General features: G+C 71.0%; 34 protein-coding genes, 1 rRNA gene and 1 pseudogene (1 of these 36 running past the window's edge). 24 read left to right on the top strand and 12 right to left on the bottom strand.

Going from position 1 to position 44,600, the window contains the following annotated elements; translation table 11 throughout:
• A 5S ribosomal RNA gene (gene rrf / locus PKF00_RS45275) occupies positions 1 to 72 on the top strand; the annotation flags it as partial.
• Between the two features lie 409 nt (positions 73 to 481).
• Here the strand turns inward: rrf and PKF00_RS38735 are convergent.
• The 3 genes from PKF00_RS38735 to PKF00_RS38725 form a co-directional block, all read right to left on the bottom strand.
• Positions 482 to 1,948 (bottom strand): phosphodiester glycosidase family protein, encoded by a 1,467-nt coding sequence (locus PKF00_RS38735; RefSeq protein ID WP_271222728.1) that lies wholly within the window; start codon positions 1,946 to 1,948, stop codon positions 482 to 484.
• Between the two features lie 431 nt (positions 1,949 to 2,379).
• On the bottom strand, positions 2,380 to 2,775 hold the full coding sequence (locus PKF00_RS38730; protein ID WP_271222727.1) for a cupin domain-containing protein: 396 nt from the start codon (positions 2,773 to 2,775) through the stop codon (positions 2,380 to 2,382).
• Between the two features lie 9 nt (positions 2,776 to 2,784).
• Entirely contained in the window at positions 2,785 to 4,410 is a 1,626-nt protein-coding gene (locus PKF00_RS38725; protein WP_271222726.1) for a PucR family transcriptional regulator, read from the bottom strand.
• A 193-nt stretch (positions 4,411 to 4,603) separates the two neighbouring features.
• Here PKF00_RS38725 and PKF00_RS38720 point away from each other — a divergent pair, with 193 nt between their 5' ends.
• The gene (locus PKF00_RS38720) at positions 4,604 to 9,112 is read left to right on the top strand and encodes a HAMP domain-containing protein (protein ID WP_271222725.1); all 4,509 of its coding nucleotides are present in this window, start codon (positions 4,604 to 4,606) and stop codon (positions 9,110 to 9,112) included.
• Positions 9,113 to 9,316: 204 nt separating this feature from the next.
• Entirely contained in the window at positions 9,317 to 10,234 is a 918-nt protein-coding gene (locus tag PKF00_RS38715; RefSeq protein WP_271222724.1) for an EamA family transporter, read from the top strand.
• On the opposite strand, the gene PKF00_RS38710 is transcribed toward PKF00_RS38715, so the two are convergent.
• Positions 10,170 to 10,883 (bottom strand): TetR/AcrR family transcriptional regulator, encoded by a 714-nt coding sequence (locus PKF00_RS38710; protein WP_271222723.1) that lies wholly within the window; start codon positions 10,881 to 10,883, stop codon positions 10,170 to 10,172. The genes PKF00_RS38715 and PKF00_RS38710 overlap by 65 nt on opposite strands.
• A 380-nt stretch (positions 10,884 to 11,263) precedes the next feature.
• Between PKF00_RS38710 and PKF00_RS38705 the strand changes: the two genes are divergently transcribed.
• The 4 genes from PKF00_RS38705 to PKF00_RS38690 all read left to right on the top strand — a co-directional run bounded on the left by PKF00_RS38705 (position 11,264) and on the right by PKF00_RS38690 (position 17,025).
• The gene (locus PKF00_RS38705) at positions 11,264 to 12,565 is read left to right on the top strand and encodes an aspartate aminotransferase family protein (RefSeq protein ID WP_271222722.1); all 1,302 of its coding nucleotides are present in this window, start codon (positions 11,264 to 11,266) and stop codon (positions 12,563 to 12,565) included.
• A complete protein-coding gene (locus tag PKF00_RS38700) occupies positions 12,562 to 14,067 on the top strand; it encodes a CoA-acylating methylmalonate-semialdehyde dehydrogenase (protein WP_271222721.1) in 1,506 nt (501 codons plus the stop codon). Before PKF00_RS38705 ends, PKF00_RS38700 begins: the two co-directional genes overlap by 4 nt.
• Before the next feature lie 226 nt (positions 14,068 to 14,293).
• On the top strand, positions 14,294 to 15,553 hold the full coding sequence (locus PKF00_RS38695; RefSeq protein WP_271222720.1) for an extracellular solute-binding protein: 1,260 nt from the start codon (positions 14,294 to 14,296) through the stop codon (positions 15,551 to 15,553).
• Positions 15,554 to 15,798: 245 nt separating this feature from the next.
• Complete coding sequence (locus PKF00_RS38690; protein ID WP_271222719.1) at positions 15,799 to 17,025, top strand: saccharopine dehydrogenase family protein; 1,227 nt, start codon at positions 15,799 to 15,801, stop codon at positions 17,023 to 17,025.
• 182 nt (positions 17,026 to 17,207) lie between these two features.
• Here the strand turns inward: PKF00_RS38690 and PKF00_RS38685 are convergent, their stop codons facing one another.
• The gene (locus PKF00_RS38685; RefSeq protein WP_271222718.1) at positions 17,208 to 17,453 is read right to left on the bottom strand and encodes a hypothetical protein; all 246 of its coding nucleotides are present in this window, start codon (positions 17,451 to 17,453) and stop codon (positions 17,208 to 17,210) included.
• A 179-nt stretch (positions 17,454 to 17,632) separates the two neighbouring features.
• Positions 17,633 to 18,985, bottom strand: coding sequence for a 4-aminobutyrate--2-oxoglutarate transaminase (gabT, locus tag PKF00_RS38680; protein ID WP_271222717.1), 1,353 nt, complete (start codon positions 18,983 to 18,985; stop codon positions 17,633 to 17,635).
• 97 nt (positions 18,986 to 19,082) lie between these two features.
• Here gabT and PKF00_RS38675 point away from each other — a divergent pair, with 97 nt between their 5' ends.
• Positions 19,083 to 20,540 (top strand): PucR family transcriptional regulator, encoded by a 1,458-nt coding sequence (locus tag PKF00_RS38675; protein ID WP_271222716.1) that lies wholly within the window; start codon positions 19,083 to 19,085, stop codon positions 20,538 to 20,540.
• Between the two features lie 65 nt (positions 20,541 to 20,605).
• Here the strand turns inward: PKF00_RS38675 and PKF00_RS38670 are convergent, their stop codons facing one another.
• Positions 20,606 to 21,232, bottom strand: coding sequence for a TetR/AcrR family transcriptional regulator (locus PKF00_RS38670; protein ID WP_271222715.1), 627 nt, complete (start codon positions 21,230 to 21,232; stop codon positions 20,606 to 20,608).
• A 217-nt stretch (positions 21,233 to 21,449) separates the two neighbouring features.
• Between PKF00_RS38670 and PKF00_RS38665 the strand changes: the two genes are divergently transcribed.
• On the top strand, positions 21,450 to 22,877 hold the full coding sequence (locus tag PKF00_RS38665) for an aldehyde dehydrogenase family protein (RefSeq protein ID WP_271222714.1): 1,428 nt from the start codon (positions 21,450 to 21,452) through the stop codon (positions 22,875 to 22,877).
• Between the two features lie 124 nt (positions 22,878 to 23,001).
• Here the strand turns inward: PKF00_RS38665 and PKF00_RS38660 are convergent, their stop codons facing one another.
• Positions 23,002 to 24,183, bottom strand: a complete 1,182-nt coding sequence (locus tag PKF00_RS38660) for a trypsin-like serine peptidase (RefSeq protein ID WP_271222713.1) — start codon at positions 24,181 to 24,183, stop codon at positions 23,002 to 23,004.
• Positions 24,184 to 24,236: 53 nt separating this feature from the next.
• Complete coding sequence (locus PKF00_RS38655; protein ID WP_271222712.1) at positions 24,237 to 25,355, bottom strand: trypsin-like serine peptidase; 1,119 nt, start codon at positions 25,353 to 25,355, stop codon at positions 24,237 to 24,239.
• A 184-nt stretch (positions 25,356 to 25,539) separates the two neighbouring features.
• Here PKF00_RS38655 and dxr point away from each other — a divergent pair, with 184 nt between their 5' ends.
• From dxr to PKF00_RS38640, 3 genes are all read left to right on the top strand, one after another.
• Positions 25,540 to 26,724: a 1-deoxy-D-xylulose-5-phosphate reductoisomerase gene (dxr, locus tag PKF00_RS38650; protein WP_271222711.1), complete on the top strand. Its 1,185-nt coding sequence runs from the start codon at positions 25,540 to 25,542 to the stop codon at positions 26,722 to 26,724.
• 34 nt (positions 26,725 to 26,758) lie between these two features.
• On the top strand, positions 26,759 to 27,928 hold the full coding sequence (ispG, locus tag PKF00_RS38645) for a flavodoxin-dependent (E)-4-hydroxy-3-methylbut-2-enyl-diphosphate synthase (protein WP_271222710.1): 1,170 nt from the start codon (positions 26,759 to 26,761) through the stop codon (positions 27,926 to 27,928).
• A 107-nt stretch (positions 27,929 to 28,035) separates the two neighbouring features.
• Positions 28,036 to 28,533, top strand: coding sequence for a GNAT family N-acetyltransferase (locus PKF00_RS38640; protein WP_271222709.1), 498 nt, complete (start codon positions 28,036 to 28,038; stop codon positions 28,531 to 28,533).
• Between the two features lie 101 nt (positions 28,534 to 28,634).
• Here PKF00_RS38640 and PKF00_RS38635 read toward each other — a convergent pair whose 3' ends face one another.
• The gene (locus tag PKF00_RS38635; protein WP_271222708.1) at positions 28,635 to 29,033 is read right to left on the bottom strand and encodes a RidA family protein; all 399 of its coding nucleotides are present in this window, start codon (positions 29,031 to 29,033) and stop codon (positions 28,635 to 28,637) included.
• Positions 29,034 to 29,228: 195 nt separating this feature from the next.
• Between PKF00_RS38635 and PKF00_RS38630 the strand changes: the two genes are divergently transcribed.
• The 12 genes and pseudogenes from PKF00_RS38630 (at position 29,229) to PKF00_RS38575 (ending at position 43,792) form a co-directional block, all read left to right on the top strand.
• Positions 29,229 to 29,522, top strand: a complete 294-nt coding sequence (locus PKF00_RS38630) for a hypothetical protein (RefSeq protein WP_271222707.1) — start codon at positions 29,229 to 29,231, stop codon at positions 29,520 to 29,522.
• 558 nt (positions 29,523 to 30,080) lie between these two features.
• A complete protein-coding gene (locus PKF00_RS38625; protein WP_271222706.1) occupies positions 30,081 to 30,194 on the top strand; it encodes a keywimysin-related RiPP in 114 nt (37 codons plus the stop codon).
• Positions 30,195 to 30,368: 174 nt separating this feature from the next.
• On the top strand, positions 30,369 to 32,222 hold the full coding sequence (locus PKF00_RS38620; protein ID WP_271222705.1) for an asparagine synthase-related protein: 1,854 nt from the start codon (positions 30,369 to 30,371) through the stop codon (positions 32,220 to 32,222).
• A gap of 24 nt (positions 32,223 to 32,246) precedes the next feature.
• Complete coding sequence (locus PKF00_RS38615) at positions 32,247 to 32,675, top strand: lasso peptide biosynthesis B2 protein (RefSeq protein WP_271222704.1); 429 nt, start codon at positions 32,247 to 32,249, stop codon at positions 32,673 to 32,675.
• A complete protein-coding gene (locus PKF00_RS38610; protein WP_271222703.1) occupies positions 32,665 to 33,984 on the top strand; it encodes a cytochrome P450 in 1,320 nt (439 codons plus the stop codon). The genes PKF00_RS38615 and PKF00_RS38610 overlap by 11 nt, the downstream gene beginning before the upstream one ends.
• Positions 33,963 to 34,892 carry a YVTN family beta-propeller repeat protein gene (locus tag PKF00_RS38605; RefSeq protein WP_271222702.1) on the top strand — a complete coding sequence of 310 codons (930 nt, stop codon included), beginning with the start codon at positions 33,963 to 33,965 and terminating at the stop codon, positions 34,890 to 34,892. The genes PKF00_RS38610 and PKF00_RS38605 overlap by 22 nt, the downstream gene beginning before the upstream one ends.
• A gap of 200 nt (positions 34,893 to 35,092) precedes the next feature.
• Positions 35,093 to 35,362 carry a lasso peptide biosynthesis PqqD family chaperone gene (locus PKF00_RS38600; RefSeq protein WP_271222701.1) on the top strand — a complete coding sequence of 90 codons (270 nt, stop codon included), beginning with the start codon at positions 35,093 to 35,095 and terminating at the stop codon, positions 35,360 to 35,362.
• Between the two features lie 78 nt (positions 35,363 to 35,440).
• The gene (locus PKF00_RS38595) at positions 35,441 to 39,157 is read left to right on the top strand and encodes an ABC transporter ATP-binding protein (RefSeq protein ID WP_271222700.1); all 3,717 of its coding nucleotides are present in this window, start codon (positions 35,441 to 35,443) and stop codon (positions 39,155 to 39,157) included.
• 153 nt (positions 39,158 to 39,310) lie between these two features.
• Positions 39,311 to 40,789 (top strand): annotated as a pseudogene (locus PKF00_RS38590) (nSTAND1 domain-containing NTPase); the annotation flags it as partial.
• A 75-nt stretch (positions 40,790 to 40,864) separates the two neighbouring features.
• Entirely contained in the window at positions 40,865 to 41,200 is a 336-nt protein-coding gene (locus PKF00_RS38585) for a hypothetical protein (RefSeq protein WP_271222698.1), read from the top strand.
• Between the two features lie 100 nt (positions 41,201 to 41,300).
• Complete coding sequence (locus tag PKF00_RS38580; protein ID WP_271222697.1) at positions 41,301 to 42,893, top strand: alpha/beta hydrolase; 1,593 nt, start codon at positions 41,301 to 41,303, stop codon at positions 42,891 to 42,893.
• A gap of 56 nt (positions 42,894 to 42,949) precedes the next feature.
• The gene (locus PKF00_RS38575; protein WP_271222730.1) at positions 42,950 to 43,792 is read left to right on the top strand and encodes a GNAT family N-acetyltransferase; all 843 of its coding nucleotides are present in this window, start codon (positions 42,950 to 42,952) and stop codon (positions 43,790 to 43,792) included.
• 88 nt (positions 43,793 to 43,880) lie between these two features.
• Here PKF00_RS38575 and PKF00_RS38570 read toward each other — a convergent pair whose 3' ends face one another.
• On the bottom strand, positions 43,881 to 44,258 hold the full coding sequence (locus PKF00_RS38570) for a DUF3037 domain-containing protein (protein ID WP_271222696.1): 378 nt from the start codon (positions 44,256 to 44,258) through the stop codon (positions 43,881 to 43,883).
• Positions 44,255 to 44,600, bottom strand: partial view of a HipA family kinase gene (locus PKF00_RS38565; protein WP_271222695.1) — the final stretch only. Its footprint extends 464 nt past the window's final position; 346 of the gene's 810 nt are visible here — the last part of the coding sequence; the start codon falls outside the window, past its right edge; it ends in the stop codon at positions 44,255 to 44,257. The genes PKF00_RS38570 and PKF00_RS38565 overlap by 4 nt, the downstream gene beginning before the upstream one ends.

The raw sequence follows: 44,600 nt of genomic DNA, 5'->3' as shown, positions 1-44,600 counted from the left end.
CCGGAAGTTAAGCTCTTCAGCGCCGATGGTACTGCACCGGGGACGGTGTGGGAGAGTAGGTCGCCGCCGGACAATCTTTCAAGGAGGGTCACCCCGTATGGGGTGGCCCTTCTTTGCGTTTCCGGGGTCTTTTCGGGGAAGGCCTTCCCGGCGTTGGGGGAAGGCCTTCCCGGGGTCAGTCGTTCTGAGGTCGGTCGTGCGGTGCGGGGCTCGGTGCGGTGCGGAGCAGAGGCTTACTCCGGGTCTTTCCCGGCAGGCCTCCGCGAGATTTCCCGAAAGGCCTCCGCAGGGCTTTCCCGGGAGGCTTTCTGCGGCTTTCTCGGGAACTTCGCGGGAGCGGTGGTGTGTGTCCGAAAGGCGCCTCGTCGGGGTGGGCAGGGCCATGGACAAACCGGGGCCATGGACAAGGAACCTGGACAAAAGGAGATGCCCTGGTCCGGGAGGAGCCAGGGCATCAGGAGTGGGCCTTCGGGAGACCGGGTCAGGGGGTGACGAACAAGGCGTCACCCACGGGGCGCTCGACGCCGTCTGAGGGCTGGTTGACCACCTTGTTGCCCACGACCATCGCGCTCGATCCGCCGCCGTCGAGGTTGATGGCCTGCTTGGCGCCCAGCCAGCGCATAAGCTGTGCCGCCTCGACCATCGAGGCTCCCACGGTGACGCCGGGAATGCGGCCGTCGACCGTGGCCAGGATCAGGCCGCCGTTCTTGGTGACTCCGGCCATCGTCCGGGGGTGGCGGCGGAGCATCATGTTGAGGGAGGCGTGTCCGTCGGCCAGCGCGCTGATGTGAATCCGGCCGTTTCTGACCAGGCCGACACCGCCGCCCATGACGTAGGTCGTGGGAGTGAGGGGCACGGCCCGCCGGGTCCGCAGGTCGATGACCTTGGTGTCCACCTTCACGGTCGCGGTCTCCGCGGCGTGCTCGAGCAGCCAGTCGGACATGACGCCGGTGCCGTGGAGCACAGAGAAACCACGAGGTACGGCGCCGCCCGCCTGACGGGCGGAGACGACTCGGCCCTGGGCGTCGATCACGGCTTCAGTGCCGCCGTCGGCCGCGGTCTTGGTCCCGAACTCCTCGGTGTAGAGCACGAGTTCGTCGGCGGCGGGGGCACGGTTGACTCCGTGGACCTCGGTTCTCGTCCCGTCGGACGAGGTCGCGGTGACGGTCGTCTTCAACTCCGTGATCTTGATCTTGCGGCCGCTCATGACCAGACCGGTCCGGCCTGTCACCGCCTCGCTGAGAAGTTTGCCGCCGACCACGGAGATCCCCATCGGGTCTCCCTTGATCTCCTTGACCGTGTGGATGTTGAAGAAGCCGCCGTTGACGCCGGCGATGGCGCCGGTGAGCTTCGACATCGAACTGGTGCTCTCGCTCTTGGCGATGCTGCGCCCGACGCTGGTCTTGAACGATCCCCTGAAGGCCTTCGGGTCCACCATCAGCACGCGGAGGTTCCAGGGGCCCGTGGTCTCCAGGCCGTCGTCGCCGAGGTAGTCGGCCTTGGCCCTGATGTCGAACTCCTTGAGCTCCTTGACCACCTTGTCGGCCTTGGCGCGCTGCTTGAGCGTCCACATTCCCACACGGACCACATAGCGCTCAACGGCCGGCGCGTCGGCGGCGGCGGGCTGGACCACCTTCTGGAGGCTCGGGGTGAACCCGGCGGCCTCCACCTGCTCGGCCTTCGCCTGAGCGGTGGCGAGGGTGCCGTCCTCGTGTCCGTTGGGCATCAGCACCGCCACGGTCCATCCCTGGGTGGACGTGCCGTACCGCACACTGAAAAGGTTCACTCCGGCGGCCACGTTGCGCTGGTCCTTCTTCACCGTCGCCACGTTCGCGCCGAGAGGGAACGCCGAGGCGGGGAAGGTCAGAGCAGCTCGTTCCGCCTGGGCCGGAATCGCGGTGACAACAAGTGTTACGGCTGTAAGCCCGACGACGAGACGTCGTGACATGTATATCTCTCCCCGTTGGTGACCATGCTTCGGTGCACCATCGTGCCGAGATCTACCTGCCAAGGTGAGCGAAACACGCTAAACGTCTCGAGAAAGTGTTCTTTCCCACACGGTGTCTTTGTGGATGACGACACTGTTCGTCCGAACCGCGCCCGGCTTTGGTCTCCGCGTACGCGCTGGTGACATGACTCCTAGGCGCGTCGTGTCCATGACAGGGGTCATATTCATGGCAAATGGTCAGGCGAAGGCGGGCCGTACGGAAGTCTGGTTTCGTACGGCCCGTGGCGTCATGGGGCTGTGAGCCTCCGGATCCCTCACTGCGTTCCTCCGGGCGTTCCTCCGGCGTGGATGCCCTGTCCTTCAGGGCGGGGAGCCCTCCAGCCGCTGGGCGGGGTCGTGAACCGTGAACCCCGGCTTCGGCCGGGAGGGTGTCAAGAGATGGAGTGGTACACCTTGCGGAGGGTCTCGTGGACGATCCAGGTGGTCTTGGCGCCCTCGGCGAGCAGGCAGACCGATCCCGGGACGAGTTCGATGCTGGCGCCGCCCTCCACCTCCACGGTGGCGCGGCCTGACAGGACCACGAAGATCTCGTCGCGTTCGACGTCGGTGACGGTGCCCGGGGTGATCTCCCAGATGCCCCTGCTCTGGGAGCCGTCGGGGGAGGACCACAGCTCGACCGAGGAGGTCTGGGGCGAGCCCGCCAGGATCTGGGCGGGGTCCAGCTCGTCGGGCGACAGCCGTACGTCGCCGGCGGGGACGGCGAAGAGACCGGCGGCGCCGACCATACGGGCAAGGTCGGCGGTCTCGGGGACGAGGATCTCGGGCATGGGGGCCTTTCAGGTGCGGGGGTTGTCTCTCCTGAAGGATTCCAGCGCCAGCAACGCGACGTGGAGGGAGAGACAGGACTCGATGTCGTCCAGGTCGATGTCGAGAACGCGTTCCAGCCTACGGAGCCGGTCGTAGAAGGCGGGCCGGGACAGGTGGGCCTTCTGCGCGGCGACGGCCTTGTTGCGGCCCGCGGCCAGGTAGATGCGCAGGATCCTGGTCAGGTCGCCGCCGCGCTGGGCGTCGTGGGCCAGCAGGGGGCCGAGCTCGCGCTCGGCGAAGGTCTGCAGGCGGGCGTCGTCTCTCAGCAGGTGCAACAGGCCGCGCAGGCGCAGGTCGGGCAGCCGGTAGAAGGCGCGCCCGTCGGGTTGTCTGACGGCGACGTCGGCGACCTGCTCGGCTTCGAGGAAGCTCCGCCGTACGTCGCGGATCGACTCGACGACCGAGCCCGCGGCCAGGACGAAGGGGGTGGTGAAGGTCATGCGCAGCCGGTCGGCGAGCGTGGTCAGCGAGGGCTCGGCGAGGGTGCGCGGGGGCAGGGGGAGCAGGACGCCGACGCGGTTCTGGTCGAGGGCGCCGACCAGGGCGGGAAAGCGGGCGTCGCGGCAGGCCGCGGCTGCGGCGTCGGCCAGCTCGCCGAGCTTCGCGAGCTGTTCCTGACCTTCGAGGGGGCCTTCCTGCGGCTCGCAGACGCGCAGCACCACGCTGATCAGCTTGCGCCCCGTGAGCGGCACGCCGACCGCCCTGGCGCGGGCCGCGGCCTCCTCGGGGTCGGAGTAGGCGTGGGTCAGGATGCCGGTGATGATCGTGCCGTGGGCCTGGCGTTCCAGTGACTCCTGGTGGCGCTCGAGCAGGCGGCCCAGCGCGAGGGTGGTCGCGGCGCGTTCGGCGAGCACGATGTCGCGTGGTCCGGGGGTGCTGTCGCACAGCAGGATCAGCCTGCCCCAGTCCTGGCCCCGCGCGCCGACCATGGTGACCAGCCAGCCGGAGGAGGAGTCGTAGGCGGTCCGCCCCTCAGGGGCCACCGCCCTCGAACGCGTCTCCCAGCTCGCCAGCAACGCCCCGGTGTCGCGTCCCGCGGTCTCGCAGGCCAGCACCTGGTGGGCGAGGTTCTCCAGCAGCACGGGACGCCCGGAGAGACGGGCGACCTGGCTGAGCACCTCGGCGGGGGAGGCGCCTTCGACCGACAGTTCGGTGAACACCTCGTGGAGCTGCTCGGAGGCGCGCAGCTCCTCGAGCTGGATGTCGATGATCCTGGCGTGCACCGACTCCGTGATCTGCACGAAGGGGGTCTCGCGGGCCAGCGTGACCAGGGGCAGGCCGTGCTCCTCGGCGGCGTTGACCACGGACCGGGGCAGTTCCCTGATGAACTTGCGGCCCAGCTCCACGATCAGGCCGGACGCTCCGACGGCGGCCAGCTCCGCGACGTAGGAGGTCAGGCTCTCCGGGTCGTCGGGCAGCGCGATGCCGGTGGTGAGAACGAGCTCTCCGCCGCGCAGCAGGTGGGCGATGTCGGTGACCTCCCCGACATGGACCCAGCGGACCCGGGTGTCCAGCCGGTCGGCTCCCGCGACCACTCGGGGGTTGCCCCTGCGGACGGTGTCCAAGGCGAGAACGTCGGCGATGGTTGGGAGCACCCACCGAGAGTATCTGATCAGACTGTAAGTTAGGACGGAACGTGCCTTACAGTATGGTAAGTCGATATGCCCCTTGAGTGCATTTCGGCATGACCAGTCCGGTTCCTCGCAGGGCTTCCGACCCGCTGGTTCTCGTGCTCCGTGGCCTTAGGATGACTTGACCTTTTCTCGGCCGAAGGGCGCGATGGTGAACATGGTTGAGACTACGGACAAGGCGAGACGTGGCTCCGCTCAGACCGCTTCAGCCGTCGAGGAACTCGATCTCCGCCAGCTCCTCGCGGGCCTCACGGCCGTACGGGACGGCGACTTCGGCACCCGCCTGCCCGACGAGGGCGACGGCCTGCTGAAGGAGATCGCCACCGTCTTCAACGGCATGGTGGACCAGCTGTCCCTGTTCACCTCCGAAGTGACGCGCGTCGCCCGCGAGGTCGGCACGGAGGGGCAACTGGGCGGGCAGGCCGACGTGCCGGGCGTCTCCGGCACGTGGAAGGACCTGACCGACTCGGTCAACGCCATGGCGGGCAACCTCACCGACCAGGTCCGTGACATCGCCCAGGTCGCCACCGCCGTGGCGACCGGCGACCTGTCGCAGAAGATCACCGTGGACGTCCGGGGCGAGATCCTGGAGCTGAAGAACACCCTCAACACGATGGTGGACCAGCTGTCGTCGTTCGCCGACGAGGTGACGAGGGTGGCTCGCGAGGTGGGCACCGACGGGCGGCTCGGCGGTCAGGCGGAGGTGACCGGGGTCGCCGGCACCTGGCGTGACCTGACCGACTCGGTGAACTTCATGGCGGGCAACCTCACCGACCAGGTCCGCAGCATCGCCCAGGTCACCACGGCGGTCGCGAAGGGCGACCTGTCGCAGAAGATCACCGTGGACGCCCGGGGTGAGATCCTCGAGCTGAAGAACACCATCAACACCATGGTGGACCAGCTGTCGTCGTTCGCCGACGAGGTGACGAGGGTGGCCCGCGAGGTCGGCACCGACGGGCGGCTCGGCGGTCAGGCCGACGTCAAGGGCGTCTCCGGCACCTGGCGTGACCTGACCGACTCGGTGAACTACATGGCGGGCAACCTCACCGACCAGGTCCGCAACATCTCCCAGGTGGCGACGGCGGTCGCGAGGGGCGACCTGTCGCAGAAGATCACCGTCTCGGCGCGCGGCGAGATCCTGGAGCTGAAGAACACCCTCAACACAATGGTGGACCAGCTGTCGTCGTTCGCCGACGAGGTGACGAGGGTGGCCCGCGAGGTCGGCACCGACGGGCGGCTCGGCGGTCAGGCCGACGTCAAGGGCGTCTCCGGCACCTGGAAGGCGCTCACCGAGTCGGTCAACGTGATGGCCGACAACCTCACCGCCCAGGTGCGCAGCATCGCCGAGGTCACCACGGCGGTCGCGAAGGGCGACCTGTCGCAGAAGATCCGGGTGGACGCCCGGGGCGAGATCCTGGAGCTGAAGGACACCATCAACACGATGGTGGACCAGCTGTCGGCCTTCGCCGACGAGGTGACGAGGGTGGCTCGCGAGGTCGGCACCGAGGGCAACCTCGGCGGCCAGGCCACGGTCCGCGGGGTCTCGGGCACCTGGAAGGACCTCACCGACAACGTCAACGTCATGGCCTCCAACCTGACCAGCCAGGTGCGCTCCATCGCCCAGGTGGCCACGGCGGTCGCCAGGGGCGACCTGTCGCAGAAGATCACCGTTGAGGCCAAGGGCGAGGTCGCCGCGCTCGCGCAGACCATCAACACGATGGTCGACACGCTGAGCGCCTTCGCCGACGAGGTGACCCGGGTGGCCCGCGAGGTCGGCACCGAGGGAGAGCTGGGCGGTCAGGCCCGCGTGCCCAACGTGGCGGGGACGTGGAAGGACCTCACCGACAACGTCAACTCGATGGCCAACAACCTCACCAACCAGGTCCGCAACATCGCGCAGGTCACCACGGCGGTCGCCCAGGGCGACCTGACGAAGAAGATCGACGTGGACGCGCGGGGCGAGATCCTGGAGCTGAAGACCACGATCAACACGATGGTGGACCAGCTGTCGTCGTTCGCCGCCGAGGTGACCCGGGTGGCCCGCGAGGTGGGCAGTGAGGGGCGGCTCGGCGGTCAGGCCGAGGTCGAGGGCGTGTCCGGCACGTGGAAGCGGCTGACGGAGAACGTCAACGAGCTGGCGGGCAACCTCACCCGTCAGGTGCGCGCGATCGCCGAGGTGACCAGCGCCGTGACGTCGGGCGACCTCACCCGCTCCATCACCGTCGACGCCTCGGGAGAGGTGGCGGAGCTCAAGGACAACATCAACTCCATGGTGAAGTCCCTGCGCGAGACCACGCTGGCCAACCAGGAACAGGACTGGCTCAAGTCCAACCTGGCCCACATCTCCAGCCTCATGCAGGGACACCGGGACCTCGCCGTCGTGGCCGAGCTGGTGATGAACGAGCTGGCCCCGCTGGTCTCCGCCCAGCACGGCACGTTCCTGCTGGCGGAGGAGAAGCCCGGCGGCCCCGAGCTGCGGGTGGTCGGCGGCTACGGCCACCGGGAGACCAGCCGCCGCTACGGCTTCGGGGAGTCGCTCGTGGGACAGGCCGCGCTCGCCAAGCGTCCCATCCTGGTCGAGGACATCGCCGCCGGCTACCTCACCATCTCCTCCAGCCTGGGGGCGGCGGGCCCGGTCAACCTCATCGTCCTGCCGATCATCGTCGAGGACCAGGTGCTCGGCGTGATCGAGCTGGCCAGCCTCAACCGGTTCACGCAGGTGCACAGGGCCTTCCTGGAGCAGCTGGTCGGGACCATCGGCGTCAACGTCAACACGATCGTCGCCAACGCCCGCACCGACTCCCTGCTCGCCGAGTCGCAGCGCCTCGCGACGGAGCTCCAGGTGGGGCAGGAGGAGCTGCAGCGCTCGAACGCCGAGCTGGAGGAGAAGGCGGAGCTGCTCGCCAGGCAGAACCGCGACATCGAGACGAAGAACAGCGAGATCGAGCAGGCGCGTCAGGAGCTGGAGGACCGCGCCAAGCAGCTCGCGCTCGCCTCCAAGTACAAGAGCGAGTTCCTGGCGAACATGAGCCACGAGCTGCGCACCCCGCTCAACTCGCTGCTCATCCTGGCCCAGCTGCTGGCCCAGAACCCGGCCAGGAACCTCACCGCCAAGCAGGTGGAGTACGCCAACGTCATCCACTCGGCGGGCACGGACCTGCTCCAGCTGATCAACGACATCCTCGACCTGTCCAAGATCGAGGCGGGCAAGATGAACATCACCGTCGAGCCCCTGCCCCTGCGGCAGCTGCTCGACTACGTCGAGGCGACCTTCCGGCCGCTGACCACGGAGAAGGGGCTCAGGTTCGACGTCACCGTCGCTCCCGACGTGCCGGAGGAGCTGCTGATGGACGAGCAGCGGCTGCGGCAGGTCCTGCGCAACCTGCTGTCCAACGCGGTGAAGTTCACCGAGAGCGGCTCGGTCGGGCTGCGCATCGAACGGGTCGCGCGGATGGACCTGCTGGGGGTCCGCGACCAGGAGGCGCTCGCCTTCCACGTGGTGGACACCGGCATAGGCATCGCGAAGGAGAACCTCTCCCAGATCTTCGACGCCTTCCAGCAGGCCGACGGCACCACCAGCCGCAAGTACGGCGGCACCGGCCTGGGCCTGTCCATAAGCCGTGAGATCGCCGCCCTGTTCAACGGCGAGATCAGGGCGGTCAGCGTCCTGGGGGAGGGCAGCACCTTCAGCCTCTGCCTGCCCGTCGCCGACGTCGCTCCCGACGCGTCCGACAGGCGGGCTCCCTCCGGCGCGGTCAAGCCGTCGGCCGCGCTTCCCGCGAGGTTTCCCGCCCCGGCGGCCGAGACGTCCTCCGGCGGAGGCGGTCGCCGTCTGCTCGTGGTCGAGTCCCGCCCCAACGGGCTGCTCTCCCAGCTCGCCGAGAGCGTCGCGGCCGACCTGAACGAGACGCACGGACCGGTCAGGCTGTCCACCGCCAACGATCCCGCGACCGCCGTCGACATCCTGCGGGAGGACGACTACCACTGCGTCGTCCTCGACCTGGGAATGCGGCAGGACGGGGCGGCGGAGTTCCTCCGCAGGCTCGACGAGGATCCGGCGCTGCGCGGCCTGCCCGTGCTCGCCCACCACACCCGCACGCTCACCCGGCCGCAGGAGAACCTGCTCAAGGGGCGTTCGAACACCCAGCCGCTCGAGCGCCTGCCCAGCCTCGACGAGCTGCGCGAGCGCATCACCCTGCACCTGTCGGCCCAGGAGCCGGGCGACGTGCTGCCGCTGGTGCAGGCCAGTCCCGACGAGCGCCCCCAGGCGGTCGAGGAGGCCGACACCGTGCTCGTCGACCGGAAGGTCCTGGTCATCGACGACGACGTCCGCAACGTCTTCGCGTTGACCAACATCCTCGAACTGCACGGCATGCAGGTGCTCTACGCGGAGAACGGCCGCAAGGGCATCGAGATGCTCTCGCGCAACGAGGACATCGACCTGGTCCTGATGGACATCATGATGCCGGAGATGGACGGCTACGCCGCCACCGCCGCCATCCGCAAGATGCCGCGCTTCGCCAACCTGCCGATCATCGCGGTGACCGCGAAGGCCATGCAGGGCGACAGGGAGAAGACGCTGTCGGCGGGGGCGAGCGACTACGTCACCAAGCCGGTCGACTCCCAGGAGCTGCTCACCCGCATCCAGCAGTGGCTGGAACTCTGACCGGCGCCCGCCTGCTTGCCGTCCGGGCGTGGCCGCCCCTGTCCGCCGCCGAAGGGCCATGGCGACGGACAGGCGAGGCCGCAGAAGAGCGACGCCACCGGTGAGCCACGACGCCGCCGATGGGACGCGAACGGGGCACAGACAGGACACAGAGGGGACAAGAAGGCCCCTCGGAGGTGGCGGCCGGTGATGTGGCGCGGCGTCGTGGCGACGCTTGTCTCGGCGGCGGGGTTCGGGCTCATACCCGTCTTCGCGTCCTACGCGTACGGCACGGGCATGTCGGTGACGACGCTTCTCATGCTGCGGTTCGCGATCGCCGCGGTGGTCTTCCTGGCGTGGCTGGGGCTGCGCGGCAGGTTCGGAAGGCCGACGGGGCGGCAGTGGGCGACCCTGGCGCTGCTGGGCGGCATGTACGCGACGCAGTCGCTGCTGTACTTCACCGCGGTGCAGCGCATCGCGCCCGCCCTGGCCGCGCTGCTGCTGTACCTGTATCCGGGACTCGTCTCCGTCCTGACCGCGGTGGTCGACCGCGCCCGGCCCGGCTGGGCCGTCGTCGGACCGATCCTGGTCTCGCTGGCGGGGCTGGTCCTCGTGGTCGGCAGGCTGGACGCGGAGCTCGACCTGCCGGGCGTGCTCACGGCCGTCGGGGCCGCCGTCGCCTACGCCTGTTACATCGTCCTGGGCAGCCGGGCGTCGGCGGAGCTCTCGCCCACGGTCACCAGCGCCTACCTGTCGATGTTCGCCACGGGCGCCTTCGCGCTGCTCGGGCTGGCGCTCGGCAGTCTGGACCTCGGCTTCGCGACGGCGGGCTGGGGGTGGGCGGCGGCGGTGGCGGTGGTGTCGACGGTGCTCGCGATCGCGCTGTTCTTCGTCGGGGCCACGGCGCTCGGCCCGGTCAGGGCGTCGATCCTCAGCATGCTGGAAGCCGTCGTCGCGGTGGTGGCCTCCTGGCTGCTGCTGGGCGGGACCCTGTCGTGGTCGCAGCTCGCGGGCGGCGTCGTCGTGCTGGCCGGCGCGCTCTGGGGCATCCTGGCGAGCTCGCCGCCCCAGGACCGGCTCACGACTGCTTCAGACGCGCCTGCAGGCCGTCGAGGAAGCAGGTCAGCCCGAAGTCGAAGTTGAGCGCGCTGGCGGTGTTCTGGTCGACGTTCTCGTACTCCTTGTAGCGGGCCAGCAGGTCGGGGTAGTCGCCGGCGGCCTGCTCCATCGTCTCCGCCATCGCCGCCACCATCTCCGGGGCGCTCATCCCCGCACTGTCGACGATGGTCCTCCAGGTGATCTCGGGCGTGGTCGAGCCCAGCACGTAGGCCATCAGGGTGGAGGAGGCCCGGTCCAGCGCCATGCCCTCGAAGCCCGCCATCTTGAAGGTGTTCATCAGTCCGGCGGAAAGGCGCATGGCGTTCGGGCCGAGGGTCGGCATGCTGCCGATGAGCACGGTCGACCAGGGGTGCGCGAAGAGCACCTGGCGCACGCCGTAGGCGAAGACGGAGGCCGCGTCCCGCCAGTTGGTCACCTCGAGGTCGGGTAGCGGGATCTCGCCGAAGACCTCGTCGAGGACGAGTTCGAGCAGCTCGTCCTTGTTGGCCACGTGCCAGTAGATGCTCGTGGCCCCCGCGCCGAGCTTGCCGCCCAGGCGGCGCATGCTCAGGGCGTCCATCCCCTCGGCGTCGAGCAGTTCCATGGCCGCGCGCACGATCTGCGCTCGGCTCAGCGTGGGGCTCTTGGCAGGACGCGCCTCGCGGGTCCATACCGAGGTTAGGGGCTGCTTCACCCCTCAAGCATAAGTCCGATAATACGGTGTTCGAGAATATCGTACGGCGTGCGAGGCCGATCGCTCCTCCCGGAATGGGCCCTCTGGTCCACCCTCGCGCCATCCGGCGGTGAGAGGACTGTCACGGAAGCGTTTCAAAAATTCATGTATTTCAGATTGTTTTAGTGGGAAATATGAGTAACGATGGTCGTAGCTCGGGAGGGGAACCTGGGGGGTGCTCCACCCGAACATCCTGTACGGCTTGCGCCAACCGTCGCAGGGCGCAAGCCGTGCAGGCCCTCGTTCGCCGGAACGAGGTTCTGACAACCTGACGGCTTTATAGGGCATATCCCGACATGTTGTCGGTAGGAGCATCTGGCGGCACCCGGGATACTCAATGTATGTCGGACCTTCTTGCACGCCACCGTGCGGTTATGCCCAACTGGGTGGCCCTCTACTACAACGAGCCCATTGAGATCGTCGGCGGCAAGGGCAACCGGGTCGTCGACGCCTCAGGCAAGACCTATCTGGACTTCTTCGCGGGCATTCTGACGAACATGATCGGGTACGACGTGCCCGAGGTGCGCGAGGCCGTCGAGAGGCAGCTCGCCACCGGTGTGGTGCACACCTCGACGGTCTACCTGCTCCGCGGCCAGGTCGAGCTCGCCGAGAAGATCGCCAGACTCTCCGGCATCGAGGACGCCAAGGTCTTCTTCACCAACTCGGGCACCGAGGCCAACGAGACCGCGCTGCTGCTGGCGACCTACGCGCGCAGGTCCGACCAGGTCCTCGCCATGCGGCAGAGCTACCACGGCCGCTCGTTCGGCGCGATCAGCGTGACCAGCAACCGTTCCTGGAAGAACAACTCGCTGTCGCCGCTGAACGTGCACTTCCTGCACGGCGCCGACCGGAGCCTCACCCAGTTCCGCGGCCTCTCCGACGCCGACTACATCGCGGCGTGCGTCGACGACCTGCGCCACGTGCTCGCCACCTCCGTCGGGGGCGACGTCGCCGCGCTGATCGCCGAGCCGATCCAGGGCGTCGGCGGCTTCACCATGGCGCCGGACGGGCTGTTCGCCGCCTACAAGGAGGTCCTCGACGAGCAGGGCATCCTGTTGATCTCCGACGAGGTGCAGACCGGCTGGGGCCGTACCGGCTCGGCGTTCTTCGGCATCCAGAACCACGGCGTCACGCCGGACATGATGACCTTCGCCAAGGGCCTCGGCAACGGCTTCGCGGTCGGCGGCGTCGTGGCGCGCGGCGACCTGATGGACGGCCTCCACGCGGTCGGCCTGGCCACCTTCGGCGGCAACCCGATCTCCATGGCCGCCGCCAACGCGACCCTCGACTACGTGCTCGACCACGACCTGCAGGCGAACGCGGCCAGGACCGGAACCCTGATCATCGACGGGCTCCGCGAGGCCGCGCCGCGCCTGCCGATCGTCGGCGACGTCCGGGGCAAGGGCCTGATGTTCGCCGTCGAGCTGGTCGACCCGGCGACCGGCGAGCCCTCCCCGGCGCTCGCGGCCCGGTTCATGGAGGAGACGAAGAAGGCCGGTCTGCTCGCGGGCAAGGGCGGGCTGTACGGCAACGTGCTGCGGATGGCCCCGCCGCTCACCCTGACCCAGGACGAGGCCGCGGAGGGCCTCGGGATCATCGTCAACGCACTCGAAGTCATCAACGCTGAGGTCGTCTCGTCGTGAAGAACGTCACCCACTGGATCGCCGGAGCCCCCGTCGAGGGCACAGGCCGTACGTCCGAGATCTTCAACCCCGCGACGGGCGAGGTCGGCGGGCGAGTCCACCTGGCGTCGGCGGCCGAGGTCGACGCGGCCGTGGCCTCCGCGCTGGCCGCCTACCCCGCGTGGCGGGACTCCTCGCTGGTCAAGCGCTCGCAGGTGCTGTTCCGCTTCCGCGAGCTGATGTACGCCAACCGTGACGAGCTGGCCCGGCTCATCTCCGCCGAGCACGGCAAGGTCCACTCGGACGCGCTGGGCGAGGTCGCCAGGGGCCTGGAGGTCGTCGAGTTCGCCTGCGGCATCCCGCACCTGCTCAAGGGCGGCTTCTCCGAGGGCGTCTCCACCCGCGTCGACTCCTACTCCATCCGCCAGCCGCTGGGCGTCGTCGCCGGGATCACCCCGTTCAACTTCCCGGCCATGGTGCCGATGTGGATGTTCCCGATCGCGATCGCCTGCGGCAACGCCTTCGTCCTCAAGCCGTCGGAGAAGGACCCGTCGGCCTCCCTGCTGATGGCCTCGCTCTGGAAGGAGGCAGGGCTGCCGGACGGCGTCTTCAACGTGGTCCAGGGCGACAAGGCGGCGGTCGACCGGCTGCTGGAGCACCCGGACGTGCGGGCCGTGTCGTTCGTCGGCTCGACGCCCATCGCCAGATACGTCTACGAGACCGGCACCTCCCACGGCAAGCGGGTCCAGGCGCTGGGCGGGGCCAAGAACCACATGCTGGTGCTCCCCGACGCCGACCTCGACCTCGTCGCGGACGCCGCGGTCTCGGCGGGCTTCGGCTCCGCGGGCGAGCGCTGCATGGCGATCTCCGTCGTGCTGGCGGTCGACCCGGTCGGGGACGAGCTGGTCGACAAGATCGTCTCCAGGGTCTCCGCGCTGACCGTCGGCCCCGGCGACGACCCCGCCTCGGAGATGGGGCCCCTCGTCACCGAGGTCCACCGCGACAAGGTGGTCTCCTATCTCGACCTGGGCGTCTCCGAGGGCGCGAAGCTCGTCGTCGACGGCCGCAGGACCCAGGTGCGCGGCGGAACGGCGGCGGAGGAGACCCCTGGCTTCTGGCTCGGCCCCACGGTCCTCGACCACGTCCCGGCGGGTTCGCGGGTCCACCGGGAGGAGATCTTCGGCCCGGTCCTGGCGATCGTGCGCGTGTCCTCGTACGAGGAGGGGCTGGAGCTGATCAACGGAGGCGAGTTCGGCAACGGAACCGCCGTCTTCACCAACGACGGCGGCGCCGCCAGGCGCTTCCAGAACGAGGTCGAGGTCGGCATGATCGGCATCAACGTGCCGATCCCGGTGCCGATGGCCTTCTACAGCTTCGGCGGCTGGAAGGCCTCGCTGTTCGGCGACACCCACGTCCACGGGACCGAGGGCGTGCACTTCTACACCCGGGGCAAGGTCGTCACCTCGCGCTGGCTCGACCCGAGCCACGGCGGCGTCAACCTCGGGTTCCCGACCAACAGGTAGTCCGTCCGCGTCCGGAGCCCCGCGGGAGCCTTCCGCGGGGCTCCGCCGTTCCCGCGGCGGGCCGGGGAGGCGGGGGGAACGGAGGGCGGGCAGGGAAGAGGGAACGGGGAGAACGAAAGGCGGGCGGGGAAGTCGGACGGGAAGGGCCACGCGACCCACGGGAGAGGACCGGGCGGAGGGACGGCCGGTAGGCTGACAGATCGATAGCGGCGTCGAAGGGGACTTCGTGGGCAGGTACAGGTTCCGCCGTGCACACCTCGGCACGCTGGCCGGCGCTCTGACGCTCGCCGTCTGCGCCCGCGTGGGGGTGGAGGCCGCCGTCGAGCGGGCTCCCGCGTCCCCGGCCTCCCGGCCTTCCGCGCCTTCCCCGTCCTCCCCTTCGAGCTCGCCCACGGGGTCGCCCGGCTCCAGCCCCGACGGCTCCGGTCCCAGCCCGGCGCCCTCGGCGTCGATCGGCAAGGCCGAGGGAACGCTCCAGGTGCTCACCTTCCAGGGACACGTCGAGTACGGCGGAGCCACCTCGAGCGCCGACTGGGTCTCGCCCTTCGAGAAGCTGACCGGATGCAGGATCTCCAGACTCGACCGGGTGCGCACGAGCGAGGAGATGGCCGACAAGCTCCGCGGCGCCTCCTACGACGTCGTCTCGCCCTCCCCGGATCTGGCCGGGCGGCTGGTGGCGGAGGGCGAGGTCGTGCCGCTGGACACCGGCCTTCTGCAGTTCTACAAGGACATCCCCAGGCGGCTGCGTGAGTCGCCCGCGACGCGTGGCGGGGACGGCGAGGGCAGGGTCTACGGCGTCCCCTTCCTGTGGGGGGTCAACCAGGTCATGTACGAGGGGGCCGAGCCCGAGGGGCCGGACGCCCTGTACCGGACGGAGCGGGCGGCGATCAGGAACACCCCGCTGGGCATCGCGGACGCGGCCCTCGCGCTCAGGGAGACCCAGCCCGCGCTGGGGATCAAGGATCCCTTCCAGCTCACCGCCGCCCAGCTCGACGCCGCGGAGAAGCTGCTCGCCGAGAAGAACGGGCCGCAGCGGATCTACTGGCAGAGCTCCCTCGACGTGATCCAGGCCTTCGCGACGGGAGAGGTGCGGCTCGCCCAGGCCCTGCCGTACCACCTCGACCTCTTCCGGCGCGCGGGAAGGCCGGTGAAGGAGATGAAGGCGAAGGCGATGACCGGCTGGGTCGACTCCTGGATGGTGGGAGCCGACGCCCCCAGTCCCAACTGCGCCTACAAGTGGCTCAACTGGGTCTCCTCGGCGGACACGCAGCGCGCGGCGGCCGCCTGGACGGGGCTCGCCCCGGCCAACCAGAAGGCGTGCGACGGGGACGCCAGGCGGCTGTGCGAGATCTACCACGTCCGTGACGACCGTTGGCTCCGGCGCGTTCTCTTTGCCGTCCGCCCGACGAAGGATTGCGGAGGGCTTGGCGGGGAATGCACTGATTACCCCGAATGGGAAAAAGGGTGGAAGAGCCTGGTGAAGTGAACGAGGGCCCGTGACCCGAGCCTGACAGGCCGCGGGCACGCCCATGCCCCCGCTGGGCGTGGCCCGCACGGGCGCTCCGGTGAGTCCCCCGACGCCGGAGCGCCTCTCCATTTCTCCAGGCATGTCTGCCTGACCTTGGAAAATCCGCGTTTTCCGTAGCGATGATCACTGTCAACGATGGATTCGGTGGTGATGTCATGCCACCTCTATCGACTGGTCGACCAGTCAGTGGATAATATCCGGCCATGAGAATCCTTCTTGTGGGAGCGGGCGGAGTGGGCTCCGCCGTCGTGCCGATCGCGGCGCGCCGAGATTTCTTCGAACACATCGTGGTGGCCGATTCCAAACAGAGCCGCGCCGCCGACGCGGTGGCCAAGGTGGGCGACCCGCGCTTCAGCGCCGTCGGGCTGGACGCCTCCGACCAGGGCGCGGTCGAGGCCGCCCTGGCCGAGCACCGCTGCGACGTGCTCTTCAACGCCGTGGACCCGCGTTTCACCATGCCCCTGTTCAGGGCGGCGCTCAACGCGGGGGCGCGTTACCTGGACATGGCGATGTCGCTGTCACGGCCCCATCCCGGCAGGCCGTACGAGCTGACCGGGGTCAAACTGGGCGACGAGCAGTTCGCGCTGGCGCAGGCGTGGCGCGACAGGGGCGGCCTCGCGCTCGTGGGCATGGGGGTCGAGCCGGGCCTCGCCGACGTGTTCGCCCGCTACGCGGCCGAGCACCTCTTCGAGAGCGTCGAGGAGATCGGCGTCCGCGACGGGTCGAACCTCGTGGTCGAGGGTTACGACTTCGCCCCCACCTTCTCCATCTGGACGACCATCGAGGAGTGCCTCAACCCCCCGGTGATCTGGGAGGACGGAGGCTGGCACACCACCGAGCCGTTCAGTGAGCCCGAGGTGTTCGACTTCCCCGAGGGGATCGGCCCCGTCGAGTGCGTCAACGTCGAGCACGAGGAGGTCCTGCTCGTGCCGCGCTGGATCGACGCCAAGCGGGTGACGTTCAAATACGGCCTCGGCAAGGAGTTCATCGGCGTCCTGAAGACCCTGCGCAAGCTGGGTCTCGACAACGCGGGCAAGATCCGGGTCGGCGGGGTCGAGGCCTCGCCGCGCGACGTGGTCGCGGCCAGCCTGCCCGATCCGGCCACGCTCGGCGACCGGATGCGCGGCAAGACGTGCGCGGGCACCTGGGTGAAGGGCGTCGGCAAGGACGGCAGGCCGCGCGAGGTCTACCTGTACCACGTGGTCGACAACGAGTGGTCGATGCGGGAGTACGGCTGTCAGGCGGTGGTCTGGCAGACCGCGGTGCACCCGGTGGTCGCGCTGGAGCTGCTGGCCGCCGGAGTCTGGTCGGGCACCGGGGTGCTCGGCCCCGAGGCGTTCGACGCGGTGCCCTTCCTCGAACTGCTCAACGCCTACGGCTCGCCCTGGGGCATGCGGGACCAGACCCGCGAGGTGCTCCTGTCCGCCTGAGCCCGCGGTTCCCGGCCGCCCCGTCGGGGGCGGTCATGGGGCTCGGCGACGCCCGGAGGCGGCCGTGACACCGAAGGCGCGGTTGCGGCGCCGAGGGAGGGACTTCGGGACAGGAACGGGAAAGGCGCGCGAAGGTGGACGGAGGGCGGGAGACGGCTCGGGCGGCGGCTCGGTCGGCGGGGTCAGAAGAAGGCCACGCGGCGGGGGAGGTGGTAGACGTTCTCCTCCGGTTCCTGGATCAGCGCGTCCGCGCACTCGGGGCAGGCGAACAGCGAGCTGTTGTCGGGCAGGCGCCCGATCCTGGTCCGCGGCCTGGGCCACTTCTTGTGGCAGGCCACGCAGGCGTCGCCCTCACGCTGGGCCCGCGTCAGCCCCTCGGGGTCGAACGTCGTGGTGATCTGCGCCGTCCTGGTGTGCCGCCAGTCCATCACGCCTCCCGTCTTGATCGCGAAGTCTCATATCGGAACCGTTATAACGCTGTTGCCGTCCGTGATCGCTGTGGTGGATGTCAAGGGGTGGTTAAATCACTGCCTGTGCCCGTTCCGTAACACATTAAAAAGGGCACACGGCCTCAAGCCGGGTGCCCCTTTTGGGATGATCTAAACCATCAGATCTCGCTGATGACCTTCTCCAGGATCGCCAGGCCCTCTTCCAGCAGGTGGTCGGGCATGACGAGCGGCGGAAGGAAACGCAGAACGTTTCCGTACGTGCCCGCGGTCAGCACGAGCAGGCCCTCCGCGTGGCACCGCTTGGCGATCTCGCCCGCCGCCGTGGGGTGCGGGTCCTTGGTGCCGGGGACGACCAGCTCGATGGCGATCATGGCGCCACGGCCGCGCACGTCGCCGATCACCGGGTTCCTCTCGGCGATGGCCCGCAGCCGGGGGAGCATGACCTCGCCGATGCGACGGGCCTTGCCGGTCAGGTCCTCGGCCTCGATGGTCTCCAGCACGCCCAGCGCCGCCTCGCAGGCCAGCGGGTTGCCGCCGTAGGTGCCGCCCAGGCCGCCGACGTGGACCTTGTCGAGGATCTCCACGCGTCCGGTGACGGCCGACAGGGGCAGGCCGCCGGCGATGCCCTTCGCGGTGACGATGATGTCCGGGACGACGCCCTCGTCCTCGCAGGCGAACAGGTCGCCCGTACGGGAGAAGCCGGTCTGGACCTCGTCGGCGATGAAGACGATGCCGTTCTCCCGGCAGAACTCCGCGATCCTCGGCAGGAAGCCCTTGGCGGGCTCGATGAAGCCGCCCTCGCCCGCGATCGGCTCGATCACGACGGCGGCCACGTTCTCCGCGCCGATCTGCTTGCTGATCTGGTCGATCGCCTGGGCCGCGGCCTCCTCGGCGCAGTTCTCCGCGCCCGTGGGCCAACGGAAGGGGTAGGCCAGCGGCACCCGGTAGACCTCGGGGGCGAACGGGCCGAACCGGTGCTTGTACGGCATGCTCTTGGCCGTCAGAGTCATCGTCAGCAGGGTGCGGCCGTGGTAGCCGTGGTCGAACACGACGACGGCCTGACGCCCGGTGGCGTGACGCGCCACCTTGATCGCGTTCTCCACCGCCTCGGCGCCGCTGTTGAGCAGGAAGGTGCGCTTCTCGTGGTCACCGGGCGTGAGCTCGTTGAGCTTCTCGCAGACCTGGACGTAGGACTCGTAGGGCGTGACCATGAAACAGGTGTGGGTGAAGTCCGCGGCCTGCCTGCTCACCCGCTCGACCACGCGCGGGGCGGAGTTGCCGACGCTGGTCACCGCGATGCCGGAGCCGAAGTCGATCAGTGAGTTGCCGTCCGCGTCGACGACCACGCCGCCGCCGGCGTGCGTCACGAAGACAGGCAGCGTGGTGCCGATGCCCGGCGGGACGGCGGCCTGCTTGCGCGCGAACAGCTCGCGGGACTTCGGGCCGGGAATCTCGGTGACGACCCGGCGCTCCTGGGGGAGCGAGGGGCCGCCCTGCGTGACGGTGCTCATGCTGTGACGGTATGTCGCGCATGCCGCTGTAAGGATGATGCACTATGGCAAAATTGTCAGCGGCACTGTCGCCGTAACGTACAAATCGGGGGTGGTCGTGGCGCCGACACTCCGCACCGTCGTGCGGCGTCTGCCGCTCAAGCTCGGCGTGCTCGCCGGGCACGACGCCCTCGACAGACGGGTCCGCTGGGTCGCGGTCAGCGAGCTGGAGGACCCCACCCCGTTCCTCGAGGGCGGCGAGCTGGTCCTCACCACGGGCATGCGTCTCGACGCGGGCAACGCGGGCCCCTACGTCGCCAGGCTCGTCGACAGGAAGGTCACCGGGCTCGGTTTCGGCATCGGCCTCGGGCACGAGGAGATCCCGGCGGAGCTGGTCGAGGCGGCGGCGGAAGCGGGACTGCCGCTCATCGAGGTGCCCCGCGACACCCCGTTCGTCGCCATCAGCAAACTGGTCAGCGACCTGATCGCCGCCGAGCAGTACGACGAGATCAGCCGTGCCTTCGCCGCCCAGGGACGGCTGACCCGCGCCGCGCTCCGTCCCGAGGGGGCCGCCGCGGTGATCGACCGCCTGGCCCACGAGCTCGGCGGCTGGGCCGTGCTGCTCGACGAGGCGGGAGCCGTACGGCACGCCGCGGGGGAGGGCGCGGCCGACGTCACGGGCCTGATGCCCGAGCTGGGGCGACTGAGAAGGCCGGCGGGCCGGGGCGCGCCCGCCAGCCTGGCGTTGTCGACCCCCGGGCGGCACGTCGTCGTGCAGCCGCTCGGCGCCCGTCGCGTCAGGGGGTTCTTCGCGGTCGGCCTCGGCAGGCCGTTCACCCCGGTCGCGCACACCGTGGTCAACGCCGCCGGATCGCTGCTGACGCTCGCCATCGAACACGGCAGGGAGCATCTGAGCGCCGAGCGCAGGATCCGTTCCGCGGTGCTCAGGCTGCTGCTCGCAGGCCAGGCCGAGGCGGGGAAGGAGACCCTGGAACTGCTGGGGGAGGCGCTGCCCCCGGGACCGCTGGTCGTGCTGGCCGCGGGCGGAGACCCGGAGGCGGTGTTCGAGGCGGTGGGGGAGGGGTTCGCGGCCGCCGACGCGGACCGGGTCGTGGTCGTCGTCGCGGCGGCCCGCGCCGAGGACACGGTCTCCGCGCTCAGGGAGCACGGCCCGGTCGGGGTCGGCGCCCCGGTGGACGCCGGCGACCTCCGCGCCGGGCTCGACCAGGCGGACCGGGCGCTCGCCTCTGCCAGGCGCAACGCCGAACGCGTGATGCGCTTCCCCGACCTGGCGGGTCAGGGCCTGCTCTCCCTGCTGGACCCGGAGGCGGCGGAGGCGTTCTCCTCCGCGCTGCTCGCCCCGCTCCGCGAGTACGGCTCACGCGCGGACCTGCTGGAGTCCCTGCGCGCCTACCTCGCCTGCAACGGGCACTGGGACGCGGCGGCCCAACGGCTCGGCGTGCACAGGCACACCCTGCGTTACCGCATGCGCCGCGTCGCCGAGCTTCTCGGCCGCGACCTCGACGACCCCGCGGCCCGCGCGGAGCTCTGGATCGCGCTGGCCGTGACGGGGTAGCGGACGGCTTCCCCGGGCTTGCTCGGGCTTCCCCGAGGTTCGCCGACGAAGCGGCGGGAGTCTCCTCAGGATCTCTCTGCCAGGTAGCGGGAGATGGTGGCGTAGGTCACCGCGTCGTAGGTCTGGCTGTCGCGCAGGTGGCCCGCGCGCTCCAGGCCTATGGCTCCCTGGGCGGCGGCCCAGAGGGCGTCGGCGATCTTCCTGGGCTGTGTCGGGATGATGTACCCCGCCGAGATGCAGTCGGCGATCACCCGGTCGAGGACGTTGAGCGCGGCCCTGGCCAGGGTTCTGGCCCGCTCGCTCGGCACGAAGCCGGGGATCGCCCGCTCGAACATGAGGGCGTAGTAGCCGGGCTCGGCCAGCGCGGCCTCCCGGTAGGCGGGGCCGAGCGCGGTGAGGTGCTCCAGGGCGTTCTTACGCGGCGGCACGGCCTCGAGGCGTCGCCGGAACCGCTCGAACCCCTCGAGGTAGAGGGCCTCGGCCAGGCCCTCCTTGCTGCCGAACATGGTGTAGATGACGGTCGTCGAGCACCCGGCCTCCGCGGCGATCCTGCGCATGGACAGGCTCTCGGGGCCGACGGTGACGAGAAGCTGGCTGGCCACGTCGAGCAGCTTGCCGCGAAGTTCGTCCTGACCCGCCCGCTCGCCGAGAAGATAGGCACCCTGCAGCCCGCGCGGCGCCGGTGAGGTCATGCGGCCACGCCCTTCCGCTGTGGGGGAGTTGCAAACGGTGACTTAGCCAGGGCGAAGATCGTTCAAACCGTCGCCATATAAGAAATATCCATAAAGCGCCCTGTTTCCGTTACAACCACGGGGGAGATTATTTTTATGCGATACGGCGCATCCCCGCAAGGGTCTTGTGCGAAGTGGAGTAACGCCTCGTCCTGACGGGTGGCATACCGTCTGAGCCATGGACGTGCGCCCCTTCTGGCTCGCCGGCCGCCCCGCCACAGGGGACGCCGAGCTCACCGTGACCAACTCGCATGACGGCCGTGTCGTCGGCGTCTGCTCAGTGCCGACGGCCGACCAGGTCGAGGAGGCCGTCGCCGCCGCCGAGGCGGTGCGCAAGCAGGCCGCCGCGCTCCCCATCCACGTGCGGGCCGAGGCCCTCGCCCACGTCTCGCGCCGCCTGGCCGAGCGGTCCGAGGAGATCGCCCAGCTGATCATGGAGGAGAACGGCAAGCCGATCTTCTGGGCCCGCGGCGAGGTCAACCGCGCGATCTCCACCTTCAGGTTCGCGGCCGAGGAGACCCGCCGTCTCAGCGGCGAGGCCATGCGTCTCGACACCGAGGCCGCCTCCGCGGGCCGCCTCGCCTACGTCTCGCGCGTCCCGCACGGCACGATCCTGGCGATCACGCCGTTCAACTTCCCGCTCAACCTGGTGGCCCACAAGGTCGCCCCGGCCATCGCGGTCGGCGCGCCGGTCATCGTCAAGCCCGCTCCCGCGACGCCGCTCTCCTCCCTGGTGCTCGGTGAGATCCTGGCCGAGACCGACCTGCCCGAGGGCATGTTCTCCGTGCTCCCCGTGCCGAACGACCGCGCGGCGTCCCTGGTCGAGGACCCCCGCCTCCCGGTGGTCTCCTTCACCGGCTCCGGCCCCGTCGGCTACGCGATCATGGAGCAGGTGCCGCGCAAGCACGTCACCCTGGAGCTCGGCGGCAACGCCGCCGCGGTCGTGCTCGCCGACGCCGACCTCGACTGGGCCGCCTCCCGGGTGGCGCTGTTCTCCAACTACCAGGCGGGCCAGAGCTGCATCGCGGTCCAGCGGGTGATCGTCGAGGAGTCGGTGCGCGAGGAGTTCCTCGCCAAGCTGGTTCCGGCCGTCGAGGCCCTGGTCACCGGGGATCCCGCCGACGACAGGACCCAGGTCGGGCCGCTCGTCTCGGTCGAGGCGGCCGAGCGCGTCGAGCAGTGGGTCAAGGAGGCCGTCGCGGCCGGCGCCCGGCTGCTGGCGGGCGGCACCCGTGAAGGCGCGACCGTCGCCCCGACCGTGCTCGCCGACGTCCCGCAGGACGCCAAGGTCTCCTGCGAGGAGGTCTTCGGCCCCGTGATGATCGTCCAGTCGGTCTCCGGCGTCGACGAGGCCTTCGCGGCGGTGAACGACTCCAAGTTCGGCCTGCAGGCCGGGGTGTTCACCCGCAACCTGGACATCGCCTTCCGGGCGAACCGCGAGCTGGAGGTGGGCGGCGTCATCATCGGAGACGTCCCGTCCTACCGCGCCGACCAGATGCCCTACGGCGGCATCAAGGACTCCGGCGTCGGCCGCGAGGGCGTCCGCTCGGCCATCGCCGACTTCACCTACGAGAAGGTCATGGTCCTGACCGGCGTGTCCCTGTAGGAACCGCGGATCGTGCACGGCCCGCCCCCGTCGCCCCGGGGAGCGGGCCGTGCCTCTGCCGTGCCTCTGCCGTGTCCCGCCGCCTCCTGGGCCTCGGGGGCTCTCCGGGGACCGGGCGACGCGGTCACGACCTCTCCGACACGGCGTAGAGCCGCCTGGCGGTCTCGCCGAAGTAGGGGCCGTACATGGTGCCCCGGTCGTCGCTGTACTTGAAGCTGCTCACCGAGGTCACCGTGCCGCGCCCGGTGGCGGGGTCGAAGCCGCTCAGCCAGGGGCCGCCGCTGGATCCCGCGGTCATGTCGCAGCGCAGCCCCTGGTCGCCGGTCTGACCGTGCGGGTCGGCGCGGACCGGGCCCGCGCAGTACACCAGGCTCTCCCCGTCGTACGGCGCGTCGGCGGGGAAGCCGAAACCGTGGGCCTGGCGGCCCCTGGCCCCGCCGAAGGCGATGTCCTGCGCGCCCGCGACCTCGGCCAGGTGCCTGCCGCCGCGTCGGTTGACCGCCACCATCCCGACGTCGTAGCTGTCGTCCGCGTCGCGCGCCCACGGGCCCGCGACGAACATGCGGCGGGCGGTGAACTGCCCGTACGGCTGGCGTCCCCGGTCGTAGCCGGGCACGAAGGCCCAGTTGTCCGCCCACGCGCCCGCGCCGTCCTTGACGCAGTGCCCCGCGGTCACCACGAGGTCCCTGTTGGCGCTCCTGACCGAACTCGCGGAGCACACGAAGTCGACCCCGTCGAGGGTCAGGAACACGCGCCCTGTCGTGCGGGCGACCCACCCGCCCGAGTTCCAGCGGGCGCCGCTGACACGGGCGCGCCCGCGCCGTACGGGGGCGGAGGCCCCGACCGGCCTCCCGGTCACGGCGGCGGGCACGCCGGGTGAGGCGGCCCCCGCGACCCTCTTGGGCGGGGCGGCGGGCCCGCCGGGTGCCGCAGGTGCGGCGGGCGCGGCGGGCGCGGCGACGTCCGGCTCGCGGCGGACGGCGCGGGCCGCCGTGCCCAGCGTCCCGGTCACCGTCCCGAGCAGGTCGATCGGAACGGCGGCGGCCATCCGGCGAGGGGTCCAGTAGCTCAGCACGCGACGCTGGTCGTGGACGTCGCGGGCGGCCGTGTGCTCGACGATGTCGGTCCTTGTCGACGACGCCCTTCCCGGGGCCGCGACCGCGCCCCCTTCGGCCGGTGCGGCGGACCGGGCGAGGGAACGCGCGACCTGCTGCCTGTGCTCGGTGGCCGTCGTGCCGGGTGTGGAGGCACCCATCAGCCCGGCGACGAGCGCGACACCTGCGAGCAGGGGGAGGCTCGAAGTCATGAGACCCGAGTTTGCACTACGAGATGTGTTCTTGTGACTACTTTCGGTAAATCTCAGGGGGTGCCGGTGTCCTGCGCGGCGTCGTAGACGGCCTGCGCGTCGGTCCCGAAGTAGGGGCCGAACATCCAGCCGCCCTCCGAGCCGTACTTGAAGCTGTTCACCGAGTTGAGCGTGCCCAGCCCGGTCCTCTCGTCGAACCCGGTGAACCAGGGGCCGCCGCTCGACCCGCCGGTCATGTCGCAGTTCAGGCCGATGTCGCGGGACATCATGAAGTCGTCGAACGTCCTGCCGCTGCAGTAGACCAGCTTGGAGCCGTCGTAGGGGCTCGCGGCCGGATAGCCGAAGGAGTGCATCCGCTGCCGCCTGGGCTGGTTGAAGGAGACGCCCTGGCCGCCGACCACGTCGGTCAGCGACCTGCCGTTCAGCGGAGCCAGCACGGCGGCGGCCACGTCGTGGTCGATGTCCTCGCTGTCGTTCCACTGCGGGGTCGTGTAGAGCGTGGTCGCGACCCAGGTGCCGTAGGGACGCTCGCCGTTCTCGTAGCCGGGGACGAACACCCAGTTGGAGTGGAAGGCGCCGCCCATCCGCACGCAGTGGCCCGCCGTGATCACGGTGCTTCTGTTCCTGCTGGTCACGGCGTTGGCCGAGCACGAGGCGTTGCGGCCCTTGTAGGTGAAGAACACCCGTCCGACGGTCCTGACGACCGCTCCCGCGCGGGTCCACGGCGCGCCGGTGGAGGCGCGGGCGGCCGAGGGCGTCCTGGCGGCGGCGACGCTCTCTCCGCCGGGAGAGGACGCCGGGACGGAGACGGGGGCGGCGGAGGGAGAAGGAGAGGCCGAGGGGGCGTGTGCTCCCGTCGCGGTCGAGCCGGTCGCCGTCGCCGTCGCCGTCGTCGCCGTCCCGGTGGCGGCGGTGAACGTGACGTCGTTCTTGCCGGGGGCGAGGGCGTCGAGCGGCTTGGCCGCCTCCATCCTCGCCTCCGTCCAGTAGTTCCTGACGGAACGCTGCTCCGGCCTGGTGTCCGCGGCCTCCTTCTCGACCGGGTCCGGGGAGACGGACGCGGCCGGGGGCGTGGAAGCCGCCGCCGCGGCGCCGTGGGCGACCGCCGTGGAGAGCAGGGAGCCTCCCGCGGCGAGCGTGAGGATGGGGACCAGGCGTGCCGTACGGCGCATTTGTACCTCCCGAGACTTGATGCTGGGTCGGGAAGCTAGTGCGCTTCATGTCCGCATTTCTCAAGACTTACAAGTATTGATATAGCGAAATCCAGACTTAAGTACTGCTTTTTATCGGGCGTTCCACCGGCCACAGATTCCGGGGCCGGTTCGAGGAGGGGACGCGACCCGGGAGAATGGGGCCGTGCAGTCAGACACCACGCGCTCCGTCGCCCTGCTCGGCTCGACCGGCTCCATCGGGACCCAGTCCCTCGACGTCATCGCCCGCACCCCCGGCCTGTTCCGGGTGGCGGCCCTCGCCGCGGGAGGGGGCAGGGTCGACCTGCTGGCCCGCCAGGCGGCCGAGTTCGGGCCGGACGTCGTGGCCGTCGCCGACGCCTCCGCCCTGCCCGCGCTGCGGGAGGCCCTGGCGGCGCGCGGGGTGACCGCCAAGGTCCTGGCGGGGCCCGAGGGGGTCGCCGAGGCCGCGGCGTGGCCGTCCGACGTGGTCCTCAACGGCGTCACCGGGGCGCTGGGGCTGACCTCGACGCTGGCCGCCCTGGAGGCGGGCAGGGTGCTGGCCCTGGCCAACAAGGAGTCGCTGATCGTCGGCGGACCGCTGGTGAAGCGGCTGGCCAAGCCGGGGCAGCTGATCCCGGTCGACTCCGAGCACTCCGCGCTCGCCCAGTGCCTGTGGGCGGCGGGGCCGAGCGGCGCCGACGCGTCCGCCGTACGGCGGCTGGTCGTCACCGCCAGCGGCGGCCCCTTCCGCGGCAGGTCCCGCGCCGAGCTCGCGGACGTGACCCCGGAGCAGGCCCTGGCGCATCCGACCTGGTCGATGGGGCCGGTCATCACGGTGAACTCCGCCACACTCGTCAACAAGGGCCTGGAGGTCATCGAGGCCCATCTCCTCTTCGACATCGGCTTCGACCGGATCGACGTCGTGGTGCACCCGCAGTCGATCGTCCACTCGATGGTCGAGTTCGTCGACGGCTCGACCGTCGCCCAGGCGAGCCCGCCCGACATGCGGCTGCCCATCGCCCTGGCCCTCGGCTGGCCCGGACGGGTCCGGGACGCCGCCCCCGCGGTCGACTGGACCAGGGCCGGCGTCTGGACCTTCGAACCGCTCGACGACGAGGCCTTCCCCGCCGTCGAGCTGGCCCGCCACGTCGGCTCGGAGGGCGGCACGGCCCCCGCCGTGTACAACGCCGCGAACGAGGTCTGCGTCGACGCCTTCCTCGCGGGGCGGCTGCCGTTCCTCGGCATCGTGGACACCGTGGCCGCGGTGGTCTCCGAGCACACCGTGACCGGCGCCGACACGGTCGATGAGGTGCTCGGCGCCGACGAGTGGGCGCGCATTCGTGCCCGGGAGCTCACGGCGACTGCCTAGACTGGGAGCGTCGTCGACTCTTCAAGGGCTGAAAATGACTTCTGTTGCTCTCGGGATCCCGTCCGTAAGGACCAGGCCGATCGCCGAGCGACGCAAATCCCGTCAGATCATGGTTGGTTCCGTTCCGGTCGGCGGTGACGCGCCGGTCAGCGTGCAGTCGATGACCACCACGCTCACCGCGGACGTCAACGCCACGCTCCAGCAGATCGCCGAGCTGACCGCGTCGGGCTGCCAGATCGTCCGGGTCGCCGTGCCGTCCCAGGACGACGCGGAGGCGCTGCCGATCATCGCGAGGAAGTCCCAGATCCCGGTGATCGCGGACATCCACTTCCAGCCGAAGTACGTCTTCGCCGCCATCGAGGCGGGATGCGCGGCGGTCCGGGTCAACCCGGGCAACATCAAGAAGTTCGACGACAAGGTCGGCGAGATCGCGAAGGCGGCGGCCGACCACGGCGTGCCGATCAGGATCGGCGTCAACGCCGGCTCGCTCGACCCCCGGCTGCTGCAGAAGTACGGCAAGGCCACGCCCGAGGCGCTGGTCGAGTCGGCGCTGTGGGAGTGCTCGCTGTTCGAGGAGCACGGCTTCCGGGACATCAAGATCTCGGTCAAGCACAACGACCCCGTCGTGATGGTGCAGGCGTACCGCCTGCTCGCCCAGAGGTGCGACTACCCGCTGCACCTGGGAGTGACCGAGGCGGGCCCGGCCTTCCAGGGCACGATCAAGTCGGCGGTGGCCTTCGGCGCGCTGCTGTCGGAGGGGATCGGCGACACCATCCGGGTCTCGCTGTCGGCTCCGCCGGTGGAGGAGGTCAAGGTCGGCGCCGCGATCCTGGAGTCGCTGAACCTCCGCGAGCGCGGCCTGGAGATCGTCTCCTGCCCCTCGTGCGGCCGCGCCCAGGTCGACGTCTACACCCTGGCCGAGCAGGTCCAGGCGGGCCTGGCCGGGCTGAAGATCCCGCTGCGGGTGGCCGTGATGGGCTGCGTGGTCAACGGTCCCGGTGAGGCGCGTGAGGCCGACCTCGGAGTCGCCTCCGGCAACGGCAAGGGCCAGATCTTCGTCAAGGGCGAGGTCATCAAGACCGTCCCCGAGTCCCAGATCGTGGAGACCCTCATCGAGGAGGCTCTGCGGATGGCCGAGGAGATGGGCGTGGAGATCGACCTCGACGACGAGGACGCCCCCGGTCCCGAGGTCGTCGTCCGCTAGGACCCCGCCCCCGCGCCTCTTCCGTCCCCGTGGTCGCGGGCGACGCCGGGCGCGGTCGTCCGTAATCGCGTTGCGGTCCTCCTCGCTCACGGAGCAGTGTTCTGAACGTGATCGGAATACGTGTTCTGGAAACGGATGACTGGCCGCTGTGGCGTGAGCTGCGGCTGGCGGCGCTCGCCGAGGCGCCGTACGCCTTCGCGTCGACGCTGGCGGCCTGGCAGGGAGAGGGCGACCGCGAGGAACGCTGGCGGGGCCGCCTGGAGATGCCCGGGTCGCACAACGTCGTCGCCGTCCTCGACGGCCGGCCGGTCGGGATGGCCAGCGGCGTCCCGGCGGAGGCGGCGGACGTCGTGGAGTTGATCTCGATGTGGGTCGGCCCCGCGGCCCGGGGCCGGGGGGTGGGAGACCGCCTGATCGAAGAGATCGAACGGTGGGCGGTGCGCAGGCGGGCCAGGACGTTGCGGCTGGCGGTGACGCCGGGGAACGGCGCGGCCGTGGCGCTCTACGAGCGCCACGGCTTCGAGGACACCGGGGAGCCGGGCGACCTGCTGGCCGACGGTGTGAGCAGGGAAGTGCTCATGGCGAAGACCCTGGACGCCGGGTGAGAGCGCCGGCGTAGGGCCGGTCTCTCGGGAGATCCCGCAGGCGTGCCCGTGCGCGGGATCTCCGAGGCGGGCGGCCGGACGCTCGGAGACGCCGCCGGTGGTCAGCCCGCGGCCGACGTGGGCCTTCGCGCGTCCACCTCGATCTCGATCTTCATGCGGGGGTCGGAGAGGCCGCACACGAGCATCGTCGCGGCCGGACGGACCTCGCCGAAGCGGCGGCGCAGGGCAGGCCAGCACGGCTCGAAGTCCGCGCGGTCGGGCAGCAGGTAGCGCACGCGGACGACGTCGGCGAACGAACAGCCCGCCTCGGTCAGCGCCGCCTCGATGTTGCGCAGGCACTGCTCGGCCTGCTCGACCACGTCGTCGGAGATCGTCATCGTCGTGTAGTCGAAGCCTGTCGTCCCGGACACGTGCACCCGGTCGCCGTCGACCACCGCCCGTGCGTAACCGATCTCCTCTTCGAAGGTGGAACCACTCGAGATCGCGTATCGCTCTGTCATGGGGTGAACGGTAGACAGGCGGCCGTGAGCGACCAAACGTGGGGTGCGCGACGGAGCGGACGGAATGCCGACGCCTGGATCGCAGGAATAGGCCTACCTTTTACTGGTGAAATCTTGGGTATATAAGTACAAAAGTCGGGAAAATATCTGCTCTCGGGTTTTTGGGTATTTAGCGGGAAAGTCGGGGGAGACGTCATGGGTTGCCTGTTCGCGGCGTTCGCAGGGCTTTTTCCGCGCTTTGGCGTGTTCGTCATCTGGCTGGCGCGACCGGCGCTGGTCAACGCGGCTTTCGACACATGGATCTGGCCCCTGCTCGGCCTGATCTTCCTGCCGTTCACGACGTTGATGTACGTCATCCTGTACACCCCCGGCGTCGGGCTGAGGGGAGGGGACTGGTTCTGGATCGCTCTGGCGGTCGTGCTGGATCTGTTGCAGTGGGGGAGCGCCGCGAGCCAGCGCCGCCAGATCCCCCGCTATCCCCGGACCTGACCGCGCGCCGCCGACCGGGAGGTCTCCCGCCGGCGCTCCCGGACGACCCCGCCTCCCCGTAGGGCGGCTTCTCGCTCCCCGGCTTCTTTGGCCGTTCCCCTCTCCTGGGCCTCCCCGCCGTCGCCTTCCCGAGCTCTCGCGCGGCCTTTCGCGCGGCGGCACGAGCGGATCCACCGGGTCGTCGTGCCCGTCGTCGGCGCGTCGGCGACGCCGTGCCCTTTCGCGTGTCGCGGGACGACGGCGTTCGGCCGGCGGGACGGCCGACCGAACCGGGCCGCGCCCGGCGGGGAGAAACCGTTTCCGCCCCGTCGTCTTCACCCGCTCGCCGCACGTTTTCCCAGTCAGTGGAGTTGTTCGATTGTTCGATTGTTCATCCGTTTGTTTGTCCTCCGGGCACCGTCGAAACCGAACAAAACATACGGGATATCACTGGATCAGCGGTTGGCACGAGCGACCCGCCCGACTGATCCGAGCACGTGGCCGGTACGGCCGGCGGCGGACCGGACGCCGGCGGTGAGCGCGTCAGCCGACACCATCCGCGAAAGGAGGTGAAGTTCGATGCGCGCTTACGAGCGTCCGACCCTGGTTCGCGCCGGCGGTTTCCGGGCCAAGACCCGGCTCAAGCCGGGTCCCTGGTGGGAGTGGATCGGTCCGAACTACCTGACCGACTGACAAGCCCGGCTCGTCGGGTGAAGGCGACGGCGCGCGGCGTTCTCACGCCGCGCGCCGTCCATCGGTTTCCCGCCGTCCGTCGTCTTCCCGGCGGAACCGCCGTCCCCGGCGGGGCGGACGGCACGGCCGCCCACCGTGGTCTCAGCTCAGGAGGAGTGCACCAGCGTGTCCCAGATGAAGATCCCATGGTTCGTCGTGCTTCCGGACACCGATGATGGTTTCGCCGTGGTCGAGCGGCTTCGTGACCGGTACGTCGACGTCGCAGAACTGACGCACGCCTCCGGCCGCCCCTGGCTCGTCGGCCGGTGGGACGACGAACGGCTGTCGGTCGGCCGCGCGGGAGACAGCGCGGTCGCCGTCCTGGGCGAGCACGCCGTGACCGGCGAGTGGCTCGCGGCCAGGGCGGCCGAGGTGGCCCGCGGCGGGCGGCTCGGCGACCTCCGCGCCAGGATCGCGGGCAGTTTCCACCTCGCCGCCTCGCATGACGGGGTCACCACGCTGTACGGCGACGCGACGGGAATGCGGCGCGTCTTCCACACCGAGGTCGCCGGGCTGCAGGTGGCGGGCGACCACGCGAACGTGCTGGCCGCGCTGTCCCACGGCTCCGTCGACCCCGCGCGGATCGCCTCCCGGCTGCTGTTCACGGCGCCGCCGTGGCCGCTGGGCTGGGAGTCGGTCTGGACGACGGTACGGGCGGTGTGGCCGGGCCACGCGGTACGGCTCGACAGGCAGGGACGCGCGCGGGAGGAGAGATGGTGGTTCCCGCCGCCCGCCGAGCTGTCACGGGCCGACGCCGCGGCGGCCCTGCGCGCGGCGCTCCGGGAGGCGGTGCTGGTCCGCGCCGCGCCGGGACAGACCGTCGCCGCCCACCTGAGCGGCCTCGACTCCAGCTCGCTGGTCTCGTTGGCGACACGGGAGGGGGCCGACGTCGTCGCACTGACCACGGCCCAGCCGGACACCCTGGACGAGGACGTCGAGTGGGCGGCGCGCACGGCCGAGGAACTGCGGCGCTCCGGGTACGGCCTGCGCCACGAGGTCCTCGCCGCCGACGAGGTGCCGCTGGTCTACGACGGCATCCTGACGGCCCGCGACTCGTTCGACGAGCCCTTCCTCGCCCAGCACAACCGCGAGCCGTACCGCCACATCCTCATGCGGGGGGAGCGGCACCGGCCCCGCGTGCACCTGGTCGGTTTCGGCGGCGACGAGATGTGCTCCAACTCCTACCAGTGGCTGCCCCGCCTGCTGCGCAGCCGGCCGCGGCTCGGTTTTCGCCACCTGCAGGCCATCACGGCCAAGCACCGGTGGTCGTGGACGCGCGTGGTGCGCAGCATGCTCACCGCGGGAACCTACGCCGCGTGGCTGAGGGAGGCCGCCGACCGGCTTCCCAACCACGACGTCGACATGAGCAGCGCCGAGTTCGGGTGGGGCGCGTTCCCCGCGCTGCCGACGTGGCTCAGCGCCGAGGGGATCGGCATGGTCCGCGACGAGATACGGCGTGCCGCCGCGCTGGACCCGGTCCTGGACGCCGACCGGGGCATGCACACCACGCTGGCGTCCATCCACTCCGGCGCGCAGTCGACGCGCGGCTTCCAGCAGATCTCGGCGGCGGACGGAGCCCTGACGAGCGCCCCGTTCTTCGACGACCGGGTGATGGACGCCGTGCTGTCGGTACGGCTGGCCGACCGCTACGACCCGGGAAAGTACAAACCCATCCTGGTCGAGGCCATGCGGGGGATCGTCCCCGACGTCACCCTGACCAGGACGACGAAGTCGCACACCCCGGCGAACGCGGTCCTGGGCAGCAGGAGACACCGCGACCAGATCATCGGGATCGTCGAGGACTCGGAGCTGGCGCGGCTCGGGATCGTCGACCTGGCGAGGCTGCGCAGGACGTGCCACGGTCCCGTCGACGTGGAGACGTTCTCGCTGAGGCTGGAGCCGACCATCGCCTGCGAGATCTGGCTGCGCAACCAGCTCGAAAGGGAGAACACCTCCACCGGCGGCCGGCGTTCCGGCGCCCCGGACTGACCTCGACACCTCCTGGAGCCGACCATGACCATGCCCCAGACCATCTCCATCGACCCCGCCTCGCTGTCCTGGCGGGATCGGCTGTTCGCCAGGGTGGCGGTCTTCGTCGCGAGAAGACTCGAGAAACAGTCGCCGATCAGGATCCAGCGGGTCCTGCGCCGTCTGCGGCGCGGGGCGCGGCCCGCCCGGTACGGCGAGGCGAGCCGGGCGCGTTCGGTGGTCGTCAGGACGAGCTGGGCCTGCAGCGGACCGAACGGATGCCTGCCTCGCGCGCTGGCCACGACGATCCTGTGCCGGATGTGGGGCTGCTGGCCGACCTGGTGCGTCGGCGCGCGTGTCACGCCGCCCTTCGGGGCGCACGCGTGGGTGCGCGCGGAGGGGCGCGACGTGGACGAGGACCTTCCCGAGGACTACCTGCGGGTTCTCGTGGAGGTGGGACCCGATGGACACTGAGGTCTCCGGCCTCCACGACGCCCTGCCCGGCGGAGGGGCGGAACCCGACTTCCCGATGGCGCGCGGATGCCCCTACCACCCGCCCCCCGGCTACGCGAGACTGCGCGCGCACGGACCCCTGGCCCGGGTGACGCTGGCCGGAGGACGTCCCGCGTGGCTGGTCACCGGGCACGCCGAGGTGCGGGCGCTGCTGGCCGACTCCAGGATCTCCGCGGACGTCACCGACCCCCGGTATCCCGAGCTGGAACACATACCGCCCGACCTCAGGGTCGCCCCCGAGGCGCTGCGGGAGTCCCAGTCGTTCGTCCAGATGGACCCGCCCGAGCACGGCGTCCACCGCCGGATGCTGAGCAGGGAGTTCGGGCCCGGCCGCGTCTCCGCGCTCCGGCCGGTGATCCAGCGGGCCGTCGACCGGCTCCTGGACCGGCTGCTGTCCGAACGGCCGCCCGTCGACCTGGTGCCCGCGTTCGCCGCCGCCCTGCCCGCCCTGGTGCTCACCGAGATCCTGGGGGTGCGGGGCGCGCGGCGGGCGGTCTTCTACGAGTGCCTGAGACGGGGCGACCGGGGGCTGGGAGAGCTGCGGCCCCATCTGGAGCGGTTGCTGCTCGCCGAGGACGACGGGGAAGTGGGCTCCGGCCTGCTCGGTGACCTGGTCGCGAGGATGCGCGCCGGTGAGCTGACCTACCGCAGGACGCTCTCCACGGTGATGATGCTGCTGGTCGCCGGGCACGAGACCACCGAGAACATGATCGCACTGGGTGTGCTGACGCTCCTGGAGCATCCGCGGCAGCTGCGCCGGATGCGGGACGACCCGTCCCTTCTGCCGGACGCGGTCGAGGAGCTGCTGCGCTACCTGTCCATCGCCGACGTCCTGCTGCGGGTGGCGAAGGCCGACGTCGAGCTGGCGGGCTCGACCATCCGCGCGGGGGACGCGGTCGTCCTGTCGACCGCGGCCGCGAACCGCGACGGGGAGGCGTTCCCCGACCCGGACGTCCTCGACCTGTCCCGGCGGGCCAGAGGCCAGGTGGCCTTCGGGCACGGCCCCCACCTGTGCCTGGGGCAGCACCTCGCCAGGCTAGAGCTCGAGGTGGCCCTGGGGACGCTGTTCGAGCGCGTCCCCACCCTGCGGCTCGCGACGCCCGTGGAGCGGCTGCCCGCCAAGCCTCCGCTCAGCCTGCAGGGGGTGACCGAGCTCCCGGTCACCTGGGAGACGGGGACGCGGGCCGGGACAGGGGCGGGGACAGGGGCGGGGACGCGAACCGGTTCCGAGGCGAAGGAGGTGAGGGCGTGTCCGGTGTCCCAGGCGTGAGGCTCTGCGTGCCGGCGCTGATGACGGCGACCACCCTGGTGGTCGACCCGGTGGCGAACGAGGTGGTGGCCAGGATCCCGGTGGGCGCCACGCCCTTCGGCGTCGCGGCCTCCCCGGACGGCGGGACGGTGTACGTGGCGAACTTCCACGACGGCACGCTCTCCGTCATCGACTCCGGCACGTGGGCCGTCACCGCGACGGTCGCCGTCGGCAGCGGGCCCGGAGGAGTCGCCGCCGCGCCGGACGGCCGCCGCCTCTACGTCACCAACTACAACGGCGACGACGTCTCCGTGGTCGACACGGCGAGCGGGGCGGTGATCCGTACGATCCCGGTCGGCCGCAACCCCGGCAACCCGGCCGTCAGCCCGGACGGCCGCCGCCTGTACGTGACCAACTTCGAGGGCGGCGACGTGTCGGTGATAGACACGGCCGCGGGCGCCGTCACCGCCGTCGTCCCGACCGGCGTCAACCCCAACGGCGTCGTCGTGGCACCGGACGGCGCGCGGGTGTACGTGACCAACTCCGCCAACTCGGGCGGGACCAGCAGCGTCAGCGTCATCGAGACGGCCACCGACTCGGTCGTCGCGACCGTCGCCACGGAGTCCGGGCCCTTCGGGGTCGTGGTCACCCCGGACGGCGGGCGCTGCTACGTCACGAGCTACTACTCCGACGTCGTGGTGGCCCTCGACACCGCCGGTGCGGCCGTCGGGGCCGTGATCGGCGTCGGTGAGAGACCGGAGAACCTGGCGATCGGCCCGGACGGCCGCCACGTCTACGTGACGAACCGCGAGAGCAACGACATCTCCGTCATCAGCACGGAGACCGACACGGTCGTCTCGACCATCCCGCTGGACGTCAACCCGGGAGGGATCGCCGTGTGCGTGCCCCTCCTGACCCCGGTGCCGTGACCGGGGCGCGCGCCGGCGCCGATCCGCTCGGCGTCGCCGAGGGCGCCGGTACGGCGAGCGGCGACGACGAACCGGTGAAGGCGCCCGGCCGCCGTGCTCAGGGCCCTCGGAGGCGGGGCCGTTCGCAGGAGGGGCCTCTCAGAGACAAGTCGCGCCGCCCGTCCGGAAGCCCCGGAGCGGCGGAGGGAAACGGAGGATCGATGTACGCGCTCGCCCCCCACATACGCCAGGTGGAAACCGACTACGGACTGGTGCTCCTCGACGAGGTGCGAGGTGAGTACTTCAACCTCAACCCCAGCGGGTCGACCGTGCTGAGGACGCTGCTGACCTCAGGGGATCCGGCCCATGCCGTCAAGGCCCTGCTGGAGGAGTTCTCCGTCGACCAGGCGGTGGCCGAGGCCGACGTCGCCGACGTCATGAACGAGATGATCTCCACGGGGATCCTCGTGCCGGCGGGCGGGCCCGTCTGAGATGTCCGGTGCCGGAAGCCGAGGAGCCGGGGCCGGACAGGGGAGTCGAAAAAGCGGGAGCCCGCTTGGGAGGGGGCGGTGACCGCACCGGCTCCGGCGAGGCCACGGGGGTCGATCCGGCGGCTCGCCGGGCAGTGCCTGCGACATCCGTTCGCTGCGGCCCTCGTCGCCGTCTCGTCACTGCTGATCATCGCGTTGGGCGCGGTCGGCCCGCTCGTCGCCAGGGCCGTGGTCGACGACGCGGTCGCGGGCCGGGGCGCGGCGACGGGCGTCGTCCTGGGCGTGCTGCTCGGCCTGGCCGCCCTGCGTTTCGCCGGTTCGTTCCTCTCCCAGTACGCCACCGAGACGCTGGCCCTGGGAGTGCAGCACGATCTGCGGCGCGAGGTGTTCGAGTCGGTGCAGCGGCTGGACGGCGTCAGGCAGGACGGCCTGCGCACCGGCCAGGTGGTCTCGCGGGCGATCGTCGACCTCCAGGCCGTGCAGCGCTTCCTCACCGAGGCGACGGCGATCGCCGGGGCACTGGCCATGGGGGTCTTCGCGCTGGGGGCGATGGCCTTCCTGTCGGCGCCGCTGACCCTCGTCGCCGTCCTGGTCTTCGCCCTCATGGCGGTGGTGACCCTGCGCACCGGCAGGGTCCTGCTTCCCGCGACCTGGTCGGCCAGGGAGCGCGCGAGCGACATCGTGCAGCACGTCGCGGAGCGGGTGGCCGGAATCCGCGTGGTCACGGGCTTCGGGCAGGAGTCCCGCGAGGTCGGCAGGTTCAGGGGGCTGGCGCTCCGGCTGTTCGCCGAGCAGCTCCGGGTGGCCACGCTCAGGGCGCGTTCCGTCGTCCTGCTGGCCGGGCTGCCCGGTCTCGCGCAGGTCGCCCTGCTCGGGCTCGGAGGCTGGCTCGTCATGAACGGGACGCTGAGCCTCGGCACGTTCCTGGCGTTCTCCAGCTACTGCGCCTCGCTGGCCGGCCCGGCGGGGGCGCTCGGGCAACTCGTCCTCACCGTCCAGACGGGGCGCGTCGCGGCCGACCGGATCTACGAGATCGTGGACGCCAATCCCGTGGTCGTCGAGGCGGCCGATCCCCGGGACCTGCCGGAGGGGCCGCTCGCGGTGCGGCTGGAACGGGTGTCCTTCGGCTACTCGCGCCAGGAGCCGGTGCTGCGCGACGTCACGTTGACCGTCGAGCCAGGCGAGACGCTGGCGATCGTCGGCGCCACCGGTTCCGGCAAGTCGACGCTGTCGCTGCTGCTGCCCCGCTTCTACGACGTCCACGCGGGCTCGGTCGGCCTCGGTCCCCCCGGAGCCGAGACGGACGTCAGACAGCTGCGGCTGCGCGACCTGCGCTCGGCCGTCGGGATCGTCTTCGAGGAGCCGTTCCTGTTCTCCGACACCATCAGGGCCAACATCGCCTACGGCCTGCCGGGCGCGACGGACGCGGCCGTCGAGGCCGCGGCGCGGAAGGCCGCGGCGCACGACTTCGTCGCCGCCCTCCCGCACGGCTACGACACGGTGGTCGGCGACCGTGGAATCACCCTGTCCGGCGGCCAGCGGCAACGGGTCGCCCTGGCCCGCGCCCTGCTGTCCGAGCCCAGGGTGCTCGTCATGGACGACGCCACCTCCGCCCTCGACAACAGGACGGAGGCTGCCGTCCACGCCGCTCTCAGGGACGTGACCGGGGAGCGCACCACCCTCCTCATCGCGCGCCGCCGCTCCACCCTCGCCCTCGCCGACCGGATCGCGGTGCTGGACCGGGGGCGTGTGGTCGACGTCGGAACCCGGCGGGAGCTGGAGGCCCGCTGCCCGCTGTTCACCTCGTTGCTGGCCGGTCCCGGGGAGGAGCTCGGACGGTCCTCCGGCGCCCCCGTGACGACCGCGGAACCGTTCCGCGGGAACGGAGGCGTCCCGGGGGCGCGGCGTGGCGGCGAGGTCGCGGGCGGCGGATTCACCCCGGGGCTGTGGCCCGCGGAGGAGGCGGGCGCAGGCCCTGGCCCCGACACCGGCGTCGGGGGCGCGCCGCCATGGGCGGTGTCGTTGCCGCCCGCGGACGCGGAGCCCAGGCTGCCGCCCGGCCTGGACGTCGAAGCCCCCGACGGGGAGCCCGGGGTCGGCGGCGTGGTCGGACCGGTTCGCCGGCCGCTCGCCGTCGGCGCCGCCCTCATGGTTCTGGGCGGCCTGGCCTCCATCGCGCTGCCGACCCTGATCCGTCACGGCGTGGACCAGGGGGTCTCCACGGGGTCGGCGCCGGTGCTCTGGGCCGCGAGCGGCGTCGCGCTGCTGGCCGTGCTGGTCAGCAGCCTGTCCGTCGCGGGCCAGACGGTGGTCACGGCGCGCGCGGGGGAGACCGTGCTCTACCTGCTGCGGGTGCGGAGTTTCGCCCACCTGCAGAGGCTCGGGCTCGACTACCACGAGCACCAGCGGGCGGGACAGATCATGACGAGGATGACCTCCGACGTGGAGGCCCTGTCCGCGTTCGTGACGACCGGCCTGGCCACCGCGCTGGTGGAGACCCTCACGCTGCTGGGCGTCGCCGTGACGCTGGTGCTCGCCGACCCCTCCCTCGCGCTGGTCGCCTTTGCCGTGCTGCCGCCTCTCGTCATGGCGGTCCTGGTCTACCGTCGCTTCTCCGCGGCCGCGTACGCCGAGGCCAGGGAGCGCGACGGCGCGGTCAACGCCGAGCTGCAGGAGGGCGTCTCCGGACTTCGGGTCGCCCAGGCGCACGGCGCGGAGGAGCGCTCGGCGCGCCGGTTCTCCCAGCGCAGCGACGCCTACCGGCGTTCCCGGCTCAGGGCGGGAAGGCACCTCGCGCTGTTCTCCCCGACCGTCGCCCTGCTCTTCGACGTCGCCTACGCGGCCGTGCTGGCAGCGGGCTCGCTCAGGGTGGCCGACGGGGAGATGACGGTCGGGGTGCTCCTGGCCTTCCTGCTCTATCTCACCCGGCTGTTCTCCCCGGTCCAGCAGCTGTCCACGGCGCTCGACTCCTACCAGCAGGCCTCGGTCGGGATGCGGCGCGTCGCCGAGCTCCTGCGCACCCGCCCGTCCGTGGCCGCCCCCGAGCGCCCCGTCCGGGTCCCCGCCAGGCTGCGCGGCGAGATAGAGCTCTCGCACGTCACCTTCCGCTATCCGGGCTCGCGACGGCCCGCGCTCCGCGACGTCTCGCTGCGCATCGAGGCGGGGGAGACGGTCGCCGTCGTCGGGGCGACGGGGGCGGGCAAGTCGACCCTGGTCAAGCTGATCGCCAGGTTCTACGACCCGGAGGAGGGGCGGGTGCTGGTCGACGGCGTCGATCTGCGTCGTTACCCGCCCTCACGGTACCGGCGGCGTCTCGGCGTCGTGCCCCAGGAACCCTCCCTGTTCACCGGCGACCTCGCCAGCAACATCGCCTACCCCAGGCCGGACGCCGGGCCCGCCGAGATCGAGGAGGCCGCCCGCAGGGTCGACGCCCTGGCCTTGGCGGCGTCCCTGCCCCTGGGCTTCAGGCAACCGGTCGGCGAGCACGGCAGGGGGCTCTCCGCGGGCCAGCAACAGCTCGTCGCGCTGGCACGCGCGGAACTCGCCGACCCCGACATCCTGCTGCTCGACGAGGCGACCGCCGCGCTCGACCCCCTGGCCGAGGCGGCGGTGCTCGCGGCCAGGGAACGCCTCACCAGGCGGCGCACGACCGTCGTCGTGGCGCACCGCCTGGCCACCGCCGCCAGGGCCGACCGCGTCCTGGTGCTGCACGGAGGCCGGATCGTGGAGGACGGCGGGCACGAGCACCTGCTGGCCATGGGAGGTCGTTACGCCCGTCTGTGGTCCGCGGGCTGATGTCTCACCTGTTTCGTCCGCCGGGACGTTCACCCATTCGACTCTGCTCGACCGACTCATCACCGCCCTGTCCAGGCACAGGGCGGAGACGGGCCCCCGGCGTCGGCGGGGGGTTCACGACCGACACGGCGGAAGCGGGAAGAGGGAGGGCCGGTGCCCCGGCGAGAGCGTCCACTGAACACGGACTCCGGTGACGCCCGGCTTCTCCGGTTCGCGGCGGATCTCCGGCTGTTGCGGAAGAAGGCGGGTGACCCCACCTACCGGCAACTCGCCAGGCGCGCGCACTACTCGGCGGGCACCCTGTCCGAGGCGGCCGGCGGCAGGAAGCTGCCCAGCCTCGCGGTCACCCTCGCCTACGTGCGCGGCTGTGACGGTGACGTCACGGCGTGGGAGGAACGGTGGCGCGAGCTCAGCGCCCACCCCACGGCAGGCGCCCGGAAGGGGGAGGGCGAGAGCGGGAACGGGACCGAGGCGACGGCCGATCCGGCCTCGCCGTACGTCGGCCTGGCCGCCTTCCAGGCGGAGGACGCCCCGAGGTTCTTCGGACGCGAACGGATCATGGAGGAGCTCCTGTCCCGGATCACGGAGCGGCGGATCGTCGTGCTGCTCGGCGCGTCGGGGGCGGGCAAGTCGTCACTGCTGCGCGCGGGCCTGCTCGCCCGGGTCCGGGTCGGCGAACGCCCCTGGCTCCCGGTGCTGTTCACGCCGGGAGCACTGCCGCTCGAGGAGCTCGCGCTCCGCCTCCTGCCCACGGGCGCCACGCTCGCCGACCTTCACACGGAGCTCGCGGGCGACCCCCGAGGCCTTCACCGGTTCGTGCGCCAGGCGCTGATCGGGCAGCCGCAGGAGACCGAGATGCTGATCATCGTGGACCAGTTCGAGGAGGTCTTCACCCTCTGCGAGGACCAGGAGGAACGCGCCCGGTTCATCGACCTGCTCCTCACCGCCGTGCGGAGCAGGACCAGCAGGTGCCGGGTGGTCATGGGGGTCCGCGCCGACTTCTACGCCCACTGCACCACGCATCCGCTGCTGCTCGAGGCGTTGAGCGAGGTCCAGGTCCCGCTCGGGCCCATGACGGCCGACGAGCTGCGGCAGGCGATCGTGCGGCCCGCCACGCACGCCGGATGCATGGTCGAGGGGGCACTGGTCTCCCGGCTGGTCGCCGACGCCGCCGGACAGCCGGGTGTGTTGCCGCTGGTCTCCCACGCCCTGCTCGAGACCTAGTCCAGACGCAGGGGCAACACCCTCACCCTGGCGGGATACGAGGCCGCGGGAGGCCTCGACGGCGCCGTCGCCAAAACGGCGGAGCACGCCTACACGCTCCTGAACCACACGCGGCGACGGCTGGCGCGGCAGATCTTCCTGCGGCTCACCGCTCTTGGGGACGGGGCCCAGGACACCAAACGCCGCGTCCGCCGTCACCAGCTGTGCCACGACGACCCCGAGGTCGCCGTCGTCCTCGAACACCTCGCGGGGAACAGGCTGGTCACCCTTGACCGCGACAGCGTCGAGGTCAGCCACGAGGCGCTCATCCGCTCCTGGCCGCGCCTGCGGGACTGGCTCGCCGAGGACCGAGAGGGCCTGCGCACCCACCACCGGCTCACCGAGGCGACCGAGGCGTGGGAGTCCCTGCAGCGGGACCCGGGATCGCTCTACCGCGGCGCCCGTCTCGGCATCACCCGTGACTGGGCCGAACGCGGCGACGCCGTGCTGAGCCAGCGGGAGCGGGAGTTCCTCCAGGCCAGCGTCGACGCCGAGGCCCACGAGCAGGAGGTCGAGCGTCGCCGTACCCGGCGGTTGAGAGGGCTCGTCGTGCTTCTCGGTGTCCTGCTCCTCGCGGCGGGCGTGGCGACGGGGTACGCGCTGCGGGCCCGGGGGGCCGCCGCGGAACAGCGCGACGTCGGTTCCTCCCGGAGGGCCGCGGACCAGGCCGTCTCCCTCAGGGCGGCGAACCCGCCGCCTGCGGGGTCGCTCGGCCAGGCCGCCTACCGGCTCGGGGCGGCCGCCGAGGCGCGGGACACGACCGCGGGACATTACAGATAGCAATCAACGGGCTACACAATGGTAAGGATCCGGTGGTGCCGCCGGTGGGCCGTCGTCTACTGGGAGAACATCGCCTCTGCCGTACGAGTAGGGGGAGTTCGTGAAAAGGGTTGTCGGGGCTGTCGCGGGCATCGGGATGCTGGCCGTCGCCGTCGGCGCGCCTCAGGGAGCGGCGGCGCAGGGGCGGGACGAACTCGTCTGGGGGCCCTGTGACAAACCGGATAAGGGCGCGCTGGTCGAGAACGTGCTGCCCAAACCCGCCGCGGCCGCCGTGCCCACGGTCGAGTGCGCCTCCGTGCGGGTGCCGCTCGACTACGCCAACCCGTACCAGACCATCAGCCTGGCCCTGAACCGGATCAGGGGGAAGGCCTCGCGCGACCACAACCACCTGGGCGTGCTGCTGGTCAACCCCGGAGGGCCGGGAGCGTCGGGCCTGGAGCTGGCCAAGCAGGTCGCCGCCCAGCTCCCCGCGGGACTCGCCGACCGGTTCGACGTGATCGGTTTCGACCCGCGCGGCGTCGGCGACAGCGAGCCCGCGGTCCGATGCGTGGACCCCGGCAAGTACTACGCCCCGCCCCGTCCGGACAACGTGCCGGACAACCCCAGGGAGGAGGCGGTGCTCCTCGGCAGGGCCCGGCAGTACGCCGCGGCGTGTGAGAACCGGTGGGGCTGGATGCTGCCGCACCTGACCACGGAGAACGCCGCCAGGGACATGGACGAGATCAGGGCGGCGCTGGGCGAGCCCAGGATCAGCTACCTGGGCTACTCCTACGGCACCTACCTCGGCGCGGTCTACGCCACCCTCTTCCCCGACCGGGTGAAGCGGCTGGTCCTGGACAGTGTGGTCGACCCCACGGGCGTCTGGTACGGCACGAACCTCGCCCAGGACGTCGCCTTCAACCGGCGGCACCAGGACTTCCTGCGGTGGACGGCGCGCAACAACGCCGCCTACAAGCTCGGCGGCACCGGCAAGGCGGTGTCCTTCGCGTGGTACGCCATGCGTGAGCGCCTGCGCGCCCGCCCCGCGGGCGGGGTGATCGGCCCCAGCGAGCTCGACGACATCTACACCGTCGGCGGCTACACCGACGTCGTGTGGCCGCAGCTCGCCAGGGCGTTCTCCGCCTACGTCAAGAAGGGGGACACCAACCCGCTGCTCGGGGTCTACCGCAGGTACGCCGAGAACGACGCGAAGGACGAGAACGGTTACGCCGTCTACCTGGGAGTGCAGTGCCGCGACGTCGCCTGGCCGCGTGACTGGGACAGGTGGCGGACGGACATGTCCAAGCTGCACGCCAAAGCCCCCTTCCTCACCTGGCCGAACGCCTGGTACAACGCGCCGTGCGCCTTCTGGCCCGAGCAGGGCGGAACCCCGGTGAGGCTCCAGGACAGCGAGAAGCTGCCGCCGGTCATGCTCATCCAGTCCGAGCGCGACGCCGCCACGCCGTACGTCGGGGCGCTGCGCGTGCGCAGGCTGTTCGGCGGCTCCCGGCTGCTGACCGTGCCGGGAGGCAACCACGGGGTGGCCTTCGGGGGGAACCGCTGCGTCGACCGTCACCTGGCCGCCTACCTCAAGGACGGAACGCTCTTCGGCCCGGCCGTCCGCTCCCAGGACGGCCCGGACGCCCGCTGTGGAGGAAACCCCGAGCCGCCGCCCTCCGCCCGCCTGGGAACGAGGACCGATCAGGGTAGATGACAGGCTCTGTGTTGGTTCCTGCCAAAATCGTGGGGGTCGCGTAGGCTGGGCGCGTGATGCTGCGCACAATGGCGTCGCGTGTGCTCGACGACAGCGATCGTGACGAGGTTCTGGCGCTTCTGGACGCCGATCCCGTCTCCAACGTTTTCGTCGCCTCCAGGGTCCGTGCCGTCGGACTCAGCCCGGCCAGGCTCGGCGGTCAGATGTGGGGGTTCGGTCCGCGCGGCGGTCTCGCCTCGCTCTGTTACGCCGGAGCGAACCTGGTCCCGGTGAACGCCGGTTCGGACGCCGTGCACGCCTTCGCCGAACGGGCCAGGAAGCAAGGCCGTCGTTGTTCCTCGATAGTCGGTCCCTCGGACGCCGTCGAACCGCTGTGGGAACGGCTCGAGCCCTACTGGGGCGCCGCCCGCGCGATCCGCTGGGCACAGCCGGTGATGGAGGCGACCGAACCCTCGCCGGTCCCGGCCGACCCCCTGGTCAGGCGGGTCCGGCCGGAGGAGTTCGAGATCCTGCTGCCCGCCTGCGTCGCCATGTTCACCGAGGAGGTCGGCGTCTCTCCCGAGGCGGGCGACGGCGGCGCCCTCTACCGTTCCCGGGTCGCCGAGCTGATCCGGATCGGCCGGTCGTACGCGCGGATCGAGAACGGCAGGGTCGTCTTCAAGGCCGAGATCGGGGCGGTGACGCCGCAGGCGTGCCAGGTCCAGGGCGTCTGGGTCCATCCCGACCTGCGCGGCCGGGGGCACGCCGTGGCGGGCATGGCCTCGGTGATCAAGCACGCGCTCGACTGCTTCGCGCCCGTGGTCTCGCTGTACGTCAACGACTACAACGCCCCCGCCAGGGCGGCGTACCGCAAGGCGGGGTTCAAAGAGGTCGGCACCTTCATGTCGGTGCTCTTCTGAGCCGTCGCCGTGCCGTCCGGGCCCCTCAGGGGCACGGAACGGGCAGGAGGCGGACAGGGGGCGGACACGGTGCGGCCAGGACGCGGGGCTAGAGGGTGCGGACCAGACGGGTCACCAGGTGCTCCAGCTCGGTTTCCGGGTCCGAGGTGAGGCCCGCGTGCACCGGACCCGTCTGCACGATCGTGCTGCGCGGAGCGGTCAGCCAGCGGAACCGGCTGCCGAGTGACTCCTCCGTCAGCGGCCCCTCCTCGCCGAGGCAGGAGCGCTGGTACGCGCCGAGCGCGTGCCGTACCCCGTCGAGGTCCGCGTGCGCGTCGAGCGCGCGCAGCCGTGCCTCGTCCAGCTCGACCCGGGCGCACAGGTAGTCACGCGGCTGGCAGTACAGCAGCACCCCCGCGTTGATCAGCTCGCCGCGCTCGACGCGGGGGATCACCCGGATCACGGCGTACTCGTAGACGTCTCTCACCGGTTGTCCCTCCAGAACGCGCCCACAGAGCCGGTCTTCCTCTCCTGCCTGGGCGCGGGCGAGGGCTCGGGCAGCCACGCGCGCGGGGCCTGGGCGCGGGCCAGCAGATGCTCGACGTACGCCTGCCGTACGGCCTCCGCCCCGTCGAACCCCGGCTCGTCCTCGAGCCACTCGTCGGGGACCTCGTCGACCACCCCGTCGAGGAAGTCTCTGGTGATCTTCCCGCTGAGCTCGGCGTCCGCCTCCGCGACACGGGTGGCGAAGGGGGCCAGCACATGGTCGCCCGCGTCGAAGGGGCGCTGCGGGTCGGCGGTCGGCCAGTTGTGGTGGAACCACAGGGCC

It is taken from the genome of Streptosporangium carneum (assembly GCF_027922005.1).
GTDB lineage: Bacteria > Actinomycetota > Actinomycetes > Streptosporangiales > Streptosporangiaceae > Streptosporangium > Streptosporangium carneum.
Note: the sequence above shows the minus strand (reverse complement) of the source record. Positions and strands in the feature narration are given on the sequence as shown.

Coding starts and splice junctions, on each gene's coding strand:
- PKF00_RS38735 (WP_271222728.1), bottom strand. CDS start 1,948: ATGTCACGACGTCTCGTCGTCGGGCTTACAGCCGTAACACTTGTTGTC.
- PKF00_RS38730 (WP_271222727.1), bottom strand. CDS start 2,775: ATGCCCGAGATCCTCGTCCCCGAGACCGCCGACCTTGCCCGTATGGTC.
- PKF00_RS38720 (WP_271222725.1), top strand. CDS start 4,604: ATGGTTGAGACTACGGACAAGGCGAGACGTGGCTCCGCTCAGACCGCT.
- PKF00_RS38705 (WP_271222722.1), top strand. CDS start 11,264: ATGTCGGACCTTCTTGCACGCCACCGTGCGGTTATGCCCAACTGGGTG.
- PKF00_RS38690 (WP_271222719.1), top strand. CDS start 15,799: ATGAGAATCCTTCTTGTGGGAGCGGGCGGAGTGGGCTCCGCCGTCGTG.
- PKF00_RS38685 (WP_271222718.1), bottom strand. CDS start 17,453: ATGGACTGGCGGCACACCAGGACGGCGCAGATCACCACGACGTTCGAC.
- gabT (WP_271222717.1), bottom strand. CDS start 18,985: ATGAGCACCGTCACGCAGGGCGGCCCCTCGCTCCCCCAGGAGCGCCGG.
- PKF00_RS38670 (WP_271222715.1), bottom strand. CDS start 21,232: ATGACCTCACCGGCGCCGCGCGGGCTGCAGGGTGCCTATCTTCTCGGC.
- PKF00_RS38665 (WP_271222714.1), top strand. CDS start 21,450: ATGGACGTGCGCCCCTTCTGGCTCGCCGGCCGCCCCGCCACAGGGGAC.
- PKF00_RS38660 (WP_271222713.1), bottom strand. CDS start 24,183: ATGACTTCGAGCCTCCCCCTGCTCGCAGGTGTCGCGCTCGTCGCCGGG.
- PKF00_RS38655 (WP_271222712.1), bottom strand. CDS start 25,355: ATGCGCCGTACGGCACGCCTGGTCCCCATCCTCACGCTCGCCGCGGGA.
- ispG (WP_271222710.1), top strand. CDS start 26,759: ATGACTTCTGTTGCTCTCGGGATCCCGTCCGTAAGGACCAGGCCGATC.
- PKF00_RS38635 (WP_271222708.1), bottom strand. CDS start 29,033: ATGACAGAGCGATACGCGATCTCGAGTGGTTCCACCTTCGAAGAGGAG.
- PKF00_RS38630 (WP_271222707.1), top strand. CDS start 29,229: ATGGGTTGCCTGTTCGCGGCGTTCGCAGGGCTTTTTCCGCGCTTTGGC.
- PKF00_RS38625 (WP_271222706.1), top strand. CDS start 30,081: ATGCGCGCTTACGAGCGTCCGACCCTGGTTCGCGCCGGCGGTTTCCGG.
- PKF00_RS38620 (WP_271222705.1), top strand. CDS start 30,369: ATGAAGATCCCATGGTTCGTCGTGCTTCCGGACACCGATGATGGTTTC.
- PKF00_RS38615 (WP_271222704.1), top strand. CDS start 32,247: ATGACCATGCCCCAGACCATCTCCATCGACCCCGCCTCGCTGTCCTGG.
- PKF00_RS38610 (WP_271222703.1), top strand. CDS start 32,665: ATGGACACTGAGGTCTCCGGCCTCCACGACGCCCTGCCCGGCGGAGGG.
- PKF00_RS38600 (WP_271222701.1), top strand. CDS start 35,093: ATGTACGCGCTCGCCCCCCACATACGCCAGGTGGAAACCGACTACGGA.
- PKF00_RS38575 (WP_271222730.1), top strand. CDS start 42,950: ATGCTGCGCACAATGGCGTCGCGTGTGCTCGACGACAGCGATCGTGAC.